Consider the following 57,671-nt stretch of genomic DNA (forward strand, 5'->3'; position numbering starts at 1 on the left):
GCGGACCGGACGACGTCGGGGGCGTTCGAGGTCATGATGCGGCTCCGAAGCGGGGGGTGTGCACCTCGGCGAGGGCGACGTGGACGATCTTCGATTCGGTGTAGAAGTCGATGCTGTGGGCGCCGCCCTCACGGCCGACGCCGGAGGCCTTGACCCCGCCGAACGGAGTGCGCAGGTCACGGACGTTGTGGGAGTTGATCCAGACCATGCCGGATGCGACGGCATGCGCGATGCGGTGGCCGCGCTTGAGGTCCGAGGTCCAGACGTAGGCGGCCAGGCCGAACTGCGTGGCGTTCGCGAGTTCCACGGCCTCGGTCTCGTCGTCGAAGGGAGCGACGGCCACGACCGGGCCGAAGATCTCCTCCTGGAAGATACGGGCGTCGCGTTCGACGTCGGCGAAGACGGTGGGCTGGAGGTAGTTGCCGTCGACGAGGTGGTCGGGGCGGCTGCCACCGGCGACCAGACGGCCCTCCTTCCTGCCGATCTCCACGTAGTTCAGGACACGCTCGTAGTGTTCGGGGTGTACCAGTGCGCCGACCTCGGTGGCCGGGTCGGAAGGGAGCCCGACGCGTACGTTGGCGGCCCGCTCCGCCAGTCGCCGGGTGAACTCCTCGTACAGCGGGCGCTCGACGAGTACGCGTGAACCTGCCGTGCAGCGCTCCCCGTTGAGGGAGAACACGCCGAACACGACCGAGTCCAGCGCGGCCTCGAGGTCGGCGTCGGCGAAGACGACGACCGGGGACTTGCCGCCCAGCTCCATCGACACCGTCTTCAGGTGCTCGGCGGAGGACCGGATGATGTGCCGGCCCGTCTCGGTGGAGCCGGTGAAGGAGATCAGCGGCACGTCCGGGTGGTCGACGAGGGCCTGGCCGGCCTCATCGCCGATGCCGTGGACGATGTTCACCACCCCGGCGGGCACGCCTGCCTCTTCGAAGATCTCCGGCCACAGCGACGCGGACAGCGGGGTCCACTCGGCCGGCTTGAGGATCAGCGTGCAGCCGGACGCCAGCGCCGGTGCCAGCTTCCAGCTCTCCAGCATGAACGGTGTGTTCCAGGGAGTGATCAGCCCGGCGACTCCCACCGGTGTGCGCACCACATAGCTGAACTGGTCGTCGCCCTGCCGGAACGCCTCCTCGCCGAGGGCCACGATGACATCCGCGAAGTAGCGGAAGTTCTCGGCGGCGCGCCGCGCCTGGCCGCGGGCCTGCGTGATCGGCAGCCCGGAGTCGTACGACTCGAAGGCGGCGAGCCGGTCATGGCGGGCCTCGACGGCGTCGGCGATCCGGTACAGGACACCCGCGCGTGCCCGGTTGGACAGCCCGGCCCACTCCGGGAACGCGGCACGGGCAGCCGTCACCGCCCGGTCCACGTCGGCCGCGGAGCCACGCGCGGCCTGTGCGTAGGCCGTGTTGGAGACCGGGTCGGCGACGTCGAAGGTGCGTCCGTCCGCGGCGTCGACGAGGGAACCGCCGATCCAGTGCGGGATCACGGAGGGAAGGTGCTCAGGGGTGGAGGGAAGGTGCTCAGGGGTGGTGCTCACTGCGTGGCTCCGATCTGCTGGGTGAGGTCTCCGCCCTCGCGGAGCAGCGCGCGGATCTTCGACAGGCCCGCGTCAGTGGGGGAGGTGAGCGGCGGGCGGACATGGGGCGACGCGATACGTCCCTGCTGGTGCAGCACCCACTTCGCGGGCGCCGGGTTCGTCTCGACGAACAAGAGGTCGACGAGTGGGTGCAGGCGGTAGTGGAGGTCGCGGGCACCGTCGAAATCGCCCGCCTCCCACAGCTCGTACATCCGAGCCACCGCACCGGGCGCCAGATTCGCGACAGCTGAGACGAAACCCGCACCGCCCAGCGCAAGCAGGGGCAGGCACAGCAGCTCGATGCCGGACCACACCAGCAGCGAGCGCCCGCAGGCGTGCAGCACGCGCGAGAAGTGCTCGAAGTCCTTGGTGGTCTCCTTGACGCCCACGAAGTTCTCGAAGTCGGTGAACAGCCGCTTCACCGTCTCGGGCGCGATGTCGACGGCCGTGCGCGAGGGCACGTTGTAGGCGACGATCGGCAGGTCCGGGAACTCCCGCGCGACGGTCGCGTACCACTGGTACAGCGCCTCCTGCGTGGGGCGCGCGTAGTACGGCGTGATGACGAGCGCGGCGTCGGCGCCCAGCTCCGCCGCGGCGGCGGTGAGTTCGAGGGTCTCGTCGAGCTTGTGGGATCCGGTTCCGGGCAGGAACGGGACGCGGTCGCCGATCTCCTCGACCGCCGTCCGCATCCCCGCGATCCGCTCGCTGACGCTCTGCGCGCTGGGTTCGCCGGTGGAACCGCCCAGCGAGATGCCGTGCGAACCGGACTCCAGCTGGAAGCGGATCAGCGCGCGCAGGCTGTCGTGGTCGACGGCTCCGTCCGAAGTGAAGGGGGTGATGGCGGGAGCGATGGATCCGCGGATGGCGGACGGGTCGCTGCGGAATTTCATGTGTGTTCTCCTTGCGTGCTGTGCTGCTTGCGCCACCGCTCGTACGTCTCGTGCCAGTCGGGACCGAGGGGATACAGGCCGTCGATGTCGTGTCCGGCGCGCACCTGCTCGGTGATGAAGTGCTCCCGCTGTTCCTGCTCCCGGCAGTCGGTGATCAGGTCCTCGGCCAGCTCGGGCGGCACGACGACCACGCCGTCCGCGTCTCCCACCAGCAGGTCGCCGGGCTGCACGAGGGCTCCGCCGCAGGCGATCGGCACTCCCGTGTCCCACGGCACATGGCGGCGGCCGAGGACGGAGGGGTGGGCTCCGCTGTGGTAGACGGGCAGCCCCAGTTCGGTGACGGCGACGCTGTCGCGCAGGCCTCCGTCGGTGACCACCCCGGCCGCGCCGCGCCGCTGGGCGCGCAGGGCCAGGATGTCGCCGAGCGTGCCGGCGGATGTGTCCCGGCGGGCGTCCATGACCAGCACATGGCCGGGTCGCAGCTGCTCTATGGCCCTCTTCTGGGCGTTCATGCCGTTGCCGTACCGCTTGAACAGGTCCTCGCGCAGCGGCAGGTAGCGCAGCGTGTGGGCGACGCCGACCATCTTCGTGTCCGGCCGTGTGGGACGCACCCCGTCGATGGACATGTGCGGCAGTCCGCGCCCCCGCAACTGTGCGCTGAGCGTGGCGACCGCGACCGAACGCAGTCCTTGCTCGACGCACTTGTCGAGTAGTGGCTCGGGGTTGAACGCGGCTCCGTGGGCGGCCTCGCGTTCGGCCGGGTCCGTCCTCGGCATCGCTCCGTACGTCTCCAGGGCGGGCCCGGAGGCGATGGGGTTGCGCAGCCGCCCGGTGGACTGCCCGCTGCCGGTGACCTCGACCTCCACCGTGTCGCCGGGGGAGACGACGGACGCGCCGGCCGGAGTGCCCGTAAGGATTACGTCACCGGGCTCCAGGGTGACCAGTCTCGACAGGTCGGCGACGAGCTGTCCGAAGGGGAACAGGAGCGTGTCGGTGGTGTCGTCCTGCACGAGTTCGCCGTTGACCCAGGTACGCAACTGGAGTGCGTCCGGGTCGAGTTGACGGGCATCCAGCAGCCGCGGCCCGATCGGGGTGAAGCCGTCTGCGCCCTTGGAGCGGAGGTTGGAGCCGCGGTCGGCGTACCGTAGGTCGTAGACCCCGGCGTCGTTCGCGGCGGTCACCCACCGCACGTGGGACCAGCCGTCCTCCGGCCGCACCCGCTGGGCCCGGCTGCCGACGACCAGGGCGATCTCGCCTTCGAACCCGAGAAGTTCACACCCCTCCGGGCGGACGATGGCCTCCTTGGTGCCTGCCAACGACGAGGGGGGCTTGAGGAAGTAGGAGGGCTGGGCCGGGATCCGGCCGCGCTCCTTGGCCCGGCTGGGGTAGTTGAGATGGACAGCGATGATCTTCGACGGGGGATTCCCCAGGGGGTGCGTCATCAGGAGCGCTCCAGGAACGCCTGGACCTTCGCCCTGTGCGGCTCGCGGTCGTACGACTTCACGTACGCGCCGGCCATGCGGACGGGGTCGCCGAAGAAGTAGTACTCGTACAGGGCCTGGCGGCTGGAGAAGGCGGAGATGCAGGTGTCCCAGACGAGACGGAACAGCTTCACGCGCTCGGCGCCGGTGAGGGTGGCCGACTGGAGGTAGGCCTCGATGTCGGCGGCCGCCGGGCCGGTGATGTCGAGTTCGGTCGGGGTGGCCATCAGGCCGGAAGCGCCCAGCTTGCGCAGGATCTGCGGGAAGCGCTGGTACAGCTTGGGGTAGAGGTTGCGGGCGGCGTTGAGGGGGGCCCAGGCCGGGGTCAGCACCCCGTACTCGTTGACCGCGGCGTCGGCTTCCGCCGCGCGCAGGAAGGCGCGCAGCGTCTCCAGGGTGGTGATGATCTCGGCGATGTCCTCCTGGACGTGCTGGAACTGCTCGATGCCGATGGCCTCCGTGAGCAGTGTCACCAGTCCGAGGACGTACTCGGTCTTGGCGGTGGTGCGGGTGACGACCTGGTGGGTCATGTGCACCACGGAGGACGTCTGGGAGTAGAAGCCGTTGCACAGCTCGGCGTCACCGAGGGCGAAGCAGCGCTCGAAGGGCACGTGCACGTCGTCGAAGACGACCACACAGTCCGATTCCTCGAAGCGGGAGGCGAGGGGGTGGTCGTGGCGCGGGCGGTCGTAGTCGAGGGGTTCGCGGGCGATGTAGCGCAGGCCGGGGGTGTCGTTGGGGATGGCAAAGGCGTAGGAGTACGGCTTGTCCTCGGGGGTGCCGCGGAGCACGGTCGAGGGGAAGACGAGCATCTCGTCGGCGAAGGGGGCGATGGTGGCGAGCATGCGCGCCCCGCGGATCACCACGCCGTTGTCGTCCTCCTTCACGATGCGTGCCGCGAGCTTGCCGCCCGCCTGCTGGGTACCGGCCACCGCCCGGTTGACCTGCGGCGGGATCAGCGTGTGTGTGCACAGCAGATCCTCTTCGCGGGCCTTCTCGTAGTAGCGGCGGATGTTCTCGCCGAAGGCGGGGTTGGCCTGGGCGAACCAGTCGGCGGCCGACGCGAGCGCCATCAGGGAGCTGTTCATGTAGTCGCCGGTGCGGCCGAGCATGCCGTTGCTGTGGTCGGCCCACACCTTGAACGCCTTACGGCGCTTGACGAGATCGTCGGGTGTGCGGGGAGTGAGGAAGGACGTGCCGACCGGCTCACCGGAGGTGGGGGAGGCGTACGTGAGGACGTCCTTGTGTTCCTCGCTGTGCTGGAGGTCGTACAGCTCGGCGTAGGTCTGCACGACGTTGCGGAAAGCGGGGTGTTCCTGGATTCCTCCGGTGAGCGTCTCGCCCTGGATGTGCACGGTGGGGCGGGACTGGGAGAGGCGATCGAGGAATTCCTTGCCGGTGCGTGCGGCCATGGTGGTTCTCCTGGGGAGTGGGGTGGGGCTTGAGAAGGGGAGTGGGGACGGCGGAAGAGCTTCAGAAGAGGTGCTCGATGCCGTCGGTCGACTCGGTGGTGGACGCGAAACGGCTCCAGGCGTAGGTCAGGGCGTCGCCGTCGCGGTGGCCGAGGTCGGTGACGCGGCCGAGGACCAGGGTGTGGTCGCCGCCGTCGTACGCGCGCCAGGGCTCGCACTCCACCCAGGCGAGCGGGTCGGCCAGCCGGGGGACGCGCGCGCCCTCCGCCCAGCGGGGCTCCGCGGTGCTCGGGGCCCCGGCGAACAGCCGGGCCAACTGCTCCTGTTCGGCACCGAGGATGTTCACGCAGAAGGGCCCGTCGGCCAGCTGGTCGTGGCAGCGGGCCCGGCGGCCGACGCTGACCAGGACCAGCGGCGGTTCTGCGGACACGGACGTGAAGGAGTTCATGGTGGCGCCCCGCGGGCCGCTGTCGGTCGCGTACGACACCACCGTGACGCCGGTGGCGAAACGGGACATGCAGGCACGCAGCGCGCCGGGACTGGGGGGAGCGAATGCTTCGGGCATACGAGGTTCCTTGGGATCGATCGCCCGCCACACCGTCCCCCTTGACGGAGGAGGAACGGCCGGGGCTACCCGGCCGCACATCGGGACGCACGGCCGGGAGGAGACCTGTCCCCTGACAGAGCCAGGGGACAAAACGGGACGACTAATACTCAGAGCATGTAATCAATGCTTTGATTAATTGGGGACCGTACCCCCGTCGGCATCTGGAGGGAAGCCCTCGGGTGAAGGTTTTTTACGGTCCGGAAACCTGGACGGGGTGTCGACGCGTGCCCGCTTCCCGAGTGCGGTCCGTGATGCCGCCCGACCTAGACTCCGACTGTGACCCAGGAACCGGAACCGCTGGATGCCGACCACCTGCACTTCTGGTCGTTCATTGACCACGCCGTCGACCGGGCCTCGCGGGAACTCCCCGGCATCGACCCGCTCGCCATGCGGCTGGTGCTCACCCTCCACCGCGCGGCCAATATGCTCGTCTACGACCTCGAATCCGCCGTACACCGGCCTCGCGGCTGGTCATGGCCCGGCTTTCGAGTGCTGTTCGCCATCTGGTTGTCGGGCCCGGTCGAGGCGAAGAAGGTCGCGGAGCTGTCCGGCATGAGCCGAGCCGCCGTGTCGGCGCTGGTGAACACGCTGGAACGGGACGGCCTGGTGAGCAAGGAGCGCGCCTCCTATGACGGGCGCGCGGTCCAGCTCGGCCTTACCGAGGCCGGCCTGCAGGCGATCACCACTGCCTTCCAGGCGCACAACGCACGTGAACAGGAGTGGGCGGGCGCCCTCAGTGAGGACGAGCAGCGGACCCTCATCGAATTGCTCGGCAAGCTGACCGCGCACTCCGCGCACTTCGACGTCCGGCATCGGACCTGACGGGTTTTCCGAGGGCGACGAGCCAATGGCAGGCGTCCTACCTGGCGGACGGGCAGCCGTCGTCAGGGCTGTTGCGGTGCTGAGTAGACAGGCCACCGCACGATCTGTTCGAGTCCGTCGCGACCGGGTGCCGCGTGCGCGACGATGTTCGCGTTCTGTGCATGCAGTTGGTCGGCGACCGCAGTGGCGACGAGCTCGTCCTTGGACGTGAAGTGGGTGTAGAAGGCGCCGTTGGTCGGTCCTGCGTCCTTCGTGAGTGTCGCGATCGCCGACGGCGATCCAGGGCCCCGCAGTGCTAGCGCGCGATGGCGACCGAGATCTTTCCGTCCTTGGGGAACGACACGTCGTCGATGGCCCAGGCGTCCGGGCCGATTCTCGGCACCATCCGCGCCGCGATCCGCCGCCCTACCGGCACCGGGTCCCACGTCGACTGGTTCACGAACTGCTGCAGGTTCTGCTCGTTGCCGTCCGGCAGCCGCGCGGCCATGGCCTGGACGGACTTGCGCCGCCCGTCCAGCATCAGCCCCTGCAGATAGCAGTCGCTCTTGGCCCGCTGGTCCTTGCGCGGCACCGCCGCGAACACGTCAGCCACGAATAACGCCAACGTCGCCCGAGCACGGTTCACTTCATGTGCGTCCACACATCCACCATGCCGCTGAACACCACCGACAGAAAGACCTAACGGAGTCCCACTAGGTCGTTGCGGGCAATGACGCCGGCCTTCGCGACCAGGACCGGTCGACCGTAAGCGCCGATGTCCTTGAGCGGGTCCCCGTCGAGCAACACGAGATCAGCGGCCTTTCCCATCTCGATGGTGCCGATCTCGTCGAGGAGATCAAGATTCGCGGCAGCATTCGCTGTCGCCGCCAGGAGAGCCTGCATCGGTGTCATGCCAATTGCGACCATCACCGCGAGCTCCTTGGGGAGGTCGGTATGACGATTGAAGGGAGTTCCGGCATCAGTGCCGGCTGCGACGCGCACCCCGGCCTGGACAGCCGCGCGGAACATCTCGCGGCTACGATCGCGCTCCAATATCGCTTTGTCGATCATCCACCCCGGGCTACCCCCGGCCGGCCCGAATTCGACAATTCCATCGACCGCGAGCAGGGTTGGCACAAGGAAGGTGCCCTGATCGATCGCCTGGGTGAAGAGCTCCTCGTCGAGGTGGTAGCCGTGCTCGATTGAATCCACGCCGGCGTCGAGTGCGTTCTTGATGCCCTGTCGGCCGATCGCGTGTGTAGCAGTTCGCTTCCCGGCGTTATGAGCTTCCTGGACTACTGTGCGCAGTTCCTCGGCAAGCAACGCGGTCTGGGTCGGGCGGACTCCGGGTGTCAGGACACCGCCCGTGGCCATGGCCTTGATGAACTGAGAGCCTTCCTTGATCTCGGCCCGGACAGCGTGGCGGATGGCATCTATACCATCCGCCTCCCGTCCCATGAAGTGACCGTGGCCGCCCGTCATGGTGATGACCCGGCCGGCTGCCACGATTCGGGGACCCTCGACGAGGCCGGCGTCGACCGCTTTGCCCAACTCAATGACGATTCCGTTCGCCGCACCGCAGTCGCGCACGGTGGTGACGCCGCATGCAAGCGTGTGCCGGGCGTTCTGAGCGGCGCGGAGTGACGCAATCGGCAAGCTGTCGTTCACGACCTGCTCGAAGAGATCGGCGGAGCCGTCATTCGCCAAGTGGACATGAGAGTTGATGAGGCCAGGAATCAGAGAGCGACCATTGCCGTTGATTACGTGTTTGTCGCCGATGGAGGGGGCGTTCTCGTCCGGGCCGATCCAGGCGATGCGGCCTGCATCCATCAGGACACTGGTGCCGGCTTTGGGAGCGCCTCCGAGACCGTCGATGAGGTTGGTGTTTGTGATCAGGGAAACCGCGTTCATCTGATTCTCTTTTCTTGCACCCGAATGAATCGGGAGATGGTCTGGAGGAATTCTCGGGTCTCTTCCACGTGAGGGTTGTGGCCCGAGTTCTCAAGGATGTGCGAGTTTGCGTGGGGAATCTCCTTCATGATTTCCTCCGATTGCGATGGCGGTGTGCCCCAGTCGTATCTACCCGCGACAGCAAGGGTTGGGATGCGGCGAAGATCGGAGCTGACGACCACGGCCTAATACGTCCATGTCAATGTGCGCAAAACCGCCGGGTCATCCACCTCGCCGACCCGAAAATCATGGAAAGTAGACGTGGGTTCGAGGACGTCTATGTCTCCGCTCAATGTATAGACGTCGGTAGATTTGCCTGATGGTTCATCAGTGAAAGTCACGTGAATCTCGACGAACCCAGCCAGTCCCTCGCCGTAGTGCTGCACTCCGGCACCCCGTCCCAGCCGGGTTCGCTACCACCCGTTGCCGAGGGCAAGTCCAATTGCTAGACGCCGTCCCGCCTTCTCACTGAGTAGTGCGATGACGTCGCTGTCCGAATAGCGGAGGCGCCATTCTTCACATCTTTGGTCACCTAGGTCTGGCCGTAGACGGTGACGCTGCGGCCGACGAGGTCGACGAAGTCGAGATGGTGGGATTGCAGGAGTCCGGCGCCGACGATGGCGACCTGACTGCGCATGGCGAGGGGCCTCGGTTCCGTCAGGCGGGGAGTCGGGCGAGGTTGCCCGCACAGGTCGTCACGTCGTCGCCACGGCGAAGGTATCGGCGATCCAGTCGGCGACGAAGGTGCTGACGTGCGCGAGGTGATCCAGCCCGATGTGCTCGGTGGCGCCCTCGTCGGGGGTGAAGATCCGCAGGTCGCGCTTGGGGGCGTGGATGGCCTGGTCGTAGGACCGGTGGGCGTACTCGACGGGGATCTGACGGTCGTTTGCGCCGTGCGCGATCAGGAACGGCACGGTGATCTGCTCGACGACGCCGTCGAGGTGCACTCCGTCGGCGAAGGGGATGAAGGTTTCGAGGTCGTCGTGGCCCCAGACCCACAGCACGTGTTCCCAGTAGTGGGGGACCGGTCGCTCGCCCTCGCGTTCGATGCGGCGGCGCTGCACCGCCCCCCAGTTGTGGTTCGCGCCCCAGGCCACGACGAGGGCGAAGCGCTTCTCGAACGCGGCGGCGCGGGGTGCGTAGTAGCCGCCGAGCGACCAGCCGACGATGCCGATACGAGTGCGGTCGACGTCGTCGAGGGTCTCCAGCCAGTCGACCGCCGCGCCCGCCCAGACCTCGGCGTCGATGCGGGCGGTGATGCTCTGCAACCGCAGCGCCTCGCCCGTGCCGGGCTGGTCGAGCATGAGGCAGGAGATGCCGCGGGCGGCGAGCTCGGCCCAGTGCCCCGAGGAGTACATGTGCTCCTTGGTCGAGTCCAGCCCGTTCACCAGCACGATGACCGGGGCGGGCCCGTCGGCGGCGGCGGGGGCCTGGCTGAAGTAGGCGGGCAGGGTCGTGTCGAGGTAGGGGATGGCCACGCGGCTGACCCGGGAGTCCTTGAGGTCGAATGTCTTCTGCTGCAGCTCGAGCACGCGCCGGTAGGTGGGGATGCGGTCCGGGTCGGAGTTGGAGAGCATGCGCTCGGCCTGACACAGGTAGTTCGTGGCGCGGGCGTAGAGCTGCCCGGCGGTGCGGCTATGGCCGGACTTCTCGGCCTCCTCCGCCTGCGCCACGAGCTGGTCGGTCAGGGCGGTCCAGGCCCGCAGGAACTCGGGGGTGCCGGCGTCCTCGCCGCGGGTGGCGGCGTCGCGGATCGGACGGCAGGCGCGGTCGACCTCGTCGATCAGGCCGCCGCTGTTCAGCGCGGCGACGACGCCAAGATTCCAGACGTAGTTGCCCGGGAAGTACTCGAACACGATCATTCCTCTCGTGGGTGGTTCAGCAGGCGCCGGGCAGGACGGCGGACCAGCCGCCGTCGACGACGAGGTTGGCGCCGGTGACGTAGGAGGCCTCGTCGGAGGCCAGGAATAGCGCGCAGCGGGCGATCTCCTCCGGGGTGCCGACGCGGCCGAGCGGGATGTGCCGGCCGATGTCGCGCATCGGGTGGTCGGCGGCCAGCAGGTCGGCCTCGGTGGCGGGGGTGCGGATCATTCCCGGGCTGATGCAGTTGGCCCGGATCCCGTGCGCTGCGCCCTCGGCCGCGAGCTGCCTGGTCATCGCGACCACGCCGCCCTTGGTCGCGGTGTGCGCGATGCGGGTGTTGGTGAGCGAGCCGGAGATGCCGGCGGTCGAGCCGACGAGCAGGACCGCGCCTCCGCCCCGGGCGACGAGGTGCGGCCACGCGTGCTTGGTGACGAGGAAGACGATGTCGAGCTCGTTGCGTACCGTGAAGGTCCAGTCGGCGTAGCTGGTCTCGGCGACCGGGGCGAAGCGGGTGGCGCCGGCGTTGTTGTAGACGATGTCGATACCGCCGTGCTTGGTGGCGGCGTCCTCCACCCAGGCGCGCACACCGTCCTCGTCGCCGAGGTCCAGTGGGTGGGTACTGGACATCCGGCCGCCGGCCGCCTGGACGAGGTCCGCGGTCGCGGCCGCGCCGTCGGGATCGAGATCGGTGCCGATGACGACCGCGCCCTCGGCGGCGAACAGCAGCGCCGCGGCCCGGCCCTGACCGCCGGCGGTGCCGGTGATCAGCGCGACCTTGCCCGCGACCCGGTTCATCGTGGGGCCGCCCGCACCGCGTCGCTGATCGACTTCACGCCGCCGTGCGCGGTCATCCCACCGTCGACGGGGATCTCGGCGCCGGTGATGAACGAGGCGTCGTCGCCGAGCAGGAACGCGACCAGCGGGGCGACCTCGTCGACGGTGCCGGGACGTCCCAGCGGGGTCTCGGCCACGTTGGCGGCGAGGAACGCCGGCGAGGCCGACGCGGTCATCGGGGTGTCGATGTATCCGGGGTGCACGGTGTTGACCCGGATGTTGCGCGGGCCCAGTTCGAGGCAGGCGGCCTTGGCCAGGCCCCGCAGCGCCCACTTGCTCGCGGTGTAGGCGAGCGGGAAGTGCCCCGTGAGGGCCGCCACCGACCCGACCACGACGATCGACCCGCCGCCGGCCATCAGCGGAGTGAGCGCCTGGATGCCCAGCAGGGTGCCGGTGACGTTGACTTCCGACACCCGGGCCAGGTCGGCCGGGTCCAGCTCTTCCAGGCGGGCGCGCCAGGTGATGCCGGCGTTGGCGACCAGCCCGTCGACCCGGCCGAAGCGCGTGCCGAGGTCGGCGGCGAGGTTCCGCCAGCCCTCGGCGTTGGTGACGTCCAGGCGCCGGTACTCGACGCCGGGAAGTTCCTCGACCGGCGTGTCGCCGAGATCGAGCGCCACGACCGTCGCGCCCTCGGCGGCGAGCAGGCGCGCCTCGGCCGCCCCCTGTCCCTGGCCGGCACCGGTGACGACGACGACCTTGCCGGCGACGCGGATGCTCATGGGGTGCGCTTCCTGGCGCGTGACCGAGGCCGCGCCGCCCGGACGGGGGGCAGGTCAGGGCCCTCGACGACGGTGTTGCGGAGGGCGCCGATGCCCTCGACGGTCATCTCGACGATGTCGCCGGGGCGCAGCGGCGGCGGGGTCTGCTGCCCGCGGCGGCCCCACAGCTCGGCCAGGCAGCCGCCGTTGCCGCAGGTGCCGGAGCCCAGGACGTCGCCGGCACGCACCCACGTCCCTCGGGAGGCGTAGGAGATCAGCTCCTCGAACGGCCAGCCCATGTTCGACAGCAGGTCCTGGCCGATCTCGACGTCGTTCACCGAGACCCGCATGTCGAGGGCGAGGAAGCCGTCGGCGTCGCGGTAGGGCTCCAGTTCGTCGGCCGTCACGAGCCACGGTCCGAGGGTGGTGGCGGAGTCCTTGCCCTTGGCCGGTCCGAGGCTGACCTTCATCTCGCGGCGTTGCAGGTCGCGGGCCGACCAGTCGTTGAGCACGGTGTAGCCGAAGATGTGGTCGCGGGCCTGCTCCGGGGTCAGCGAGGCGCCGTCGCGGCCGATGACGACGGCGACCTCGCACTCGAAGTCGAACAGCCGCGACCCGGGAGGGGTCGGCACGTCGTCGTGCGCACCGATCAGCGCATAGGGGTTGGTGAAGTAGAACGTCGGCGCCTCGTACCACTCCGCGACGACGCCCCCGCCGTCGGAGACCGAGGCGACGACGCCCTCGACGTGCTCCTCGAAGGCGACGAAATCGCGTACCGTCGGCGCGGCCAGCGGCGGCAGGAGCCGCACGGTGTCCAGCGCCACGGCAGGCCCGGCCAGGGCTGCCGCGCCGGCGTCGAGTGAGGCCGGCAGCCCGGCGCGGACCAGGTCGAGCACCGTCGTGCCGGCGGGGAAGGGGTGCACACGTGCACCGTCGACCACTCCGCAGGCAACTGTGCTCTCGCACTCATAGGTGGCGAACCGCATGGCCGGCTCAGACCGGCGGGGCCACGAACAGGCCCTTGTCCGGGTCGTTGAACGACTTCGCCGCGACGAATTCGTTCATCGCGTTCGCCGTACCCCACTGGTCGGCGACCTCGGGCTGGGTGAAGTCGTAGATGTGCGGATGCCAGGTGTCCTCGTCGATCCTCTCCAGCTCGGTCGTGTACTCCATCGTGTTCCCGCTGGGATCGAGGAAGTAGCTGAAGGTGTTGTTGCCGGCCTGGTGGCGCCCAGGGCCCCAGATCTTCTCCACCTCGGCACGCAGCAGCCGCCCGGTGCCGCGCATGTACTCGTCGAGCCCGCGCAGCTCGAACGACGCATGGTGCAGCGCTGGGTGTGGGCCACGCGCGATCGCGATGCTGTGGTGCCAGCTGTTGATCCGCATGAACCACATCATGTTGCCCATGCGCGGGTGCATCAGGGTGTCGGACAGGGCGAATGCGAGGTGCTTCTCGTAAAAGGCGCGGGTGCCCTCGGGGTCGGCGGAGTTGAGCACGACGTGGGAGAGCCGTACAGGGATCGACTCGCCCTCCTCGATCGCGCGGTGGGCCCGCACGGCCACGTCGGAGCTGACCTCGACGGTGCGGCCCTCGTTGTCGAAGAACCGGAACCCGTACCCGCCGCCGGGGGTCTGCAGGGCCCCCGGCTCCGTGACGAGGGTGACGCCGTCGGCGGCCAGGCGTCCGGCCAGGGTGTCGACGTCGGCCGCGGTCGCGGCGCCGAACGCGATCAGGTCGATGCGCTTCTCCGGCGCCTGGCGCAGCCGTACCACGTACTGCTCCGGGGAGCCCTCCGCGGCCAGGAACGTCAACCCGGGCTCGGAGTGCTCGGCCTTCAGGCCCCAGGTGTTGACGTAGAACTCGAGCTGCGTCTTGTGGTCGGGCACCGCCAGGTCCAGGTGGCGCAGGTGGGTGATCAGACGGTTGGTCATCGCCGTCCTCCTTATCGTCGTGGGGTGCGGGCTACTTGACGGCGACGGGGGCGACCGGGGCGCCGACGGCACCGGTCACCGGGATCGGCGCCGCGGTGAGCCAGAAGTCGTGCACGCCGTCGGCGGCGCAGTCCGCGGCGAGGGCGTCGAGGTCCCACATCTCGCCGAGGAACAGCCCGATGTGCGGAATGGCCACCTGGTGCAGCGGCTGGAAGGCCTCGTCGAACTCGTTGGGCCGCACCTCGAAGCCCCAGGTGTCGGTGGCGATGCCGGCGATCTCGGTGTCGTGGAGCCAGTCGGCGGTGGTGAAGGACAGCCCGGCCGACGGGCCGCCCGCGTAGTCGCCCCAGCCCTCGCGCCGCGCCCGGGCGAGCCGGCCCGTGCGCACCAGCAGGAGGTCGCCGCGGCCGACCCGTGCCGAGTCGCCGTGCGCGGCGACGGTGGCCTCGAGGTGCTCGACGGTGATGGCGAAGCCGTCGGGCAGCTCGCCCGCGGCGTCACCCGCGACCCTGCCGACATCGAGCAGCACGCCCCGGCCGGCGATGAGCCCGGCCGTGGTCTCGATTCCGGTGACCTTGTCGCCTTCGCTGGTGACGACGTCGCCCGCGCGGCGGCCGTTGTAGGCCATGCCGTGGTCGAAGATGTGCCCGAGGCCGTCCCACTGGGTCGAGGCCTGCAGAGGCATGAACACCACGTCGTCGGCCCCGCCGATGCCGTGCGGGAAGCCCTGGGTGCCGCGTTCGGCCTCCAGGCCGGTGTCGAGCATGGTGTGCACCGGGTTGGTCCGGCGCCGCCAGCCCTTCTGCGGACCGTCGGCGTCGAAGGTCTGGGCGAGGGAGAAGCTCGCGCCGCGACGCACCAGGGCGGCGCCTTCGCGGCGTTTGGCCTCGTCGAGGAAGTTCAGTGTGCCCAGGATGTCGTCGGCGCCCCAGCGGCCCCAGTTGGAGTTGCGCTTCGCCGCTGCGGCGACGGCACCTTCGGGATCGGTGCGGTCGAGCCCGCCCGGCGTCATCACGCCCCACCGCGCACGGCAACGAATCGTTTCTCGGCCTCGTCGATCGCGGCGATCTGGGCCAGGATCTCGCCGGGAGAGGACTCGCCGACCACCTTCTGCAGGAAGGGGGTCCGGTCCAGGATCGCGTCCCGCACCCCCTGGAGGGGACCCGGGGCGTGATGGAAGACCTTGCCCAGGATGTAGGCCTGCTGCACCTGGCGCGAGGTGTGCGGCTTGCGCGGGGCCTCGAAGGCGTCGAGCGCGGCCCGGACGGCGGCGTGCTCGCTCAGGTCGAGCCCGGCCAATCGGCGGCCCAGGTAGTACCCGTCCTCGGTCGCCATCCCCGCGCCGTAGGCGGCGTAGGGGGAGGTCGGGTGCGCGGCGTCGCCCACGAGGGTGGCCCGGCCCTTGGACCACTGCTTGAGCGGCTTGCGGTCGCGCAGCACCCAGCGCTGCACGTTGCCCGGCTCGGTCGCGGCGATCAGCTGCGGCAGCGGGGCGGGGAACTCCGCGCCCATCGCGGTCGCGGTGGTGTGCAGGTCGCCGTCGAAGGTGGTGGCGGCGTCGTGTGCGCCCAGCACCCACCACTGGAACCCGTGGCGGCCCTTGTGTCGGATCGAGGTCCAGCTGCCCTGCACCGTCCGGTTGTGGGAGACGATGCACAGCCCCGGGTCCGCGACGAGGTCCTCGTCGAAGGTGAATCCCCCGAAGATGTGCAGGTTGTGCTCCCGCTTGGGCGAGTCGCCCCACAGCGTCCGGCGGACCAGCGAGTCGATGCCGTCGGCGCCGACGAGCACGTCGACCTCGATGGTCTCGCCGTCGGCCATCTTCAACCGGACGCCGGTCTCGTCCTGGTCGAAGCTCTCCACTGTGCGGTTGAGCTGCAGGACACCGGGCGGCATCGCAGCGAGCAGCCGTTGGTAGAGCTCCGGGCGCAGCAGCCCGATGAAGCCGCCCCCGTAGTCGGCGACGATGTGCTCGGGCAGGTTGACGCGGGCCCGGGTGCGGCCCTTCGCGGAGCGGAACTCCGAATAGCAGGGGGCGCCCAGGTCGGTGATGTCGACGCCGAGCAGGCCGAGCGCTTTGATCGGCGGTGGCCACAGGTTGAGGATGTTGCCGGCCGGCCGGGCCTGCGGGTAGCGCTCCAGGAGGACGACGTCGTGGCCGGCCTGGTGGACCGACAGGGCGGTGGCCATGCCGGCCGGTCCGGCGCCGATGACGGCGACTCGGCCTCGCTTCGTTGCGGGGACGCTCATGGTGCTCCCTGGAGATAGGGGTGACGGGAAGTGTCAGTCGGCGACGGTGTGGAAACGCATCGTCGGCGTGCCGTCGACCAGCGAGCCGGCTGCGGCGAGGAACTCCTGCGTGTGCGGGTGCTCCATGTGCGCGTCGAGGGCGGCCTGGTCGCGCCAGATCTCGACGCTCAGGATCGTCTCGTCGTCGGTGAGGTCGGCGTAGAAGCCGTAGGACTCGCAGCCCTCGTCTGCACGGGACTGCGTGGCGACGGCACGAGCGGCCGACACCAGGTCAGCCCGGCGTCCGGGAAGCGCACGGGCACTGCCGATCACGATCAGCACGAAGATCCTCCGACGGTGGAAGATGGGCAAAGCGTAGTGAACGCTACGGTTGAATCAAAAGAGTAGCGCCTGCTACGGTTCTGTCAAGACGATGCCTTCACGATCGCGGCGGTATCGACCGTGCCCAGGTCGCACGCGGGCGATCCATGCCCGGGCGACAGCAAGGACGCTCTGTCACTGGAATCGTTTTACCGATGTGTCGCCCGCGGCCGGGACGAGGACGTTCCTCGGCGCGATGAAGGAGACTTGCATGCTGTGCGCCCCTGTAGATCTGCGGACCGACACGCTGGGCAGTCCGTTGTGCATCGGCAGTCGAAGTCCGGAGTTCGCGTGGCGGCTGCCTGCCGGGGGCGTGGCCCAAGCCGCGTACCAGGTACAGGTGACCGCTGGGGACGGTTCCGCCGCGGGTGAGCCGGCTTGGGACAGCGGTCGGGTGACCGGCACGGAGCCCTTCGGTGTCACGTACGAGGGCACGTCGCTGATGTCGTGCCGGCGCTACAGGTGGCGGGTGCGCGTCTGGTCCGGGACGGAGCAGGAACCCGGTCCTTGGAGCGAGTACGCATCGTTCGAGACGGGCGTACTGGACCCGGAACGCTGGGCCGCATGCTGGGTGAGCGGGCCCGCCCCCGCGGCGAAGACCGACTATCGCGTGCTGTACCTGCGTACCACGGTCGACCTTCCCGCACCCGTGCTTCGGGGCCGGGCCTACGTCTCCGCGCTGGGCTGGTACCGCTTCTTCGTCAACGGACGTGACCTCACTGGCCCGGCGCTGGTGCCGCGCTGGACGCCGTTCGACCAGTACGTGGAATACCAGGCTTATGACGTGACGGAAGCCTTCCGTGCCGGCGGCAACGTTGTGTCGATGGCGATCGGGGACGGCAGATTCCGCGGGGCCAACGGGCTCACCGCGAAGCAGGCCGTCTACGGCGACCGCACCGCGGGCCTCGTCCAGGTGGATCTCGATCTGGAGGACGGCAGCACGGTCACGGTCGTCAGCGACGGATCCTGGCAGGCAGGGACAGGGCGCATCGGCCCTGCCGACCCGATGTTCGGGGAGCGGGTCGACCTGCGCGTACCCGATGAGGACTGGCTGACCTCACACGCACCACCAGCCCGGTTCGGGCCCGCCGAGGTACTCGACGACCGGCGCACGCTGATCGCCGAGGACGTTCCCGCGGTGTGCGAGATCGAGCGGCTCTCTCCTCGCACCGTCAGCCGGGCGTCTTCGGGTAAGCAGATCGTCGACTTCGGGCAGAACTTCGCCGGCGTGGTGCGGATCCGTCTTCCCGCAGGACCCGGGACCACCGTCCGCCTGACGCACAGCGAGGTCCTGCGCAAGGACGGCGAGCTGGACATCGACTACATCCACGGACTTCCCGTGAACCGCTGGTACCAGCGCGACGAGGTCATTCTCGGCGACGAAGCAACCTGGTGGTCCCCGTGGTTCACCATCCACGGATTCCGCTACGTCGAGGTCGACGGCCTGCCCGGCGACCTGAGTGCCCAAGACATCGAGGGCATCGTTCTGTCCTCGACGTTGCCGGACACCGGCGGCTTCGACTGCTCCGACCAGCGGCTCGTCCGCCTTCGTCGGAACGTCTCCTGGTCACTTCGGTCGAACTTCACCGACACCCCGACGGACTGTCCAAGCCGGGAACGCTCCGGCTGGACCGGGGACATACAGGTCTTCGCCCCGACGTCCACCACGTTCGTCGACGCCCAGGCCTACTTGCGCCGCTACCTGCGCAATCTGGCCGCAGAGCAGCTGCCCGACGGTAGAGTGCCGGTCTTCGTTCCCGCTGAGGCCTCGTCCTTCTCCGGAGGAATGGCCAAACTGATGCGCATGGTGGCGCAGTCGGCCGGCTGGGGAGACGCCGCCGTACTGCTGCCCTGGACGCTGTACCGGTATTACGGCGACCGGCCCGTCCTGGAGCGGCAGTACCCGAGCATGACCGCATGGGTCGATCAACTGACCCGCCGGGCTCGCGAGAAGCGGCGCATCACCCGGCGCCTGCGCGGCAGCGCGAACCCTGACGTCGACCCCTTCCTGCTGGACACCGGCTTCCACTTCGGCGAGTGGCTGCGTCCGGGGCAGGGCTTCGCCGCGTCGATTCTCGACAGCATGCGGCACAGCCCGGTGACGGCCACCGCCTACTTCGAGCACTCGGCGCGCACTCTGTCCGACATCGCGACTGTCCTCGGCCGCGACGCCGATGCCACCCGCTACCGGGAAATCGCGGACCACACGCGCAGCGCATGGCGGGCGGCCTTCCTGCACGACGACGGCCGTGTCGGAACCGACCGCCAGGACGACTACGTCCGCGCCCTCGCCTTCGGCCTGCTGGAACATGAAGAACGCCCCGCGGCCGTCGACCGGCTGGTCGCGCTCATCGAGGAAGCCGATGACCACCTGGCCACCGGCTTCCTTTCCACGCCGATGCTGTTGCCGGTCCTCGTCGACGCGGGCCGGCCCGACGTTGCCTGGCGTCTGCTGTTGCAGACCACCACGCCGTCCTGGCTGTACCAGGTCGAACAGGGGGCGACCACCGTCTGGGAGACCTGGAACGGGTACAACACGAAGGGGGAGGCAAAAGAGAGCCACAACCACTACGCCCTCGGTGCGGTGGTCGGCTTCCTCACCGAATACGTCGCCGGGCTGTCGCCGACTGAACCGGGCTACCGCGTGTTCGACGTCCGTCCACTGGTGGGCGGCGGACTGACCTCCGCCCGCGCCGAGGTGCAGACGCCCTACGGCGCAGCCTCCAGCAGCTGGGTCGCAGACGAGAGCCAGGTGACTCTGGAGGTCACGGTTCCCCCAGGCAGCACCGCGCGCGTGCACACCGGCATCGGCAATCGCCCGCAGGAGTTCAGTAGCGGTACACACACGGTGGTCTGGCCCCGCGCCGAGAGAGGGCAGGGCTGAAACCCCAGCCGTGGCCCCGCAACCGCGGGCGGCGGTCTGATTCCGGTGGGCAAGTCGCCGGCCGACAGCCTCTCCGTCCGCTTCGGAGGACGCTTCTTCGAGGTTCTGCCACGACTGCCTGAGCCGATACGCGACCGGGCACTCGCGGCTGGGCAGCGCGCCACCGTCCCACCGATGCTGAGCCGCTACTACCTCGGCTGGGCGGCCCACCTGCACGCCAACAGCACCCCGCTGAACGATCCGGCCCTGTCACCGATGGCTCGAGGCGGGCTTCGACACCCTCAAGGGCCAGCTGTCGCTGGAACGGCACGGCACCCGCGCACCCACGGCGGTAACTTCGCCCGGATCGGCGGAATGAGATGGCGTCCCTTGTCGTGGTGTACGGGATCAGCGGCGGGGTGAGTCGTTTCGAGGTGACGGTGGGAGTCACCTTCTGGCCAAGTTTGCGATGTCGGTCTGTTTTGAGAAGCCGTATCTCAACCGATCATGGAACGTGTGGGTCGAACAAGGTTCCCGCCGGGGTGATCTTCCCGTTCGACCTGGCCGGAGCGACCGTGCCTGCCGACGCCCTGCACGCCCAGCGCGGCCACGCCCGCTTCCTCGTCGAGGACAAACAGGCGCACTACGCGCTGACGGTGAAGAAGAACCAGGCCGGACTCTACGAGCGGCTGCACTCCCTGCCGGACAAGGCCGCGGCACGAGCGGGGGTGGGCAAGGCGACCGTGTACCGGCGCTGGAGGTCCCGCGCAGAGCTGGCCGCGCGCAGGATCTGGGCATCCCGGGCGGGGTCACGTGGAGGGCCCGAGGCACCGGGGGGACGACGCAGTCGCGCACTGGGATCGGGCATGCCTGCTCTCTTCTCGCACTAGGACCACTTTGTCTCGAGCTTATCGGCTCTGTTAGCGTCCTCCGCGAGCGAACCCGAAACACGTTTGTCTCGGGTCCTGAATGATCAACCTGATCGTGAGGTGGCGTAGTGAAAGCTGTGGGTTTCACCGAGTTCGGCGGCCCGGAGGTCATGCGGGTTCTGGATCTGCCGGAGCCGCATGCCGGGCCCGGACAGGTGCGGATCAAGGTGGCCGCCGCCGCTGTACACCCGCACGATGTCAACGCGCGACTCGGGGCCATCGCCGAGTACAGCCTCGAATGGTTTCCGCCCGCCGAGAAGTACGTGGTGGGGATGGACGCGGCCGGGGTGATCGATGAGGTCGGCGAGGGAGTGCGCGCCGAATTGGCGGTCGGCGCCGAGGTGATCGGTCTGCTGGTGCCGAAACTGGCGCTGGGTGCGCAGGCGGAGTACGTGGTGGCACCGGCGGAATCGGTGGTCCGCGCACCGAAGGGGGCCGACCTGACGGCGGCGTCGACCCTGCTGATGAACGCGCTGACCGCCCGGATGGCGTTGGATGCCCTTGAGCTGGCGCCAGGAGCAACCGTCGTGGTGACCGGCGCGGCCGGTGCGGTCGGCGGTTACGCGGTGCAACTGGCCAAGGCCGCCGGGCTGACGGTGATCGCCGACGCGGCCCAGGCGGACCGGGACCTCGTCATCGGCCTGGGCGCCGATCACGTGCTCCCGCGCGGGGACGGATTCCCCGAACGGGTCCGCGATCTGTGCCCCGGCGGCGCGGACGGGATCATCGACGGCGCGGTGATGAACGAAACGGTGACCGCAGCGGTACGCGACGGCGGAAGCATCGCGAGTGTCAAGGGGTTCACCGGGACCGCGGACCGTGGTGTGCGCTGGTGCCCCGTGTTCGTGCACGACCGGGCCCAAGACACGGCGGCCCTGACGGAACTACGCGACCAGGCCGAGGCGGGCATCCTCACGCTCCGCGTCGCGGCGACGTTTTCCGTCGACCAGGCGGAAGCGGCGCACCGGCTCTTCGAAGCCGGCGGCGTACGGGGCCGTCCCGTCCTGCTGTTCTGAGCCACAACGAGGACTGACCGCCCCGCCCCGCTCGACTCGGTGGCAGAGCCGCAGGATCAGCTGTCGAGGCGTCGGTATCAGGGTGCCGGCGGAACTGTGTGACCCATCCCGCCGGCCCCGCCGGCGGCGCGCAGCCTCGCCCCGGGCTCCCACCACAGCCGTGCGCAGCCCTCCGGCCCCCACCCTGTGCGGCACCCATCCGGCCGCAGGTTGACAGCAGCCCGACACCCGCAATATAGTTGACATTGTCACTGAGTGAGGATGTCAATGATTGACAACAGCACCCACGTTTCGGAACTGGCCCCGGCGCTGATGCGGCTCATGGCCGAGTTGACGAGAAAGACACGTGCGCTCTTCGGGGACGGTGGTCTGGATTTGACGCCGGATCAGTTCGCGGTGCTCCAGGCCCTTGCGGAGCACACCGACCTGATCACCCAGGCCCAGCTCGCCGGCGAGCTCGCCAGGGAGAAGACCGTCGTGCTGCGGCAGATCGACTCGCTCGAGAAGCGAGGACTGCTCGAACGGGTTGCCGACCCGGACGACCGGCGCAAGAGAGGCCTGGTCCTGACCGATGAAGGCCGTCGCGTCCACGCCGCGGCCAAGATCATCGTCGACCGGCTGATGACGGAGCTGGTCGGTGACATGCCGGCCGAAGAACTCAGGGGCGTCGTCAAGTGTCTCGACGAGATTCGCGCGAAAACCCAGTCGCTCTGAACCGACTCCCGATCGGCCAGTGCCGGCAACGGCGTCGCCGGGCTCGACTCCACCTTCGCTCTGTCCCCAGGGAGGTTCACGATGGAAGGAACGCCGAACCATGCCAGAACACTTAGTTGTCGTCGGGGCCGGACAGGCAGGCGGTGAAGTCGCAACGACGTTGCGCCAGCGCGGCTGGAGCGGCGGCATCACCCTCGTCGGAGACGAGCTGAGCCCGCCGTACCAGCGCCCGCCACTTTCGAAGGGCTTCCTCCTCGGAAAGCTCACCCGGCAACAGCTTTACCTCAAGCCTGCCGCGACGTACGAACGCTTCAACATCGCTCTGCGGCTGGGCACATGGGCGGAGGCGATCGACCGGGCGGTGAAGGAACTCGTCGTCAGCGACGGCAGCCGCCTGCCGTACGACAGACTCGTCCTGGCGACAGGAGGCCGCGCGCGGCGCCTGACACTGCCGGGCGTGGACATGGACCAGCTCGACAACCTCTTCACGCTGCGCCGGATCGACGACGTCGACGCGCTGCGTCCGCATTTCGTCCCGGGCCGCAAGCTCGTCCTCATCGGTGGTGGCTACGTCGGCCTGGAGATCGCTGCGGTGGCCGCACAGCTCGGCCTCGACGTCACCGTCGTCGAGGCGGCTGAGCGACTGCTGGCGCGCGTGACCGGGCCGGAGGTGAGCGGCTTCCTCGAGGACGTCCACCGCTCGCACGGTGTCCGCTTCCGACTCGCTGCCACGGTGGCCGACGTGACCGTGGACGCCTCGGGACGCCGGGTGACCGGAGTGGAGGTGTCGGCCTCCGGGGTCGTGGACCGGCTCGACGCCGACCTCGTACTCGTCGGGATCGGCATGGAGCCGAACACCGGCCTGGCTTCCGCAGCAGGTCTGCAGGTCGACAACGGCATCGTCGTCGACGAGTTCGCACGTACGAGCGACGCGGACATCCTCGCCATCGGCGACTGTGCCAACCAGCCCAGCGCCTACGCCGGCAGACGCATCCGGCTGGAGTCGGCGCCCAATGCCATCGAGCACGCCAAGGTCGCCGCGGCGACCATCCTCGGCCGGCCACAGGCGTCTACGGCGACGCCGTGGTTCTGGTCGGAACAGTACGACCTGAAGCTCCAGATGGTGGGCCTGTCAGCCGGCCACGACCGGTGTATCACCCGCGGTGGTACGGACACGACGTTGTCTGCCTTCTACCTCACGGGCGACAGGGTTGTCGCCGCCGACGTCATCAGCCGGCCGGGCGACTTCGCCACCGCGCGGCAGCTCGTCACCAGTGGCCGTCCCGTCGACCCCGAGCGACTGGCCGACAGCGAGATCCCCCTGGCTCAGGCCGCACTCTGATCCCGGCCGCGCCCACGGGGCGGTGACTGCTCCTGGGCCCGCCGACGCGGCCAAAAGGGCCGCCTGTTCATGAAACACACCCACGCGAGGAGGGGGAGTTCCACCATGCCCAAGATCACCTTCATCGAGGACGACGGCACCGAGCACGCCGTCGAGGCAGGCGCCGACGCGTCTGTCATGCAGGCCGCGATGGACAACCTCGTCCCCGGCATCGTCGCCGAGTGCGGCGGTTACGCCAACTGCGCCACCTGCCACGTCTACATCGACCCGGCATGGGCCGACAAGCTGCCCGCGCCCGAGGAGGCCGAGGAAGTCATGATCGAGGCCGCCTTCGACGTCCGGCCCACAAGCCGACTGTCCTGCCAGGTCCAGGTGACCGAGGACACCGACGGCCTGATCGTGAGGCTCCCTGCCTCCCAGACCGGCGCGTGACCCGCCCTTTCCTCCCTGCGCCCGACCACCCTGACGAGAGAGGTGACACGATGACCACAAACTCCACGATGGACATCCCCGCGCACGTACCGGAAGACCGCGTCGTCGACTTCGACTACCTGCGGCCGGCCGGCATCGACGAGGACCTGCACCTGGCCTGGAAGAACGCGCAGGACACCCTGCCCGACATCTTCTGGACCCCCCGCAACGGCGGCCACTGGGTCGTCACACGCGCCGACGCCATCAAGGCGATCCAGCTCGACCACAAGCGCTTCTCGCACGCGCGCGTCACGATCGGAGGCGAGGACGTGCGCGAGGGATCCATCGTCCAGATGGACCCGCCCCGGCACGGCTCGTACCGGATGCTCGTGTCTCCCGCTTTCTCCCCCAAGACCGTAGCGGCCCTGGAGCCGATCGTGCGGGAGACCACCGTTTCGATCGTCGAGGAGCTGTGCCCCAAGGGTGAGTGCGAGTTCGTCGGCGATTTCGCCCAGATACTGCCCGTCGTCGTCTTCCTCGGCACCGTCGGTCTTCCGCCGGAAGACCGCGAATACCTCCTGCCGCTCGCGGAGAAGGCCATTCGACCGCGGGATCGGCAGGAGCATCTTGAAGGCCAAACCGCCCTGGGCGAGTACGTCGCCCGAGCCCTGGCCGCACGGGCCGAGCAGCCGGGCAGCGACCTCCTGAGCAAGATCGTGACGGCGAAGATCGGTGGCGAGCCCATCGCCTTCGAGGCGGCCGTGACGCTGTGCCAAATCGTCCTGGCCGGCGGTCTGGACACCGTCGCCTCGATCCTCGGCTTCGTCGTACGGTTCCTCGCGCTGAACCCGGGACACCGCCAGCAGCTGATCGACGACCCCTCCCTCGTGCCCAACGCCGTCGAGGAGCTCATCCGCCGCCACGGGCTCATCAACAACGCGCGGCTGATCACACAGGACACCGAGTTCCAGGGGATGGGGCTCAAGGAGGGGGAGCAGATCCTCGTCCCCAACCTCCTCTACGGCCTCGACGAGCGGCAGGTCGACAACCCGCTCGTCGTCGACTTCACCCGGCCCCATCCCGAGCAGCACCACGCGGCCTTCGGCAACGGCCCCCACCGGTGTCCGGGCTCCTTCCTCGCCAAGCTCGAACTCACGGTGTTTCTCCAGGAGTGGCTCGCCCGGATCCCGGACTTCGTCATCAAGCCCGGCACGACGCCCCGCATGGCATCCGGTTCCGTCAGCACCGTCCAGGAACTCCACCTCGCGTGGGACACCGATCCCCGCTGATCCACCCGCCCAGCGAACCCCGCCGGCAGGTCAGCTGGCATCTGGTTCCGTCAGCACCGTCCAGGAACTCCACCTCGCGTGGGACACCGATCCCCGCTGATCCACCCGCCCAGCGAACCCCGCCGGCAGGTCAGCACCATCACACCGGTCCTCCGGCGCCAAGACTCAGGAGCATCCATGTCCCAGATCACCTTCACCGATCGTGTTGTCGCGATCACGGGCGCCGGCCGAGGACTCGGCCGGGAACACGCCCTGGACTTCGCCCGCCGGGGAGCGGCAGTGGTCGTCAACGACCTCGGGGGCACCGGGTTCGGGGCGGGCGCCTCGAACAGCGCCGCCGACGAGGTCGTCGCCGAGATCCGGGCCGCCGGCGGGCGTGCCGTGGCGAACTACGACTCCGTCAGCACCCGATCGGGCGGCCAGGCGATCATCGAGTGCGCGATGGACAACTTCGGCCGCATCGACGCGGTCGTCAACAACGCCGGGTTCCTGCGCAACAAGGTATTCGAGGACCTGGGGGACGCCGAGCTCGACGACATCATCGACGTGCACCTCAAGGCGGCGTTCTACGTCACTCAGCCCGCCTACCGTGTCATGCAGCGTCAGGGCTACGGGCGCATAGTGTTCACGTCATCGGCCTCCGGCGCCTTCGGCAGCCCGGAGCAGACCAACTACGGCGCGGCCAAAGCCGGTCTGCTCGGCCTCACCAACTGCCTCGCCTGGGAAGGGCGCAAGCACGGCATTCTCGTCAACGCCGTGCTCCCCACCGCCGGCACCCGGCTGGCGCAGGAGATGAGCCGGCAGTGGCACGACGAGATGGTCGGAGAGGTCCACCCGGACGCGGCCGTCCTTGCACCCACCCATGATCCCTCCTACGTCACGCCCGTCGTGGTCTACCTCGCAAGCGAGCAGAACACGGCCACGCGCGGGTTCTACTCGGCCACCGGCGGGCGATTCGCCAAGGTCGTCCCCGCGGTGACACACGGCTGGTTCGGCCCGCTGGAGCGTCCGGCCACCGCGGAGGAGATCGCCGAGCACTTCGCCGACATCGAGTCCGACGAGCACGGCTATGACCTTCCCGAGAGCGTGATGGACGAGGGCCGCCCCGTGCTGGCGCGCAGGCTTCAGCAGACGGGTTCCGCGTCCGCCGGAGCCTGATCTCCCGTAGCAGGTCGCCATCGCGGCTGATCACAGCCTTGCCACTGGGCACAACACACGGCCGCTACAGCTTCGCCCTGCCGGGCGAGGTCCAGGGCCACCGCTCCGCTCCACCGCCAAGCCCGAAACCGCCTCCAACGATCCAGGAGGTCTCCTCGGCCTGCTCGTCCCTGCCCACGCGCTGGGCGAGCCGGTAGCCGACCTTCTCGTGCGACAGACCCACCTGGCCACCGATCTGTCGCACCCCCCGAGGCTGCTATGTCGTGTCAAGCCGCTTGAGGAAGCTCTCCGTTCGGCTGGGTCCTTCGTTCGAGGATCTTGAAGATCTGGCGGCAGACGTTGCGTTTGAGGCATCGCTGGGCGTCGCGGGAGCTCTTGCCCTCGCTGATCCGGCGAGCGACGTACGTCTTCGTGGTGGGGTCCAGCCTCATCCTGATGAGGGTGATCGTGTGCATCGCTCGGTTCAGCTGGCGGTCGCCGCCCCGGTTGAGTCGGTGCTTGTTCGTCAGGCCCGAGGAAGCCGGGATTGGGGCCACACCGGCGAAGGACGCGAAGGCGGCCTCGGAGCGGAAGCGGCCCGGATGCGACCAGCTGACCAGGATCTGCGCTGCGGTGATCGGACCGACGCCGAGCAACTCCAGGAGCTCGGGCGCTTGTTGGCGGACGATCTGGAGGATTTCGTTCTCCAGATCACGAGCCTCGGCCTGCAGGTGGCGGACGCGCTGCGCGGTCGAGCGCAGGGCGCGGATGGTCATGCGGTGCTCGGTGGACAGCGCGGGACGGTCACGAAGGCCAGCACTGCGGGTGATCTGCGCCGGCCGGTTGAGTCGACGTAGATCGGCGCGGAGGTCGTCCGGCGCGGAGATGATCAGCGCCTTGAGCTGGTTGATCGCCGCTGTGGAGGCGTGAACGGCGCGCTGCCGGGTGGCCAGCAGCACGCGCATCGCCTCGCGCGCTCCGCGCATGCGGGGCTGGATGACGTGCTCGGTGGCCAGTGCCTCGCGGGCCGCGCGGACAGCGTCGAGCATGTCTGTTTTGCGGCCTCCGCGCACCGGTGGCCGCTTGGGACGGCAGACCTCGATGATCTGCTCACCGGCGTCTTTGAGGAAGGCGGCGAGGCCGGCACCGTAGCTGCCGGTCCCTTCGAGAGCCCAGCAGCGCCGACCAGGAACGTGCTGGTGGGCGAACTCCAACAGGCGCTGGTAGCCGCGGGCGTATGCGGGTGCGTCAGTGGTCTCCAGCACGGCGCCAATGGGGCTGACGGCGGCTGCGGCTAGCGTGTCGCGGTGGGTGTCGACGCCGATGACGCCATCGACTTGTTCTGCGAGCATGGTCACGCGGTCGTTCTCCTCCGAGGCGGATGGCCGTAGTCGGCGTCGGCCTGGGTGGAGTCACCACGTGGCGGAACTGTGATGAGTCACGCCGTGAGGCGGCGGACAAGCTGCTGATCAAGCCAACGGGTGGGCCAGGCCGACGCCCGCGTCCGACAGACATCTCGGGGAAACGGCAGTCCCTGACGGGGCGCCAGTTATTTTGCGAGTCATGCCGGATCACGAACGCCGAGCCTGGCAGCAACCCATCCCGGGCCGCAGAACAACTCTCACAGTTATCTTCTTCGCGGTCCTGCAAGAGGGCCGCCCGGACGGGCAGGCGGTCGGGCAGCCGGCTGGTCGCCTGAACCGGGGCCTGTGCGGTGAGGTCGAGGAAGTCGGCGACGGGGCGGTCCGTGTGGTGAGCGGCGAGCTGTCCGCGCAGGTCCGCCAGGGTGCTGGTGCCGCGGACGGAGTCGGCGCCGCCGAGTTGTTCGACGGCGCGCGCGACGACGTCGACGGCGGCGTCCACGTCGCCGAGCGCAAAGCTCTCGCGGCTGGCTGGTCAACGGGACCGAGGGGCCGGCACGGGCACCTGACCCGGGGCCGGTCAGCTGACGGGGATGACGCAGACGCGGGCGAAGTGGGTGCCGATCACGGCTTCGTGGAGGTGTCCGGCGATGGCACGGTCGCCTTCGACGCCCATGACGACGTGGACGTGGGCGGAGCCGTTGCGGATCTCGCCGGAGCCGGTCATCTCGCCGGGCAGGCGGTACTTGGTGATGGTGTCCTTGAGCGCGTCGCCTTCGGACATGGTCGAGACGGTGAAGGAGTCGGCGGCCCCGATCAGGGAGACGATCGCGGCGTCGGTGATGCCGGCCTTGGCGGCCTGGCGGTTCAGCTCATCGGGGGAATCGGTTCACCCGTTCTTCGAAGGTGAGTTGACGCGCGGGCGGCGTCGCTTGCCGGTGGCCGCTGTACGGGTTCGTCAGAGCGAAGGCATGAGAATGCCGTCGACGATCGCTGCGATGTCGTCGTCGCTGATCTGCCGGCCGCGGACAAGCTGCCAGTGGAGCAGGAGAGCGAGGGCGGCGGAGACCGCGATCGGGTGGTCTCCTGACGGGTAGGTCCGGCCGGGGGGCCGGTCGCCGCGCTCCACCGCGTGTGCCAGCACGCCCTCGACGGCTCGGTGGAGGGAGTCGATGTAGCGGTGGCGGATGAGGCTGCACAGTTCGGGTTCCTGGCGAGCTGTGTCGAGCAGGGCTGAGAGCAGGTCGATGCGAGAGTGGTCCGGGTTCCGGGTGGCGCGGGTCATGGTCGCGATGAGTTCCGCGCGGAGTTGGCCGCGGCCGATCGTGACCGGGACGAGGTCGTCGGTGAGACCGGCGTGGTCCAGCGCCTCGGCGGCAAGCTCTGCGCGGGACCTCCAGCGCCGGTACACGGTCGCCTTGCCCACTCCCGCTCGTGCCGCGGCCTTGTCCATGGTCAGCGCCGGATATCCGCCCTCGGCAAGGAGTTCGCTGGCCGCGCGCAGGATCTGGGCATCCCGGGCGGGGTCACGTGGAGGGCCCGAGGCGCCGGGGGGACGGCGCAGTCGCGCACTGGGATCGGGCATGCCTGCTCTCTTCTCGCACTAGGACCACTTTGTATCGAGCTTATCGGCTCTGTTAGCGTCTTCCATAAACCCGGAACGCACTTGTATCGGGTTCTGAAATGATCAACTTGATCGTGAGGTGGCGTAGTGAAAGCTGTGGGTTTCACCGAGTTCGGCGGCCCGGAGGTCATGCGGGTTCTGGATCTGCCGGAGCCGCATGCCGGGCCCGGACAGGTGCGGATCAAGGTGGCCGCCGCCGCTGTGCACTCGTCCGATGTCAACGCGCGGCTCGGGGTCGTCGCCGAGTACAGCCTCGAATGGTTTCCGCCCGCCGAGAAGTACGTGGTGGGGTGGGACGCGGCCGGGGTGATCGATGAGGTCGGCGAGGGAGTGCGCGCCGAGTTGGCGGCCGGCGCCGAGGTGATCGGTCTGCTGGTGCCGAAACTGGCGCTGGGTGCGCAGGCGGAGTACGTGGTGGCGCCGGCGGAATCGGTGGTCCGCGCACCGAAGGGGGCCGGCCCGGCGGCGGCGTCGACCCTGCTGATGAACGCGCTGACCGCGCGGATGGCGTTGGATGCCCTTGAGCCGGCGCCAGGAGCAACCGTCGTGGTGACCGGCGCGGCCGGTGCGGTAGGCGGTTATGCGGTGCAACTGGCCAAGGCCGCCGGGCTGACGGTGATCGCCGACGCGGCCCAGATGGACCGGGACCTCGTCATCGGCCTGGGCGCCGATCACGTGCTCCCACGCGGGGACCAATTCGCCGAACGGGTCCGCGATCTGTGCCCCGGTGGCGCGGACGGGATCATCGACGGCGCGGTGATGAACGACGCGGTGACCGCAGCGGTACGCGACGGCGGAAGCATCGCGAGTGTCAAGGGGTTCACCGGGACCGCGGACCGTGGTGTGCGCTGGTGCCCCGTGTTCGTGCACAACCGGGTCCGGGACACGGCGGCCCTGACGGAACTGCGCGACCAGGCCGAGGCCGGCATCCTCACGCTCCGCGTCGCGGCGACCTTTCCCGTCGACCAGGCGGAAGCGACGCACCGGCTCTTCGAAGCCGGCGGCGTACGGGGCCGTCCCGTCCTGCTGTTCTGAGCCACAACGAGGACTGACCGCCCCGCCCCGCTTGATCGGGCCCCACCCTGGCAGCCCGACTCACACCCGGTCAAAAGTCTGTATCACGTGGGGCGGAGGCGAGATCCTACGTCCTCAAGCAGCGGGCCATACGAAAGGAGCGCCGTGCGACGACCTTCGCCGAAGCGCTGACGGCGGACGAGGAGTACCTGGAGATGCCGTACCGCATACGGCGCCGCCCCGAGTCCTCCTCCGCCGTACGACAACAACTGACCGACGAGTTCAGCGGCCTACTCGCTCGCATGGCCTTCCACCAGGCAGGGCTCCAGATCGAGGCCACAACCGTCGCGGGCCCCCATGCGGCCCTCGTGGCAACGGCACGAGCCGAGTCCGGCGCGCAGATGAGCCTCGCCTGGCGGCAGCCACCGATCGGCACCGGCAGCGGCATGGACCTCGGAGTCCCGTACCCCAGGGACCGATGCACGCGGCCCGAGCCACGTGCATCGAGGTGTCACAATCGGTGTGACCAGGATCGGTAGTTGACACTTAAGGGCGTGCAGAGAAGTAACTCGCGGGTTTTGAGACTTGACCTCGCGGGTCAGCGCGCCACGCGCCCGCATGTTGTTCTTCTGCGAGCCCTAAGCGTTGTCCCGTAAATGATCTAAAGCATGCTGGTTGACCAGCGTTGTTTCCCGCTCAACCGGCGAGGGTGAGGTCGTGGAGGCGGGCGATACCGAGCATGGCGTGGTGGACGCCGTCGCCTTTCAGACGGCAGTCGCGCAGGATCTTCCAGGTCTTCATGCGAGCGAAGGCGTGTGGACCGCGAGGACAGACAGCAACGCGAGGGTATTGACGCCCTCACAGCTTGAGCTGATCGAGGACTCGTACGACCTGGTCGTGGCCGGCCTACCGCGCGTCGAGTGCCTCCACCTCGGCCGCTCCTGGGACTGCCTTCGCGTTCGTCCTACGGCCCCGGAGGCCGAGGGCGACGAGTACGGCCGCCGCCAGTACGACCGTCGTTTCCACCGCGAGGACCGTGTGGAGGCCCGTCAGCAGGTCCGACGAGGTGGTGGCGAGGACGCCCAGGAGCGGGATGCCGATGGTGATGGCGACCTGCTGGGTGGAGGTGACCAGACCGGTCGCCAGGCCCTGCTCCGCGTCCGGTACTCCCGACGTGACCGTCAGACCGTAGGAGACGATCACACCGAGGTGACACACGCACGCCAGGGAGATGGCGGCCGTCGCGAGCCACACCGACCAGGCGTGGGTGTCAAGGCCCAGCAGTGCCCCGGTCAGCACACCCTGCCCGGCGAGCGAGCCGACGAGCGTGCGGCGGGCGCCGAAGCGGCCGATGACCTTGGAGGCGTAGGCCCCGGCGACCGCCGACAGCACGCCCGCCACGCCGAAGATCAGTCCTGTCCGGAAGGCGGACAGGTCCAGGGTCTCCTCGAAGTACAGGGTCAGCACGAACACCAGCGTCGACATCATCGAGAAGGTGACCAGGCCGCCGAGATTGCCCCACGCCACGGTGGGGCGGCGCAGCATCGGCAGGGAGACAGGGGCTCCTCGGTGCGGTATTCGATGAGCGCGAACGCGGTGAGCAGCGCCAGGCCCGTGGCCAAAGTGGCTATGACGTCGGCGTGGCCGAATCCGCGGTCGGCGGCCGTCGACAGGGCGTAGATCACCGACAGCAGACCACCGGTGACGGTGACCGCGCCGGGCACGTCCAGGCGCGGGCGCTCAGGGGTGCGGGACTCCGGCAGCAGACCAGGGGCCAGGGGCAGGACGATCAGCGCGAAGAGGGCGAGCACACCCATGGTGGAGCGCCAGCCCAGTACATCGGTCAGGACACCGCCGGCCACCATGCCGACGGTGAAGCCGAGCGAGAGCAGCGTGCCCGAGATACCGAGGGCGCGGTCGCGGGCCGGCCCCTCCGCGAAAGTCGTGGTGAGCAGGGACATCCCGGTCGGGATGATGGCCGCCGCACCGATCCCCTGCAGGGCCCGCCCGGTCAGGAACGACGCCGGGTCCCAGGCGAAGGTCGCCAGCAACGAGGCCGCCCCGAACAGGGCTAGTCCGGTCAGGAACAGCCGTCGGCGGCCGTACAGGTCGCCAACGCGGCCGAAGAGGAGCAGGAAGCCGCCGGACGGCAGCGCGAACGCGGTGATCGCCCACTGCAACGTCGACTGGCTCATGCCGAGGTCGGCGCCGAGGACGGGCAGCGCCACGTTCAGCACGGAGAAGTCGAGGGCCACCATGAACTGGGCGGCGCACAGGACGAACAGGACGAGTTTGTCGCGCGTCGACATTCGCGGAGTGTCGAGCCGTGAGGGGTCGGAAGTGGTGTCGATCGCCATGGGCAAGAGCCTGCGCCCGGCGGAATAGCCGTGGGAAGCGGCAGGTTGTCCTGGTGGTGACACCACCAGGACACGAGGAGGACCGGTCCATGCCCGGGGACGCGCTCAAGACCCGGCGGCGTAGCGAGCTGCGCGAGTTCCTGATGAGCCGGAGGGCCCGGGTCACCCCGGCCGATGCCGGACTCCCGGACGGTGGCGCCCGCCGCCGCACTCCGGGGCTGCGCCGCGAGGAGGTCGCGGTGCTCGCGGGTGTCGGCGCCTCCTGGTACCAGTGGCTGGAACAGGGCCGGAACATCTCGGTCTCCCCGCAGGTCCTCGACTCCGTCGCCCGCGTCCTGCGGCTGAGCAACGCCGAGCGCCGCCATCTCTACGTCCTCGCCGGGATGACCCCGCCCGTACCCGAGATCGAGCCGGACGGGCAGTGGGACATCCGCGAGGGACTTCAGCGGCTGATCGACACGTGGATGCCGTATCCGGCGCACATCATGGACCTGTACTACAACACCGTGTTGTTCAACGAGGCGGCCGCGACGGTCCTCGGGATGCGGCCCGGCATCACGCAGAACTGCCTCGTCGACTTCTTCACCGATCCGATGTACCGCTCCCGTGCGCGGAGTTGGGAGCAGAACGCGCGCACGGTCGTCGCGCAGTTCCGGGCCGCCTGCCTGGCCAGCCCGGACGACGAGGGATTCCAGGCGGTGGCCGCCCAGCTGAAGGGGGCGAGCGCGGAGTTCGCCGAGCTGTGGGAGCGGCGGGACATCGAGGAGGCCGGGCAGATCCGCAAGGAGATGGACCACCCGGTGCTGGGGCTGCTGTGCTTCGAGTCCAGCGTGATGAGGCTTCCGGCGCGGCCGGATCTGTCGATTGTGCTGCACACTCCTCTGGACGAGGCGGACATCGCGGGCAAGCTGGAGTGGCTGGCGTCGCCGGAGGGCCGGCGCGGGGCGATGTACCCCATGGCGGGATAGCGGTCTCGATTGAATCCACGCCGACTTGCCAACTGCCTCCCCGGCAGGTGAGACGATCCTGCGGTGGCCGGTGTGATCACGGCGTCGGAGCCGTCTTGGACAACCCGTTCACCGGGCTGAGCCCACGTCAGTTGAGCAAGCTGGTCACTGCGCTGCGGCGTGAGGGTGCGGATCCGGTGCGCAAGGGCCGGCCGTGGAGCCTGCCGCTGGAGGACCGAGTGCTCCTGGTCGCCGTCTACTGGCGGAGGAACCTGACCCTGCGCCAACTGGCCCTGCTGTTCGGAGTGTCCAAGTCCTCGGCTGACCGAATCATCGGCCAGCTCGGGCCAGCGCTTGCCTTCCAGCAACGCAGACGGTTCCGTAAAGACACCGTGCTGATCGTCGACGGAACCCTGGTCCCCACCCGCGACCACCAGGTCGCCGAGCAGTCGAAAAACTACCGGTACTCAACCAACCACCAGGTCGTCATCGACGCCGTCACCCGGCTCGTCGTCGCGGTCGGCCGGCCGCTGCCCGGCAACCGCAACGACTGCAAGGCGTGGGAGCTGTCCGGTGCCAAGGCCGCCGTCGGCAGGACCACAGTGATCGCGGACGGCGGCTACCGAGGAACTGGCCTGGTCATCACGCACCGCCGCGAACCCGGCCAAGCCCAACTCCCGGCCTGGAAAGAGGAACACAACACCACCCACCGCAAGGTTCGTGCCCGCGTCGAGCACACCTTTGCCCGTATGAAGACCTGGAAGATCCTCCGCGACTGCCGCCTCAAGGGCGACGGCGTTCACCACGCAATGCTCGGCACCGCCCGCCTGCACAACCTCACCGTCGCCAGGTGACGAAGAAGCGGGCAGTTCAACGAGCACGTCGTAGATCATTTACGGGACAACGCTCAGGCCCATCACTTTGACTTTCCGCCTGCCGTCGTGCAGGCGCGAGTGCGCCAGATGGACCGCGGGGCAGCGGCGGCACCCCCGACGTACCCGGAACTTCCCTCTCTACAGGGTGAGCACCAAAGGGTCATCAGTGGGCCCGCACGTGCATTACCCGACAGCTGCACACCCGTCCGGGGTGCCTCGGGTGTCAGGTCCCGGAAACCACCGCACCGCCCTGGATGATGTGACGGAAGTGCTTCGGCTCCGCCAGAACCCCGAGGTCGGCCAACGGATCTCCGTCCACCACCAGCAGGTCCGCGTGCGCGCCCACGGCCAATGTCCCGATCTCCCCCGTCAGGTTCAGCAACTCCGCCGCCGTCGACGTTGCCGAGCGGATCACCTCCAGCGGGGTCTGGACCTCGCCGCGCAGGCGGAACTCGTGGTTCTGGTGGCGGTGCATCCCGCCCAGCAGGTCCGTCCCGTACACCAGCTTCACGCCGCCACGAGCCGCGCGCTCCAGGGCCGCCATGCCTGCGCCCAGGACCTCGTCGACCTTGCGCCAGCTGGACTCCGGCAGTCCGTGGTCGCGGCCCTCCTCCTTCAGCGCCCAGTACGTCACCAGCGTCGGCACCAAGAACGCCTCGTGGGCGAGGAACAGCGAAACGCTCCGGTCGTCCAGCAGGTTGCCGTGTTCGATCGAACGGACGCCCAGTTCCAAAGCGCGGTTGACAGCTCGGGCGGTGTACGCGTGCGCTGCCACATAGCGGTTCGCCGCTGACGCTTCCTCGACGATCGCGCTCAGCTCCTCAGCCGAGTACTGCGTGGAGTCGATGCGGTCGGTCGGGGATGCGACGCCGCCCGACGCCATCACCTTGATGTGGTGTGCGCCCTTGCGCAGCTCGTCGCGGGCGGCCGCGCGGACCGCGTCGACGCCGTCGGCCACCCGGCCCAGGCCCGCGCAGCACGGGTGGTCGTCCTTCGCTTGCGTGCCGCGGGTGCGGCTGTCGCCGTGCCCGCCGGTCTGGCTCAGCGCGCGCCCGCAGAACAGCAGTCGCGGGCCGCGGAACAGCCCCTCCGCCTGGGCGTCGGCGAGGCCGTAGTCGGCACCCGACGCGTCACGGACCGTGGTGAATCCGCGGTCGAGCATCCGGCTCATCGTGCGCGCGGCATGAGCGGCCACATAGGACGGTGACAACGACGGCAGCGAGCCCAGATCCGCGGTCGACGCCGTGACGTGCACGTGCGCGTCGACCAGCCCCGGCAGCACGACCGCGCCCCGGACGTCGATCGAACGCACGTCGGCCGCGGCGAGACCGGGCCCCGCCTCCACGATCCGGCCGGAATCACACCGCAGATCGCCTTCGGTGTACTCCCCGGACAGCGGGTCGAGCAGGCGGGCATTGCGCAGCACCAGGGATCCGGTCACCGGTTCTCCTTCTCCAGGTTGAGCAGGGCGGACACGGCCGGCGGCGCGAGCGATTCGGCCACCACCACCGCATCGTCGTCGTAGGTGGCTTCCGCGTCGAGGATGTTGAGCACCCCGAGCGTCCGGCCATCGGCGATCACGGGGACGTTGATGATCGAGCCGCAGCCGAGCCCTTCGATCAGGTCGTCGTCGGCGAAGATCTCCCGCACCGCCGCGCGGTCCGGCCCGAAGTACGGCTGCTGCGCGTCGATGCACTCCTCGAGCCAGCCGACGGCCACCACGACGGTTTTCTCCCCGCCCACCGGGTGCTCCACCGGGTGGCGGCTGTGCACCCGCCGCAGCGCTCGGCGCTCCGGCACCCACGCGAGCACCGTGAACATTCGCACGCCGATCGCGTCGCGCACCCGTTCCTTCACAGTGGACACACTCACTCCCTCATCTCCTTCGCGGCGGCCTTCGGCGCGCCGTGTTCGGCCAGTTCCTCCAGGGGCCGGCCTGCGGTGGACAGGCCGAAGACGAGCACGCAGAGCACGCCCGCCTCCAGGACGGCCGTCGTCAGGCCGAACACGCCGGCGAACCCGAGGCTCGCCGAGGACAGTCCGATGATCGTCGGCGCGAGGATGCTGCCGACCCGGCCGAACGCGCCGGACAGGCCGGTGTCGCTGGCGCGGATCCAGGTCGGGAAGACCTCAGGCCTGTAGGAGTACACAGCGACCGCCACCACAGCAGCATGACGATCGGCAGCGCGGTGACGAACTGCGTGATCCGCCGGCCGTCGTCGAACGGCGGCACGACGAAATGGCGATCAGGGTGGCCGTCCTGCCGATTTCTCCTGCCTCTTCAGGAGTTCGGATGCGTGAGTGGGGGTTCATCGGGACAGGAGCGTCCTGCGCAGCCAATCGTTACGAGTCGTGAGGGATGCCACGCTCACCCGCGCTTGTGGTGCGAAGGTGGCGAACCCGTGGAAACCGCCGGCCCACACGTGCAGTTCGGCCAGGTTGCCGGCGGCCCACAGTCGCGATGCGAATTCAGTGACCTCATCGCGGAATACCTCGGACGAACCAACTTCAAGATATGTGGATGGCAGCCCGGAGAGATCTGTGGCGCGTGCTGGTGCCGCGTATGCGGAAACCGTTGACCGCTCCGCACCCAGGAGGGCTTCCCATGCCATCAGGTTGGAGCCGCGGTCCCACAACGAGGTGCCATCGTAGTCGTGACTGGAAACGGAGTCATTCCGATCGTCGAGCATGGGTGAAAGTAGACAGACCGCCAGAGGCGTCTGCAATTTTTCGTCCCGTAGACGCAGAGCTAGTCCGGCCGCCAACCCTCCGCCGGCGCTGCCGCCCATGAGGATCAGGCTGCTTGGGTCAACGCCGAGCTCAGCTGCATGTTCAACCACCCAGAGCCAGGTACGTCGTACATCGTTCGCGGCCGCTGGATATGGGTCCTCCGGTGCAAGCCGGTAATCGATGGTAAAAACCGGCACTTGCAACTGCTCCGCCAAGGTGACGAGGTCGTCCGCGCCGCCTAGCCGATGCCCCATCACCATCCCTCCGCCATGAATGTAGAACACTCCGCAACCAGCAGCGGTCGACTCCGGCGAAAAGATCGTCATGGCGGATGCGGGACCAGTTTCATCACCTGGGACTTCGATGGTGCGTGCGGAGACTTGGCGACCGGCGACGAGCTCGTCCAGCCCTGGCACCTGCTGTTCGAAAAGGGACCGCGCAAATGGGACAACGTGCGCGGGCATGGTCGGACCGTAGGTGGCCATGAACTGCTCGGCTGTGGGTTGAAGCTCGGAATCATACGGAACTCGAGTCATAGCGTTGCTCCTTTGTATTCGGTGCGAGCTCTCGAGGCTGCGAGTGCTCCCATGAAGTGACCGGGCCGCCCGTCATGGTGATGACCCGGTCGGCTGCCACGATTCGGGGACCTTCGACGAGGGGCCAGCCTCGGCCGCTTTGCCCAACTCGGTAGCGATTCCGTTCGCACCACCGTAGTCACGCACGGTGGTGACGGTGCATGGGTTGGAAGCCTGCTCGAAGAGGCCGGCGGGGCCATCATTCGCCAAGTGAACATGAGAGTTGATGAGGCCGGGAATCAGAGAGCGACATTGCCTTCAATTGCGGGTTTTCCGCCGATGGAGGGGGCGTTCTTGCCCTGGCCGATCCAGGCGAGGCGGCCTGCGTCCATCAGGATGCTGTGCCGGCTTTGGGAACGCCCCAAGACCATCGATGAGGTCGGTGTTTGTGATCAGAGAAACCGTGTTCATCTGATTCTCTTGTCTCATGACTGAATGAATCGAGAGATGGTCTGGAGGAATTCCTGAGTCTCTTCCACCAAAGGGTTGTGACCGGAGTTCTCAAAGATGTGCAAGTTCGCATGGGGAATCCCCTTCACGATTTCTTCCGACTGTGATGGCGGTGTGACCCAGTCATACCTACCCGTGACAACAAGGGTTGGAATGTGGATGGCGCCCAGCTGTGCGCGGACGTCATAAGAAGGCAGTTCGTGCTTCATGACGTGTTCAGCTACCTCGGGTCCGGCTATTACGCGTGCGTCCGCAGCTTCCCTTTCGGCCAGCGGCGGGACCGTACGGTAGTAGAGGGGCCCGACGACTTCGGCCCACCTGGCGTACTTCTCAGGGGTAATGGTCCCCCCGAATAGAGCTGTTATCAGCTCCATCTGCTCTGTGCTGGCCACCTCGGCAACTTGTTTCATCGAGAGCGCGTAATATTCGTTGCTCGGCGCCGTGTCGGCCAGGATCAGCTTCGACAACGAATCGGGATAGCGGACGGCGTACTGCAGAGCGACCATGCCGCCGAATGAGGCGCCAAGCAGCACAGGCGCCTCGATCCCGAGATAGAGCCTCAGCGCCTCGATGTCGTCGGCCATCTGTTCCAGCGTGTAGGTGCTGACGTCTGCGCGGCTGGATCGTCCTGTGCCCCGGTGGTCGAAGTAGACGATCTGCGCCGTATCCTGCAGGCCGTCGAGCCACGGTCGGAAAAGGCTGTGATCGCCTCCCGGGCCCCCGTGGTGAACGAACAGCACCGGCTTCGATTCGAGACTCTTCTCCATTACGGAGAGACCCGATCCGACGACATCGAAGAAGAGATCAATACCGTTGATTTTGGCGAACATGAGACTCCTTAGAAGGTAGTGGTGCGCGATGCGGCAGGGATCTGGCTGTTATCCCTCTGCCGAGTGCGGTCACGTCGTCGCCACGGCGAAGGTGTCGGCGATCCAGTCGGTGATCAAGGTGCTGAAGGGCGCGAGGTGGATCTAGCCCGATGTGCTTGGTGGCGCCCTCGTTGGGGGGTGGAGATCCGCAGGTCGCGGTTGGGGGCGTGGACGGCCTGGTCTTAGGTCAGGGAAGGGCGCGGACACTGCCGAATGCGATCAGCATGAAGGTCCTCCGGCAGTAGAAATGACCAAAGCGTAGTGAGCGCTACGATTAAATCAAGAGGGTAGCGCCTGCTACGGTTCTGTCAAGTAACTGTTCGGCGGCGGTTGCCGCGCATCGGAGGGAACCCATCGGTGACGTCGTCCACATCGGCTGATAACGCCGCTGGCGATCCCCTCGCGATCAGGCCGCCGTTGCAGAAACGCAGTCGGGAGGCGTGGGCACGGGTGCTCGACGCTGGGGTGGCACTGCTGGAGGAGGGCGGGTACGAGGCATTCACGATCGCGGCAGTGTGCGACCGTGCCCAGGTGGCGCCGAGGGCGATCTATGCCCGGACCGACAGCAAGGACGCTCTGTTCCTCGCCGTCTACGAGCACGGGCTGGCCCGTGTCCGGGCCGACCACTCGGTCTTCGCCGACGCTGGGCACTGGCGGGACCTGTCGCCGGACCGGCTCGTGGAGCGGGCGGTGTGCGCGGTCGCCGACATCTTCGGCCGGCATGCCGCATTGCTGCGAGCGGTGATCCTCATCTCCGGAGCGCACCCGGAGATCCACCGACGCGGTGCTGCCTACAGCGCAGAGCTCGGCCGGCTCTTCACCGACGTCCTGCTCGAGGTCGGCGAGCACATGGACCACGATGACCCGGAGTCGGCCGTGCGGGCCGCGTACACCACCGTCTTCTCCACACTCGTCGTCCGCGTGGCGTACGGACCGGCCATCGCCGACGCCGAGGCCGACGACGACGCCTTCCTCGCTTCCCTGAGCGACATGGCGTGCCGGTACCTGCTGCGGCCGTAGAGCTGCCGCCGTCACCGATGCAGAGCGCACGTCCGCGCAGTCACCGCGGAGATGCGGCGGCGCGTGCGCGGGGGCGGGGTCGTGTTCTTGCTGATGCAGTCCCTGTTCATCCCGATCGTCCCGGACCTTCCGAAGCACCTGGGAGCCTCGCCGTCGAACACTTCCTGGGCCATCACCGCCACACTGCTCGCGGCCGCCGTTGCCACCCCCGTGATGGGCCGACTGGGAGACACGGTCGGCAAGCGCCGCATGCTTCTGGTCAGCCTGGTCGTGTTGGTGGCCGGCTCGGTCATCGCCGCCCTCGGCGACTCACTGACGCCGATGATCGTCGGACGGGCGCTGCAGGGAATGGCTGCCGGCGTCGTCCCGCTCGGCATCAGCATCATGCGTGACGAGCTGCCCCCGGAGCGACTCAGCTCCGCCACCGCGCTCATGAGCGCATCCCTGGGCGTGGGCCGCGCCCTCGGCCTGCCCGCCGCCGCGGTCATCGCCGATAACTTCGACGGGCACACGCTGTTCCGGGCCTCCAGCGGCGCCGGCGCCCTCTCCACCGCCCTGGTATTGGCGTTCGTACCGGAGTCGCAGGTTCGCACTCGCGGGCTCTCACGCTCGGACACCAGCCGTACCGCGCCGACCGTCAGATTTGAGCGTGAGCGCAGTACACGGCGTTCGCGGTCCTGGCTGCGGGCACAGGCTCCCTACTTGAGGACTCCTATGGCTGATACCGGAAGCCACCGCGGCCGGAGCCGCTGCGCTCAGCCGACATCGGCCGGCGTGATCAGTACTCGATCGTGGCCGGGCTCGCGGACCGGTCCGGTGAGGTGGATGGTGCCCGTGAGGCGGATGTCGGTGCTGGAGGCGCCGATCATGACGGTGATCTCGCCGGGTTCGACGATGCGCTCGAGGTCGGGACCGGTGTAGGCGAGGCGGTCGGTGTGCAGGCGGAAGGTGACCCTGCGTTGTTCACCGGGGGCCAGCCGTACGCGCGCGAAGCCGGTCAGCTGGGTCAGCGGGCGCGGGAGCTGGGCGATGGGGTCGGCCGTGTAGAGCTGGACCACCTCGGAACCGGGGATCTCGCCCGTGTTGCGGACCAGGCAGCTGATCTCGACCTCGCCGTCCGTGTGGATCTCCTGGGCGCTCAGCTCGAACCCGTCGTAGGCGAACGTGGTGTACGACAGTCCGTGTCCGAAGGGGTAGGCCGGGGTGGGGTCGAGGTTGCTCACGCCCTCGGTGTTGCCGCCGAGCGGGGCGTGCAGGTAGGTGCCGGGCTGGCCGCCCGGGGTGCGCGGGATCTGGACGGGCAGTTTGCCCGAAGGTGTGGTCCGCCCGGAGAACACCCCGGCCAGGGCGGGGCCGCCCTCCTCTCCGGGGAAGAACGCCTGGATGACGGCGGCCGCACGGTCGGTGTAGGCGCCGAGCGCGTACGGGCGGCCGGAGACGACGAGGAGCACGACCGGGGTGCCGGTGGCGAGCAGTGCCTCCACCAGTTCGCCCTGGACCCCCGGCAGCGAAAGGTCCTCGGCGTCGCAGCCCTCGCCCGAGGTGCCGAGGCCGAAGAGGCCGGCACGGTCACCGACGACGGCGACGCACACCTGCGCCTGCCGGGCTGCCTCCACCGCCGCGTCGAAGCCGTCACGGTCGATGTCCTTGACGGGGCAGCCCTGTTCGTAGGTGATCAGGGCACGCGGCAGTTCCGTGGCCAGGGCGTCGAGCAGGGAGAGCGTCTCGATGCCGTTGTCGTGCCCGGGGTGGTGGGGCAGGACGTGGTTGGGGAAGGAGTAGCAGCCGAAGAACGCGTTGGCGTCGTCGGCGCAGGGGCCGACCAGGGCGATGGACGCCGTGTCCGCGGCGAGAGGCAGGAGGCTCTCACGGTTGTCGAGCAGGACGATGCTCTGCTCGGCGAGTTCGCGGGCGATGGCGCGGTGCGCGGGCGGGTCGAGGTCGATCGGTCCCTCGACCTCGCCCTCCGGGGTGAAGCCGGCGTCGAGCAGGCCGAGTTCGACCTTCTGGTGCAGGACGCGGCGCACGGCCCGGTCGACGAGGTCCTCGGAGACGGTTCCGGCGCGGAGGAGTTCGGCGAGGGGTTCGCCGTAGCAGAGGGTGTCGGGCAGTTCGACGTCGATGCCCGCCGTGAGGGCGCGGGCGCCGGCCTCGCCGTAGTCGGCGGCGATGCGGTGCATGGTGCGCAGGAATGCGATGGACCAGTAGTCGGAGACGACCGTGCCCTCGAATTGCCAGTCCTCGCGCAGGAGTCGGGTCAGGAGCCCGGCGTCGGCGCCGGCGGGCATGCCGTCGACGTCGGCGTAGGAGTTCATCACCGAGCGGGCACCGCCCTCGCGTATCGCGGTCTCGAACGGCGGCAGGATGACGTCCGCGAACTCGCGGGGCCCCATGGAGACGGGGGCGTGGTTGCGGGCGGCCTTGGAGGCGGAGTACCCGGCGAAATGCTTGAGCGTGGCGATGATCCCGGCGTTCTCCAGGCCGCGTACGTAGGCGCTGCCGGTGGTGGCGACGAGGTACGGGTCCTCGCCGAGGGTCTCCTCGACCCGGCCCCAGCGGTAGTCGCGTACGACGTCCAGAACGGGTGAGAGGCCCTGGTGGACGCCGACCTGGCGCATGCTGGTGCCGATGGCGTGGGCCATGCGTTCGACGAGGTCTGTGTTGAAGGCGGCGGCCCAGGCGAGAGGGGTGGGGAAGACGCTCGCGTAGTAGGCGGTGAACCCGGTCAGGCACTCCTCGTGGGCGATGGCGGGGATGCCGAGCCGCGTGTTCTCCATCAACTCGCGCTGGAGGGAAGCGAGTTTACGCGTTCCTTCGGCGGGATCGACCGGCTTGGTGCCGAAGGGGCGGGTGATGTGGCCCAGGCCGTCCTTGCTGGCCTGTTCGAAGTCGGTGTGGCGGGCGAAGACGTCCTGCATCGGGGCCACGTTGCCGCTGACGCGCTCGACGCCGGGCCAGGCGCTGCCGAGCTGGGCGAGCTTCTCCTCCAGGGTCATCTCCGCGAGCAGGGCCTCGACCCTGTCGGTACGGGGGCAGGCCGGATCGGCCCAAGGTGTGGTCATGGTGCGTTCCTCGGGGTGGTGTCGCAGGACGGCGCGTGTGATTCAGGAAGGCGAAGGGGTGGGCGGCGGTGCGGTGGAGGACCGGACGACGAGCTGGGTGGCCAGTTCCACCCGGTGGCTGTCCAGGGGTTCGCCCGCGGTGAGCCGGAGCAGGGTGCGCAGTGCGGCGCGGCCGATCTCGGCGAAGGGCTGCCGGACGGTGGTCAGGGGCGGGGCCGAGGTGCTGGCGGCGGCGGTGTCGTCGAAGCCGACAACGCTGACGTCCTCCGGCACGCGCAGTCCCTGGATCCGGGCGGCCTCGATGACTCCGAACGCCTCCAGGTCGTTTCCGGCGAAGACGGCCGTGGGCGGGTCGTCGAGGGCGAAGAGCTCCTGGGCGGCCTGGTAGGCGGGTTCGAACCGGAAGGCTCCCCGCTTGATGAGGAGGGGATCGGGGGTGAGGCCGGCACCGCTGAGTGCGGCCTGGTAGCCGTGCAGGCGGGCGGTGTTGCATACGGCGTCATGCCGTCCCTCGATCATCGCGATCCGGCGGTGGCCGAGTTTCAGCAGGTGTTCGGTCGCGGCCATGCCGCCGCTGAAGTTCGTTGCGCCGATGCTGGGCACGGTGTCGTCGGGCACGTTCATCGGGTCGATGAGCACCAGCGGGATGCCGTGCTGCGCGAACTGCGCGCGCTGGCGGGCGGTCAGCTCGGACGTCACCAGGATGACGCCCTCCCGCCCCGCGTTCGTGACTTTCCGGGCCCAGGCGGCGCCCAGGGGGTCGTCGGGCGCGGTGCCGATGACGACGTCGACACCGGCCTCGGCCGCGGCCTGCGTCACACCCTGGGTGATCACCAGGTTGTTGGGGTTGACCAGCTGGTCGAAGGTCAGATCGATGGTCCGTACCGGCGACTGCGCGCCCCCCGGACCACGGGCCACGTAGTCGCGTTCGACCAGCAACTGCTCGACGCGGGCCCGGGTCTCGGGCGAGACGTCACTGCGGCCGTTGACCACCTTCGACACGGTGGCCACCGAGACCCCGGCTGCCTCGGCGATGCCGGTCAGGGTCGTCCGCTCGACGGCTCTCTTCGCCATGCTGGTCCTTTCGAAGGTTTACGGGGAAGGTAGCGCAAGGTTTCGGAGTGGTCCAGCGCAGGTCTGGAGCAGAAATTTATTTCGACCAGCATCTTGACCAGCCTCAAACTGGCACCTAATTTGTCGGCCAGAAAACGCAGAGGTTTCGAAAAGTTTCGAACCACGTATCGCGCTGCTGGCGAGCCCTACGAGCCGTCCGGCGCATTCGAACCTCTGAAGAGCCGAAGGAGCTCCCCATGCCCGCGAGAATCCCCTCCCGTGTCCTGGTCACCGCCTCGGCGGCGGTCCTGGCCCTGACCCTCACCGCCTGCGGCAGCAGCGGGCGGACCGCCGGTGGCAGCTCCGGTGACGGCGCGCTGGCGTGGGCACTGACCCAGGGCTCCGAAGCGACCTTTCGGGCCTCCGCCACGGAGTGGAACAAGGAGCACCCCGACAGCAAGATCAACTACCAGTACTTCCAGAACGACCCCTACAAGCAGAAGCTGCGCACCGCCGTGGGCGCCGGAAACGGGCCGGTCCTGTTCGAGAACTGGGGCGGCGGCGGCCTGAAGACCTATGTGGACGCGGGCAAGGTCGCCGACCTCACCGCCGATCTGAACGCCGACCCCGCGTGGAAGAACCGCATCTTCCCCTCGGTACTGAAGTCCACCACCTTCGACGGCAAGACCTACGGCGTCCCGGTCAACGGCGTGCAGCCGGTGGTCCTGTACTTCAACAAGCAGCTGCTTGAGAAGGTGGGCGCCGAGCCGCCGAGGACCTGGGACGACCTCCTCGCCCTGGTGAAGAAGTTCAAGGCGAAGGGCATCGCGCCGATCTCCATGGGCGGCGCCTCCAAGTGGCCCGACCTGATGTGGCTGGAGTACCTCGTCGACCGCGTCGGCGGACCCGAGACCTTCGCGAACATCGCCGCCGGCAAGAAGGGCGCATGGTCGGACCCGGCCGTCCTCAAGGCCGCGGAGATGATCAAGCAGCTTGTGGACGCCGGCGGCTTCGCCAAGGGCTTCACCTCCGTCTCCGCCGACACCGGCCAGGCCGAGGCCCAGCTCTACACCGGCAAGGCCGCGATGATCCTCCAGGGCAGCTGGGCCTACGGCACGATGGCGACCGGCTCGCCGAAGTTCGTCTCCGCCGGCAACCTCGGCTGGTCCGGCTTCCCGGCCGTCTCCGGCGGCAAGGGCGACGCGAGCAACATCGTCGGCAACACGGCCAACTTCTTCTCCGTGTCGGCGCAGGCGAGCGCCAAGGAGAAGAAGACCGCGGTGGCCTACCTCAAGGACGGCGTCTACAACGACACCTACATCGACAGCCTCCTCAAGAACGGCGACGTCCCGCCGGTGAAGGACCTCGATGCCAAGCTCAAGACCACCGACAACGCGGACTGGACGACGTACGTCTACGGCCTCGCCCGCGACGCCAAGAGCTTCCAGCTCTCCTGGGACCAGGCGCTCACCCCCGAACTCGGCAACGACCTGCTCACCCACCTCGACCAGCTCTTCCTCGGCCAGATCAGCCCGCAGCAGTTCTGCGCCCAGATGGACAAGGCGGCGCAGGGGTGAGCGCCTCCACCGCATCCAAGGCCCCGTCGGCGCGTTCCAGTGCCGGCGGCCCGCCGTTCCTCATGGCCCTGCCCGCGCTGCTGCTGTTCGCCCTGTTCGCGCTCGTGCCGATGGCGATCGTGATCTACCTGAGCTTCACGCGCTGGGACGGTCTGGGCAGCCCCGCGTGGGCGGGAGCAGACAACTGGCGCGAGGCACTGACCAGTGACGTCACCCGGCACGCCCTGTGGCTCACCGTCAAGCTGATGGTGTTCTCCTGGATCGTGCAGACCCCGATCAGCCTCCTGCTGGGCGTCTTCGTCGCCGGAAAACAGCGCTACCGCGCCCTGTTCGCCGTCTTCTACTTCGTCCCGCTGCTGATCTCCACGGCCGCGATCGCCGTCATCTTCAAGAACCTCCTCGACCCCAACTTCGGCCTCGGCGCAGCCCTGAACCTGCCCATTCTCGGCCAGGACTGGCTCGGCGACCCCCAACTGGCCTTCTACGCGGTGGTGTTCGTCATCACCTGGCAGTTCGTGCCCTTCCACACCCTGCTCTACCAAGCCGGAGCCCGGCAGATCCCCGCCTCGCTCTACGAGGCCGCGTCGATCGACGGCGCGGGCCGCCTCGCCCAGTTCTGGCACATCACCCTGCCCCAGATGCGCTACACCATCGTCACGTCCTCGACGCTGATGGTCGTCGGCTCACTCACCTACTTCGACCTGGTCTTCGTCCTCACCGGCGGCGGCCCCGGCTACGCCACCCGCATCCTGCCGCTCGACATGTACATCACGGGCTTCCAGAGCAACGAGATGGGCCTCGCCAGCGCCATCTCCGTGGTGCTCGTCGTGGCAGGACTCGTCGTCTCCCTCGCCCTCACCCGGTTCTCCGGTTTCAACCGGATGCGCAGCCAGCAGGCAGGTATGTGATGTCCTTGCTCTCCCACGCCCCGTCCACCGGTTCCCCCAGCACACCGCCCCAGGGCGAACCGCCGCCGGCACACCCGCGGCGCAACCCGCTCACCAGCCTGCGCCGCGCCAACCCGCTCGGTGCAGTGGGCGGACTGCTCTGGCTGGTGATCGTCCTCGTGCCGGTCTACTGGGTCCTCGTCACCAGCCTGCGCACCCGCGAGGGCTTCTTCGACGCCAACCCGCTCTCCGTCCCCTCACACCCCACCCTGGACAACTATCGGCAGGTCCTCGACAACGGCTTCACGCACTACCTCCTCAACAGCACGCTGGTCACGGTCGGCGCGACGCTGCTGACCGTCGTCGTCTCCTTCCTGGCGGCCTACGCGATCGTGCGCGGCACCAGCCGGGCCCTGCGCTGGGCGTTCAGCGTCTTCCTGCTGGGCCTCGCCATCCCTCTCCAGGCGACGATCATCCCGGTCTACTACCTGATCGCCAAGGCACAGATGTACGACACCCTGGGAGCGATCGTCCTTCCCTCGGCGGCGTTCGCGATCCCGCTGACCGTGATCATCCTGGTCAACTTCCTGCGCGACATCCCCGACGAACTGTACGAGTCGATGCGCGCGGACGGCGCCGGCCACTGGCGCATGCTGTGGAGCCTCGCACTTCCCCTGTCCCGCCCCGCTCTGATCACGGTCGTCATCTACGACGCCCTGAACGTCTGGAACGGCTTCCTCTTCCCGCTGATCCTCACCCAGAGCCCGGACAAGAGGACACTGCCCCTGTTCGTGTGGAGCTTCCAGGGCGAGTTCACCATCAACGTCCCGGCGATCCTGGCAGCAGTGGTCCTCTCCACGCTGCCCATCCTCGTGCTCTACGTCCTGGGCCGCCGCCAGCTCATCGGCGGACTCACCGCCGGCTTCGGCAAGTGAGAGGCAACAGGACTGCTCGGCTCCACCCGACTCGGGACAGCGGACTGCAAGACGCTCGGTGCAACTCCCGATCATGGAATACGCGTAGATGACTGGTGAGAACGTGACCAAGTCCGGGGCTGCCGAGTCCTCGAAGGCTGTGGCGGCCAGGGCTGTGGACGACCAGCTGATCGACGAGATTCGTGAACCGGGCCCAGGCGGAAGGTCTGCAGCGGACCGGTGAGGGCGGCCTGCTTCAGCAGCTGCGGCTCCTGGAGTCCGACTGGAAGGCGAGATCGCAGTGATCCATACCCCGCGAACCTCCCAAGCGGCTCCTGATCAGCTCGTCGAGTTCGCCTTGCCAGACGGTGCCTGACCGATGAGAGGCAAGTGCCCATCGTGGCGAGGTGCCGGAAACTGATCGAAACCGGGCGTCATCACCGAGGCTGGTGGCGATACGTCGGCGAAGCTTTCCGCGCTCAGTGCCCCTCGCCTCGTCGATCAGGAACCTCCTGATCACTGTGCAATACAGGATTTCTCCAGAGAGCCGACTGTGGCGCGAGGCTGGCCGAGGGGGATTCGTGCAGCTCAGCACTGGTCCCGTTGACACTGCCAGGTGCAACAGGTGTCGTCGTATCGCCAGTTCAGGTGAAACCCGGCTGCATCTGGCCCGGCAGCTCCTATTCCGGTTGCGGGATGGTCCTCGAGCCAGGCCCGGGTGGACAGTCTGTTGTGACTGGACAGGTTGTCGGTGACGATCCAGATCTCCCAGTCCGGGGTTGGCGTCCTCGAGTTGTTGCAGGAACTGCTGGTAGAAGACGCTGTTGCGGGAGGAAGCGGTCATCGTGACGGCCTGGCCGTCGGCGGGTCGCAGGCCGCCGTAGACCCACGTCTTCTCCGGTCCGCGGCTGTAGTCGAGTTCCGCTTTGATCCGGTGCCCGTCGGGTGACCAGGCGGGTGCGGGCGGGAAGGCCCGTGGGATCGCCGGCCCCAGCTCGTCGGCGCAAATCACCGTCGCGTCGTCGGGCGGGTGGGTGTAGAGGCCGATGATCCGTGTCGTTTTGGGACGAAGTCCGGGCCCTTCGAGTGTGTCCAGGACCGGGTGCGGCGCCAGCGCACGCCCTCGGCGAGCAGGATGCGACGAACCTGCGAGCGGCTCACGTCGATCCCTGCGGCCCGCGCTGCCGCTGCCAGTGAATCCAGGGTCCACTCTGCCGGTCCCGATTCGTCGAAGGCTCACAGTTCCCCGACGGGCTCCCACCGCAGCCGCCCCGGCGGCACGGTCAACAGCACGGCAACTGGCTCACCAGCGTGATGACAGATCAGTGATCGCACGGTACTGCCCTCGACAACCCAATCTTCGGCCACTGGGATGGGCAGAGTGGTTCCTCAGGCCGACAGGAGTCCCGGCAGTTCGTGCGTCGCCCGCGATATCTCGGTCCAGATCGTCTTGCCGGTCGATGTGTAGCGCGTGCCCCAGCGCTCCGTGACCTGGGCGACGAGGAACAGGCCACGGCCACCCTCATCCTCCATCGCGGCCCACCGCAGGTGCGGAGAGGTATGGCCGCTGTCGGACACCTCGATGATCAGATCGCGGTCAGGGATGAGTCGAAGACGGATCGGGGCGCCACCGTAGCGGATCGCATTGGTGACCAGTTCGCTGACAACGAGCTCGACAACGAAACCTGTCTCTTCCTCCACATCCCATTCACCGAGCTTCTCGCATGCCAGTGATCGGGCACGGGCTACCTCTCCGGGGTCGGCGGGGATGTCCCAGGTGGCAACCAGGGGATCCGGGAGAGAGTGCACTCGAACCAGCAAAAGAGCCGCATCGTCCTGTGGCGGGCTCGGTAGGAGCGCGTCGATGACAGACTCGCAGGCCACCTCCAGGGGACCGGAGCTGTGGTGCGAGAGTGTGTCGCGCAGCGCACGAAGACCGATATCGATGTCGCGCTCGCGGCTTTCGACGAGGCCATCGGTGAACAGGGCCAGCTTGCTGTCCTCAGGCAGTTCGAAGTCGGCACTCTCGAACGGCAGGCCACCAAGCCCCAACGGTGGACCGGCGGGCAGGTCCAGGATCTCGGCGTCTCCGTCGGCTGTGACCAGGATTGGTGGCGGGTGCCCCGCGCGCGCCATGACGCAGTGCCGGGACACCGGGTCGTAGACCGCGTACAGGCAGGTCACACCCAGCGCCTGATCCTCGGCTCCGTCGTCTTCCAGCCCCGTGGCTCCGGCTCGGGCCACCAGGTCGTCCAGACGGGCGAGCAGTTCGTCCGGCGCGAGATCGAGTGCCGCGAGAGCGGCGACGGTGGTGCGCAGACGCCCCATCGTGGCGGCCGCTCCCGTGCCGTGTCCCGCTACATCACCGACGATCAGTCCCACCCTCGCACCGGAGAGCGGGATGACGTCGTACCAGTCCCCGCCGACGCCGACCGGCCCTGCCGCGGGCACATAGCGATGAGCGATCTCTGCCCCCGTCGGCCGTGGCAGAGCACGGGGCAGCAGGTCGCGCTGCAGCATCAGCGCAGTCGCGTGCTCACGGGTGTACCGGCGAGCGTTGTCCACGCAGACGGCGGTGCGGGAGGCCAGTTCTGCGGCGAGTGCGACTTCCTCTCCGTCGAAGGCATCGCGCGGAGCGGTCCGGGCGAAGGAGGCGACCCCCAGGACGACCCCTCGGGCCGCCAAGGGGAGGACGAGTACGCCGCTGGCCGGGTCTGTACGGGGTGTTGCGTCTGTCAGACAGTGCGTCACGGTGGCTGGGGCGGCCACGGGGACTCCCGCTGCGGCGTCCTGTGCCCGTTCGGACACCCGGCACAGGTCCCCGTCAGTGCCGCCGTCGAGGGGCGGGGGTTCCTGGCCGCTCAGCACTGGCCTCAGGAGATCCACGGTCACCGCGTCCGCGAACTCGGGGACCACGAGTTCCGCCAGGTCGTCGGCCGTGCGCCGGATGTCCAGGGTTCTGCCGATGCTGCCGCCGGCCCGGCTCAGCAACGCCAGGCGCTGACCGGCTACGTAGCGGTCAGTGATCTCCAGACCGACTTCACAGACCCCGATCGGCTGTCCGACGTCGTCCTGCAACCGGAAGTAGGAAACGGACCAGACCCGCTGGTGATGGGTGCCGAAGCGTCTGGTGCTCCGGTAGCGGACATCGATCACGGGCTCGCCGGTACGCAAAGCCCTGCGGATGGGCTCTTCGACATCGGCCTCGATTCCGCCGCCCTCGGAGAGCACCATCCCGCCCGGTTCGACCTCCGGCAGGCGCTTTCCCGCGACACTCTCCAGCTTCACGCCGAACTGTTCCTCGACGGCAGTGTTGATCCACTGGATGCGGGCGTCGACGTCGTAGATGACCAGGGTGATCGGTGACTGGTGGGAGAGCCCGGCCAGCGTGGCCTGGTCAATGGCGTTCTGCCGTGCCCGATCCCCGTCCATCGCCACCATCAACCACATGACCCGCTCCTGGCCATGGGCCAGCGGAATCAGGCTCAGGGCTACGGGCAGCCCACGGCCGTCCCGGTGTCGTACCGACCGCATGCCGAGCGTTTCCGTCGGCTTCAGGGCCGCGGAAGCGCCGAGGGGCCCGCTGAACTCGGCTGGATACTCACCCAGTACGTCGCGAGCCGATCTGCCCAGAACCTCGCCAGGCGCGTATCCGAACAGAAGCAGGCGAGTTCGCGGATTCTTGGAGGGGGCAACCGCTGAACCCGCGCGTCGTCGCCAGGTTGAAGACCGGAACGAGGGCGGGTTCGTCTATGCCTGCAGGAATGAGGCTGCTGTCAGACCTATGGGGATCGTTGGCGTGCGGCGGCGGTGGCTGTTCACGGTGCGCGCGGCGACCACGGAGAGATGGTGTCCTGGCGGGTGGTGTGGTGTAGTCGAGCCGCCTTCGTGATGCCGCAGATCGCGGTGGTGATCCGCCCGGCACCCGGGAACTTTGTGGGTCATGCCGCTGTAGCCAGCCGGCCGGCCGCACAGGAAGCTCCACCGCGCGGCCCGGCTACAGGCTTTGTGTCAGCGCGCCGTCCACATGGCTACACCACTCCGTGGGGCACGACTGGGGACCTTGCTGTCCGGTGCCGATGAAGCCTGGTTGCGTCCCATGGCCGTACCGGATCGGAGGCGAAACGTGAGGGCGGGGCTCGGTGAAAGATGCTGGGAGTCCTCTCAGACGTCGCTGAGGCGCAGGCCGACGTGGGCCTTGTAGCGGCAGTTCACCGAGATCAGGTTGGCTACCAGCGACTCCACTTGGTGGGCGTTGCGCAGTCGTCCGCCGTAGAGGCCGCGTGCGCCCGGGAGGCGTGAGGCGAGTGCCTGGACGGTGTCGGTGGCGGCGCGTTCGTCGCCCAGGACGAGTACGTCCGTGTCGATCTTCTCGATCTGCCGGTCTTCCAGAGTGACGGCGGAGAGATGGTGAAACGCAGCGGTCACCCGGGAGTCAGACAGCAGCGCGGCAGCCTGCTGGGCGGCGCTGCCCTCCTCGGGCCTGAGTGCGTAGGCTCCCTTCTTGTCGAAGCCGAGGGGGTTGACGCAGTCGACCACGATCTTGCCGGCGAGTTCATCGCGGAGCGTGGCCAGCAGCTCGGCATGCCCCTCCCAGGGAGTGGCGACGATCACCAGATCGCTCTTCCGCGCGGTCGTGGCGTTGTCAGCGCCGCGGACGTCAGGGCCGATGTCTGCTGCCGCGGAGGCGGCCCGGGCGGCGTCTCCTGACCCGATGATGACCTGTTGGCCCGCGCCAGCGAGCCCGGTAGGCGAGGCCGCGCCCCTGCGGGCCGGTTCCGCCGAGGATGCCGACGACCAGGCCGAACACGTCGGGGAGGCGATGGGGATCGTTTCGAGTGGCTTCAGCGGGAGTGGAGGGACGGGTGCCGGCAGCTTCGTCGAAAGTCGTCATGCTGCGGTCCTCGGCTCGTTCGGTTCGCTCTTCCGCGGCCCGGTGCCATTCGTCGTCAGCGGGCCGCTCGGGCCGCGATGCGGGACACCGAATCGGCGCCGTCAGGCGGTCAGGGACTCCACGCGGCGCATCACCTCGCGGCAGAACGCGCCCACTCCGTTCGGATCGTCGGTGAACTGCGAGGGCTTGACGCAGAAGGTGGTGAATCCTTGGGCCATCTGCTCGGGGACGGGCTCGAGGGCCTGGGCGAGGTCGGCGCAGGAGTCGTCGTCGGGGAACACGGCGCGGGTGCCGCCGATCATCTCCAGATCGGCGATGTCGCGGCCCGCGGCGGCCATCGCGGTCTTCAGCGTCTGCATCTGCTCGGGCGTCACCTTCCCCAGCGGGTTGAAGGCGTGGCCGTACCGGACGATCCTGCGGACCATCGCGTCGTGCATGCCCGCGCCACCGAAGCACAGTCGGGGGCCGTCCGGGCAGTATGCCTTGGGCTCGAAGTAGACGTCCTGGAAGGCGTAGTACTCGCTCTCGTGAGACACGGGAGAGGGGCCCCACAACTTCGCCCAGATCTCCAGGTGCTCGTCGAGGAGCTTGCCGCGCCGGGAGAACGGGACGCCGAGTGCCGCGTACTCGTCCCGGCTCCAGCTGACGTTGGGCAGCACGATCAGGCGGCCCTCGGAGAGAAGGTCGAGGGTGCCGAGCTCACGGGCCAGGAGCAGGGGATGCCGCAGGGGAGCAATGACCGCCGACGCTGCGAGACGCACGCGCTCGGTGACGGCGGCGATCGCGCTGAGCAGCATGAGCGAGTTGGGCCACGGGGTGTGGGGGTCCTGGTTGCCGGGCAGGGCGTAGTCGCGGGGGTTGCCCATCACGCCACCTGCTCCGGCGTCGGGGCCGAGCACGATGTGTTCGCTGATCATGACGGAGTCGAATCCGGCGTCCTCGGCCTCGCGGGCCCAGCGGATCAGGGTCGGCAGATCCGCGCGGCCTCCGGTCATGGTCCAGTTCTCGCTCAGGACGAGCTGCATGCGGGGAGTGGTCATCGTGGTGATCCTCGGGCCGAGTGTTTTTGGCGGGCGGACGAGAGGTGCGGCCGCTCGTGCGGGGCGGGGCGCCCCGGGCGGCCGCATCTTCTGGGCGGCTCGGGAAGGCGGTCAGGCGAGGGTGACTGCGACCGGCAGCTTCTTGATGCCGTTGACGAAGTTGGAGCGCACGCGCGGGACTTCGCCGGTCAGACGGATGTCGGCGATCCTCGGGATGAGCTCCTCGAACATGATGCGGATCTCGGTGCGGGCGAGGAGGTTGCCCAGGCACAGGTGGGGGCTGCCCTTGCCGAAGGTCACGTGGTCGTTGTCGGCGCGGGCGACGTCGAAGTCGTACGGGTTGCCGAAGACCGCCTCGTCGCGGTTGCCGGAGGCGTACCACATGACGACCTTGTCGCCCTCCTTGATGCGCTTGCCGCCCAGTTCCACGTCCCGGGTCGCCGTGCGGCGGAAGTGGTAGACGGGCGACGCCCAGCGCAGGAACTCCTCCACCGCGACGGGGATCAGGGACGGGTCCTCCTGGAGCCGGGCCAGCTGCTCGGGGTGCTGGAGGAGGGCCAGCATGGAGTGGGTGATGGTGTGGCGGGTGGTCTCGTTGCCGGCCACGACGAGGAGCAGGAAGTAGTTGTCGAAGTCCTGCGGCGTGAGGGGAACGCCGTCCCTCGGGGTGGTGTTCACCAGCCTGGACACCAGGTCCGTGCCGTCGCCGCCGCGCCGCTGCCGGGCCAGCTCACGGCCGTACTCGAAGACCTCCAGCGAGGCGGGCGAGCGGAACGGGAGGTGCCGGTACTGCTCGCTCTCCGCGCTGTCGAGCAGGACGTCGGCGTAGTCGGGGTCGGTGTTGCCGATGATGCGGTTGCCCCAGTCGATGAGCTGCTGGTTGTCCTCCGGCGGAACGTCGAGGAGGCGGGCGAGGACGTTGATGGGGAAGTCGGCGGAGACCTCCTTGACGAAGTCGAAGCTCCCCTTGGCGAGCGCCGCGTCCAGCGTGGTGGCGGTCAGGCCGCGCAGGAAGTCGGTGTAGCTGTTGATGACGCTCGCGCCGAACTGGCGCTGGAGCAGGCTGCGCATGGCGCGGTGGCGGACGCCGTCCAGTTCCAGGATGGAGGCACGCGTCTTGATCTGGTCCTCGTCGACCTCTTCGAGGTTGACGAACTTCATCGAGGTGAAGGTCTCGGCGTCGCGGTCGACGCGGGCGATGTCGGCGTGCCGCGTCACCGCCCAGAAGCCGGAGTTGGGGGCCTCCTCGGGCTGCCAGTGCACCGGGTCCTGGTGACGCAGGGTGTGGAACATCCGCCACGGGGTGATCCCGTCGGTGAAGTTGTCCAGGTCGGCGAGGTTGACGTCCGCAAGCGGCATCGGCTCGTTCACGGCGGCGGTCGGGGTCTCGGTCGTCATCGCATGGCTCCCAGTCGTCACAGGTGGTAGGCGTACTCGGTGAACTCCCAGTCGGTGACGTGCCGTTGGAAGCGTTCGATCTCGTTGCGCTTGTAGGAGAGGAAGGAAGCGGTGAAGTCCTTGCCGAGGACGTCGGTCAGTTCCGTGTCCGCTTCCAGGGCGTCCAGCGCGGCCGGCAGGCTCATGGGCAGTACTGCTGCCTTGGCGGTGTCGTAGCCGTACCCCTCCAGTGGGGCGGGGGGCTCCTCGCCAGCCAGCACCCCGAGCAGCGCGGCGGCGACCGTGCCCGCGATCAGCAGGTACGGGTTGGCGCTGGCGTCACCCAGGCGCAGTTCGAACCGTGCGCCGGAGCCGCGCTCGGGCGGGATGCGGACCATGGCGCTGCGGTTGTCCAGGCCCCAGTCGATCAGCCAGGGCGCGAGGGTGTCGGGACCGAAACGCTTGTAGGAGTTCACGGTCGGGTTGGCCAGTGCGGCCAGGGCCGGGGCGTGGGCGAGGATGCCGGCGACGGCGTGGCGGGCGGTGGCGGACAGCCCGTACGGCCCGGCGGGATCGTCGAAGGCGTTGCCGCCCTCGTCGTTGTCGCAGGACAGGTGGAGATGGAAACCGGAGCCGCCGGCATCGTTGAACGGCTTGGCCATGAACGTGGCGAGTTTCCCCTCCTTCCGGGCCAGCTCCTTGATCGCGGACTTGAAGCGGAAGGCGCGGTCCGCGGCGGACAGGGCTTCGGAGTGGGTGAGGTTGATCTCGAACTGGCCGCCGTCGAACTCGTGGTTGCCGCTGGTCGCGCCGATGTTCATGTCCCGCAGCAGACGCAGCGTGCGGAGCAGATGATTGTTGCCGTCGGCGCGCAGACCGGCTGTGTAGACGACGCCGGCGGCGCCCGAGTAACGCTTCCAGCCGCTCGGGTAGGCAGGGTCCTCGTCGCAGAGGAAGTACTCGAGCTCGGGGCCGACCACCGGACGCAGGCCGTGTTCGGCACACCGGGCGAGGACGGTGCGCAGAAGATCGCGGGGCGACTCCGGTGCGGGCAGGCCGGTGGCCGGGTCGGTGACGTCGGCGAGGCAGGACGCGACGCCGGGCTCCCAGGGGAGGGGGGCCAGGCTGTCCAGGTCCGGTCGCACGGTGATGTCGGGCAGGCCGGCGTCGAGACCGCCGGAGACGGGGACCACGTCGCCCTGGGGGCTGGTGTGGTAGACGGCCCGGCAGAAGGCCAGGCCGTGGTCGCAGGCCGACGGCAGGTGGTCCAGCAGGATGTCGCGTGCGCGGTCGGTGCCGATGAGGTCGGGATATGTCACGCGCACCACGTCGATGCCCTCGGCGGCGAGCCGCTGCATGTGCTGACGGACGCTGGGGGTTGGAGCTGCGCTCACCGATGTCTCCTCGGGCGCTTGGGGGATGTGGGTGGCGAGGGAAGTCAGAGGGCCGGTGCTGTTGGGGGCACGGGCGGACTTGTTTGATGCCAAACGGTATGGGGGTTGCGGACGCCCCACAAGAGGGGATGGAAAAAAATTATCCGCATGGATAGGTATTGACCAGGGGTGGACGGCTTCTTATGTTGTTTGAAGCCAAATGAGTAAGGGCCCCCGTCAGTCGCCGGGCCCTTGGCCGGGGCCCGGCCGACAGCGGTCGGGCCCCTTTTCTTCCCCTTGCCCCCGCCCCGACGCCCTCACTTTCAGGAGGACTGGCCATGAAGGTCGTCGTCGACATGAACAAGTGCCAGGACCACGGCCAGTGCGTCTTCGCCGCCCCCGATGTCTTCTCCATGGACGACAGCGGCCACCTGGCCTACGTCTCCGACCCCGACGACGCGCTGCGCGACGAGGTCGAGGAAGCCGCAGACGTGTGTCCGCTCCAGGCCATCCGTATCGAGGGCTGATGATGAACGCACGCATCGTCGTGGCCGGCGCCTCCATGGCCGGTCTGCGCGCGGCCGAGCAGCTGCGGGCTGCCGGCTGGACCGGAGCCATCACGCTCGTCGGTGACGAGCCGCACATGCCCTACAACCGGCCGCCCCTGTCCAAGGAGGTCCTGGCCGGCAAGGCACCCTTCGAGTCCCTCGCCTTCCGCCCGCGGGCGAGCGTGGCCGACGCGGAGTGGCGGCTGGGCACCAAGGTCGTCGCCGCGCGGCTCGCTGAGAACATCGTCGAGTTCGACGACGGCGAGGCACTCACGTACGACGGACTGGTCGTCGCCACCGGAATGCGGCCCCGGCGCCTGCGCTGCCCCGGCCCGCTCGCCGGCCGGCACACGGTCCGCACCATCGACGACGCGCAGGGCCTGCGACAGGCCCTCACCAGGCCCGGAGCCCGGGTGGTCGTCGTCGGAGGCGGCTTCATCGGCTGCGAGGTCGCCGCCACCGCCGTCGCTCTGGGCGCCCGCGAGGTGACCGTAGTCGACCCGCTGCCGCTGCCGATGGTCGGCCCCCTGGGAGAGCTCCTCGCCAGGGCCCTGCTGAAGCGCCACGAAGAACGCGGCGTGCGCTTCGCCCTCGGCACGGGCGTGACCGGCTTCACCGGCGACGACCATGTCACCGGCGTCGCCCTCGGCGACGGCACCGTCCTGCCCGCCGATGTGGTGGTTGAGTCGGTCGGCTCGGTCGCCAACACCGAGTGGCTGGACGGCAACGGCCTCGACCTGAGCGACGGCGTGCTCACCGACGAGCA

Annotated in this window: 48 protein-coding genes and 8 pseudogenes (2 of these 56 running past the window's edge); 20 read left to right on the plus strand and 36 right to left on the minus strand. The window is 68.7% G+C overall.

Annotation, left to right across the window (positions count from 1 at the left end):
• The 6 genes from hpaD to OG870_RS44150 form a co-directional block, all read right to left on the minus strand.
• On the minus strand, window positions 1-35 hold the 5' portion of the coding sequence (hpaD, locus tag OG870_RS44125; protein ID WP_327692122.1) for a 3,4-dihydroxyphenylacetate 2,3-dioxygenase. 967 nt of this gene lie to the left of the window's left edge; the window shows 35 of its 1,002 coding nt (coding positions 1-35); it begins with the start codon at window positions 33-35; its stop codon lies beyond the left edge, outside the window.
• Window positions 32-1,540, minus strand: a complete 1,509-nt coding sequence (hpaE, locus tag OG870_RS44130) for a 5-carboxymethyl-2-hydroxymuconate semialdehyde dehydrogenase (protein ID WP_266587488.1) — start codon at window positions 1,538-1,540, stop codon at window positions 32-34. Before hpaE ends, hpaD begins: the two co-directional genes overlap by 4 nt.
• Complete coding sequence (gene dapA, locus OG870_RS44135) at window positions 1,537-2,469, minus strand: 4-hydroxy-tetrahydrodipicolinate synthase (protein WP_266587490.1); 933 nt, start codon at window positions 2,467-2,469, stop codon at window positions 1,537-1,539. Before dapA ends, hpaE begins: the two co-directional genes overlap by 4 nt.
• On the minus strand, window positions 2,466-3,911 hold the full coding sequence (locus tag OG870_RS44140) for a fumarylacetoacetate hydrolase family protein (protein WP_327692123.1): 1,446 nt from the start codon (window positions 3,909-3,911) through the stop codon (window positions 2,466-2,468). Before OG870_RS44140 ends, dapA begins: the two co-directional genes overlap by 4 nt.
• The gene (gene hpaB / locus OG870_RS44145) at window positions 3,911-5,362 is read right to left on the minus strand and encodes a 4-hydroxyphenylacetate 3-monooxygenase, oxygenase component (protein WP_266841868.1); all 1,452 of its coding nucleotides are present in this window, start codon (window positions 5,360-5,362) and stop codon (window positions 3,911-3,913) included. Before hpaB ends, OG870_RS44140 begins: the two co-directional genes overlap by 1 nt.
• 61 nt (window positions 5,363-5,423) lie before the next feature.
• Window positions 5,424-5,927 carry a flavin reductase family protein gene (locus OG870_RS44150; protein ID WP_327692124.1) on the minus strand — a complete coding sequence of 168 codons (504 nt, stop codon included), beginning with the start codon at window positions 5,925-5,927 and terminating at the stop codon, window positions 5,424-5,426.
• A gap of 318 nt (window positions 5,928-6,245) precedes the next feature.
• Between OG870_RS44150 and OG870_RS44155 the strand changes: the two genes are divergently transcribed.
• Window positions 6,246-6,791, plus strand: coding sequence for a MarR family winged helix-turn-helix transcriptional regulator (locus OG870_RS44155; RefSeq protein WP_266566782.1), 546 nt, complete (start codon window positions 6,246-6,248; stop codon window positions 6,789-6,791).
• A gap of 43 nt (window positions 6,792-6,834) precedes the next feature.
• Here the strand turns inward: OG870_RS44155 and OG870_RS44160 are convergent.
• From OG870_RS44160 to OG870_RS44210, 12 genes and pseudogenes are all read right to left on the minus strand, one after another.
• Window positions 6,835-7,084 (minus strand): annotated as a pseudogene (locus OG870_RS44160) (TetR/AcrR family transcriptional regulator); the annotation flags it as partial.
• A 5-nt stretch (window positions 7,085-7,089) separates the two neighbouring features.
• A pseudogene (locus OG870_RS44165) lies at window positions 7,090-7,431 on the minus strand (transposase); the annotation flags it as partial.
• Between the two features lie 38 nt (window positions 7,432-7,469).
• Entirely contained in the window at window positions 7,470-8,681 is a 1,212-nt protein-coding gene (locus OG870_RS44170) for a metal-dependent hydrolase family protein (RefSeq protein ID WP_266587498.1), read from the minus strand.
• On the minus strand, window positions 8,678-8,902 hold the full coding sequence (locus OG870_RS48345) for an alpha/beta fold hydrolase (RefSeq protein ID WP_353962336.1): 225 nt from the start codon (window positions 8,900-8,902) through the stop codon (window positions 8,678-8,680). The genes OG870_RS44170 and OG870_RS48345 overlap by 4 nt, the downstream gene beginning before the upstream one ends.
• 513 nt (window positions 8,903-9,415) lie before the next feature.
• Window positions 9,416-10,576 (minus strand): alpha/beta hydrolase family protein, encoded by a 1,161-nt coding sequence (locus OG870_RS44175; protein ID WP_327692125.1) that lies wholly within the window; start codon window positions 10,574-10,576, stop codon window positions 9,416-9,418.
• Between the two features lie 22 nt (window positions 10,577-10,598).
• Window positions 10,599-11,378, minus strand: coding sequence for an SDR family NAD(P)-dependent oxidoreductase (locus OG870_RS44180; protein ID WP_266587502.1), 780 nt, complete (start codon window positions 11,376-11,378; stop codon window positions 10,599-10,601).
• Window positions 11,375-12,136: an SDR family NAD(P)-dependent oxidoreductase gene (locus tag OG870_RS44185; RefSeq protein WP_266587504.1), complete on the minus strand. Its 762-nt coding sequence runs from the start codon at window positions 12,134-12,136 to the stop codon at window positions 11,375-11,377. The genes OG870_RS44180 and OG870_RS44185 overlap by 4 nt, the downstream gene beginning before the upstream one ends.
• On the minus strand, window positions 12,133-13,101 hold the full coding sequence (locus tag OG870_RS44190) for a fumarylacetoacetate hydrolase family protein (protein WP_266587506.1): 969 nt from the start codon (window positions 13,099-13,101) through the stop codon (window positions 12,133-12,135). Before OG870_RS44190 ends, OG870_RS44185 begins: the two co-directional genes overlap by 4 nt.
• Before the next feature lie 7 nt (window positions 13,102-13,108).
• On the minus strand, window positions 13,109-14,047 hold the full coding sequence (locus OG870_RS44195) for a VOC family protein (protein ID WP_266587508.1): 939 nt from the start codon (window positions 14,045-14,047) through the stop codon (window positions 13,109-13,111).
• Between the two features lie 31 nt (window positions 14,048-14,078).
• On the minus strand, window positions 14,079-15,059 hold the full coding sequence (locus OG870_RS44200) for a cyclase family protein (protein ID WP_266841874.1): 981 nt from the start codon (window positions 15,057-15,059) through the stop codon (window positions 14,079-14,081).
• Window positions 15,059-16,297 carry an FAD-dependent oxidoreductase gene (locus OG870_RS44205; protein ID WP_266587512.1) on the minus strand — a complete coding sequence of 413 codons (1,239 nt, stop codon included), beginning with the start codon at window positions 16,295-16,297 and terminating at the stop codon, window positions 15,059-15,061. Before OG870_RS44205 ends, OG870_RS44200 begins: the two co-directional genes overlap by 1 nt.
• Window positions 16,298-16,330: 33 nt before the next feature.
• A complete protein-coding gene (locus OG870_RS44210; protein WP_266587514.1) occupies window positions 16,331-16,618 on the minus strand; it encodes a putative quinol monooxygenase in 288 nt (95 codons plus the stop codon).
• Window positions 16,619-16,868: 250 nt separating this feature from the next.
• Between OG870_RS44210 and OG870_RS44215 the strand changes: the two genes are divergently transcribed.
• The 8 genes from OG870_RS44215 (at window position 16,869) to OG870_RS44250 (ending at window position 26,379) form a co-directional block, all read left to right on the plus strand.
• Window positions 16,869-19,541, plus strand: a complete 2,673-nt coding sequence (locus OG870_RS44215; protein ID WP_443063454.1) for a family 78 glycoside hydrolase catalytic domain — start codon at window positions 16,869-16,871, stop codon at window positions 19,539-19,541.
• A 521-nt stretch (window positions 19,542-20,062) separates the two neighbouring features.
• Entirely contained in the window at window positions 20,063-20,410 is a 348-nt protein-coding gene (locus OG870_RS44220) for a TetR family transcriptional regulator (protein ID WP_266587518.1), read from the plus strand.
• 107 nt (window positions 20,411-20,517) lie between these two features.
• The gene (locus OG870_RS44225) at window positions 20,518-21,465 is read left to right on the plus strand and encodes an NADP-dependent oxidoreductase (protein WP_266841879.1); all 948 of its coding nucleotides are present in this window, start codon (window positions 20,518-20,520) and stop codon (window positions 21,463-21,465) included.
• Window positions 21,466-21,732: 267 nt separating this feature from the next.
• Entirely contained in the window at window positions 21,733-22,179 is a 447-nt protein-coding gene (locus OG870_RS44230) for a MarR family winged helix-turn-helix transcriptional regulator (protein ID WP_327692127.1), read from the plus strand.
• 100 nt (window positions 22,180-22,279) lie between these two features.
• Entirely contained in the window at window positions 22,280-23,521 is a 1,242-nt protein-coding gene (locus OG870_RS44235) for an NAD(P)/FAD-dependent oxidoreductase (protein WP_327692128.1), read from the plus strand.
• Window positions 23,522-23,626: 105 nt separating this feature from the next.
• The gene (locus tag OG870_RS44240; protein ID WP_150484027.1) at window positions 23,627-23,953 is read left to right on the plus strand and encodes a 2Fe-2S iron-sulfur cluster-binding protein; all 327 of its coding nucleotides are present in this window, start codon (window positions 23,627-23,629) and stop codon (window positions 23,951-23,953) included.
• A gap of 50 nt (window positions 23,954-24,003) precedes the next feature.
• A complete protein-coding gene (locus OG870_RS44245; protein WP_327692129.1) occupies window positions 24,004-25,221 on the plus strand; it encodes a cytochrome P450 in 1,218 nt (405 codons plus the stop codon).
• A 177-nt stretch (window positions 25,222-25,398) separates the two neighbouring features.
• Complete coding sequence (locus OG870_RS44250; protein WP_266587528.1) at window positions 25,399-26,379, plus strand: SDR family NAD(P)-dependent oxidoreductase; 981 nt, start codon at window positions 25,399-25,401, stop codon at window positions 26,377-26,379.
• Window positions 26,380-26,443: 64 nt separating this feature from the next.
• Here the strand turns inward: OG870_RS44250 and OG870_RS44255 are convergent, their stop codons facing one another.
• The 4 genes from OG870_RS44255 to OG870_RS44270 form a co-directional block, all read right to left on the minus strand.
• Entirely contained in the window at window positions 26,444-26,623 is a 180-nt protein-coding gene (locus OG870_RS44255) for a hypothetical protein (protein ID WP_266587531.1), read from the minus strand.
• Window positions 26,624-26,645: 22 nt separating this feature from the next.
• Window positions 26,646-27,716, minus strand: coding sequence for an IS110 family transposase (locus OG870_RS44260; RefSeq protein WP_443063455.1), 1,071 nt, complete (start codon window positions 27,714-27,716; stop codon window positions 26,646-26,648).
• 583 nt (window positions 27,717-28,299) lie between these two features.
• Window positions 28,300-28,590: a PCC domain-containing protein gene (locus tag OG870_RS44265; protein ID WP_266588609.1), complete on the minus strand. Its 291-nt coding sequence runs from the start codon at window positions 28,588-28,590 to the stop codon at window positions 28,300-28,302.
• Window positions 28,591-28,677: 87 nt separating this feature from the next.
• Window positions 28,678-29,304 (minus strand): TetR/AcrR family transcriptional regulator, encoded by a 627-nt coding sequence (locus OG870_RS44270; RefSeq protein ID WP_266587533.1) that lies wholly within the window; start codon window positions 29,302-29,304, stop codon window positions 28,678-28,680.
• A gap of 126 nt (window positions 29,305-29,430) precedes the next feature.
• Here OG870_RS44270 and OG870_RS44275 point away from each other — a divergent pair, with 126 nt between their 5' ends.
• Window positions 29,431-30,378 (plus strand): alcohol dehydrogenase catalytic domain-containing protein, encoded by a 948-nt coding sequence (locus tag OG870_RS44275; RefSeq protein WP_327692130.1) that lies wholly within the window; start codon window positions 29,431-29,433, stop codon window positions 30,376-30,378.
• 675 nt (window positions 30,379-31,053) lie between these two features.
• Here OG870_RS44275 and OG870_RS44280 read toward each other — a convergent pair.
• Together OG870_RS44280 and OG870_RS44290 are read right to left on the minus strand one after the other, a co-directional pair.
• A pseudogene (locus tag OG870_RS44280) lies at window positions 31,054-31,182 on the minus strand (IS5/IS1182 family transposase); the annotation flags it as partial.
• 81 nt (window positions 31,183-31,263) lie between these two features.
• Window positions 31,264-32,714 (minus strand): annotated as a pseudogene (locus OG870_RS44290) (MFS transporter).
• An 89-nt stretch (window positions 32,715-32,803) separates the two neighbouring features.
• Between OG870_RS44290 and OG870_RS44295 the strand changes: the two are divergent.
• Together OG870_RS44295 and OG870_RS44300 are read left to right on the plus strand one after the other, a co-directional pair.
• Complete coding sequence (locus tag OG870_RS44295) at window positions 32,804-33,682, plus strand: helix-turn-helix transcriptional regulator (RefSeq protein WP_266841888.1); 879 nt, start codon at window positions 32,804-32,806, stop codon at window positions 33,680-33,682.
• Between the two features lie 63 nt (window positions 33,683-33,745).
• Window positions 33,746-34,515: pseudogene (locus OG870_RS44300) on the plus strand (transposase).
• A gap of 244 nt (window positions 34,516-34,759) precedes the next feature.
• Here the strand turns inward: OG870_RS44300 and OG870_RS44305 are convergent.
• The 5 genes from OG870_RS44305 to OG870_RS44325 all read right to left on the minus strand — a co-directional run bounded on the left by OG870_RS44305 (window position 34,760) and on the right by OG870_RS44325 (window position 39,121).
• Window positions 34,760-35,977 (minus strand): metal-dependent hydrolase family protein, encoded by a 1,218-nt coding sequence (locus OG870_RS44305; RefSeq protein ID WP_266587541.1) that lies wholly within the window; start codon window positions 35,975-35,977, stop codon window positions 34,760-34,762.
• Window positions 35,974-36,402: a GAF domain-containing protein gene (locus OG870_RS44310; protein WP_266587543.1), complete on the minus strand. Its 429-nt coding sequence runs from the start codon at window positions 36,400-36,402 to the stop codon at window positions 35,974-35,976. Before OG870_RS44310 ends, OG870_RS44305 begins: the two co-directional genes overlap by 4 nt.
• 2 nt (window positions 36,403-36,404) lie before the next feature.
• Complete coding sequence (locus OG870_RS44315) at window positions 36,405-36,698, minus strand: hypothetical protein (RefSeq protein WP_266587545.1); 294 nt, start codon at window positions 36,696-36,698, stop codon at window positions 36,405-36,407.
• A gap of 147 nt (window positions 36,699-36,845) precedes the next feature.
• The gene (locus OG870_RS44320) at window positions 36,846-37,802 is read right to left on the minus strand and encodes an alpha/beta hydrolase (RefSeq protein WP_266587547.1); all 957 of its coding nucleotides are present in this window, start codon (window positions 37,800-37,802) and stop codon (window positions 36,846-36,848) included.
• Between the two features lie 464 nt (window positions 37,803-38,266).
• Complete coding sequence (locus OG870_RS44325) at window positions 38,267-39,121, minus strand: alpha/beta fold hydrolase (RefSeq protein WP_266587549.1); 855 nt, start codon at window positions 39,119-39,121, stop codon at window positions 38,267-38,269.
• Window positions 39,122-39,577: 456 nt separating this feature from the next.
• On the opposite strand from OG870_RS44325, the gene OG870_RS44330 reads away from it, so the two are divergent.
• Both OG870_RS44330 and OG870_RS44335 read left to right on the plus strand, forming a co-directional pair.
• On the plus strand, window positions 39,578-40,180 hold the full coding sequence (locus OG870_RS44330; protein ID WP_266587551.1) for a TetR/AcrR family transcriptional regulator: 603 nt from the start codon (window positions 39,578-39,580) through the stop codon (window positions 40,178-40,180).
• Window positions 40,181-40,231: 51 nt separating this feature from the next.
• Window positions 40,232-40,786: pseudogene (locus tag OG870_RS44335) on the plus strand (MFS transporter); the annotation flags it as partial.
• Between the two features lie 149 nt (window positions 40,787-40,935).
• Here the strand turns inward: OG870_RS44335 and OG870_RS44340 are convergent.
• Together OG870_RS44340 and OG870_RS44345 are read right to left on the minus strand one after the other, a co-directional pair.
• On the minus strand, window positions 40,936-43,242 hold the full coding sequence (locus tag OG870_RS44340; RefSeq protein WP_266587553.1) for a glycoside hydrolase family 3 N-terminal domain-containing protein: 2,307 nt from the start codon (window positions 43,240-43,242) through the stop codon (window positions 40,936-40,938).
• A gap of 42 nt (window positions 43,243-43,284) precedes the next feature.
• Window positions 43,285-44,316 (minus strand): LacI family DNA-binding transcriptional regulator, encoded by a 1,032-nt coding sequence (locus tag OG870_RS44345; protein WP_266587555.1) that lies wholly within the window; start codon window positions 44,314-44,316, stop codon window positions 43,285-43,287.
• A 236-nt stretch (window positions 44,317-44,552) separates the two neighbouring features.
• Between OG870_RS44345 and OG870_RS44350 the strand changes: the two genes are divergently transcribed.
• The 4 genes and pseudogenes from OG870_RS44350 to OG870_RS48350 form a co-directional block, all read left to right on the plus strand.
• A complete protein-coding gene (locus OG870_RS44350; protein ID WP_266587557.1) occupies window positions 44,553-45,872 on the plus strand; it encodes an ABC transporter substrate-binding protein in 1,320 nt (439 codons plus the stop codon).
• A gap of 62 nt (window positions 45,873-45,934) precedes the next feature.
• Entirely contained in the window at window positions 45,935-46,780 is an 846-nt protein-coding gene (locus OG870_RS44355) for a carbohydrate ABC transporter permease (RefSeq protein WP_266588611.1), read from the plus strand.
• Window positions 46,780-47,694: a carbohydrate ABC transporter permease gene (locus OG870_RS44360; RefSeq protein ID WP_327692131.1), complete on the plus strand. Its 915-nt coding sequence runs from the start codon at window positions 46,780-46,782 to the stop codon at window positions 47,692-47,694. Before OG870_RS44355 ends, OG870_RS44360 begins: the two co-directional genes overlap by 1 nt.
• Window positions 47,695-47,782: 88 nt before the next feature.
• Window positions 47,783-47,971 (plus strand): annotated as a pseudogene (locus OG870_RS48350) (IS256 family transposase); the annotation flags it as partial.
• Between the two features lie 1,091 nt (window positions 47,972-49,062).
• Here OG870_RS48350 and OG870_RS44365 read toward each other — a convergent pair.
• From OG870_RS44365 to OG870_RS44385, 5 genes and pseudogenes are all read right to left on the minus strand, one after another.
• On the minus strand, window positions 49,063-51,207 hold the full coding sequence (locus tag OG870_RS44365) for a SpoIIE family protein phosphatase (protein ID WP_327692132.1): 2,145 nt from the start codon (window positions 51,205-51,207) through the stop codon (window positions 49,063-49,065).
• A gap of 630 nt (window positions 51,208-51,837) precedes the next feature.
• Window positions 51,838-52,567, minus strand: a pseudogene (npdG, locus tag OG870_RS44370) (NADPH-dependent F420 reductase).
• 101 nt (window positions 52,568-52,668) lie between these two features.
• On the minus strand, window positions 52,669-53,607 hold the full coding sequence (locus OG870_RS44375; protein ID WP_266587565.1) for a TIGR03619 family F420-dependent LLM class oxidoreductase: 939 nt from the start codon (window positions 53,605-53,607) through the stop codon (window positions 52,669-52,671).
• Window positions 53,608-53,718: 111 nt separating this feature from the next.
• A complete protein-coding gene (locus OG870_RS44380) occupies window positions 53,719-55,005 on the minus strand; it encodes a cytochrome P450 (RefSeq protein WP_266587567.1) in 1,287 nt (428 codons plus the stop codon).
• Window positions 55,006-55,022: 17 nt separating this feature from the next.
• Window positions 55,023-56,378: a glutamine synthetase family protein gene (locus OG870_RS44385; protein ID WP_059082804.1), complete on the minus strand. Its 1,356-nt coding sequence runs from the start codon at window positions 56,376-56,378 to the stop codon at window positions 55,023-55,025.
• Window positions 56,379-56,695: 317 nt separating this feature from the next.
• On the opposite strand from OG870_RS44385, the gene OG870_RS44390 reads away from it, so the two are divergent.
• Both OG870_RS44390 and OG870_RS44395 read left to right on the plus strand, forming a co-directional pair.
• Window positions 56,696-56,884: a ferredoxin gene (locus OG870_RS44390; protein ID WP_059082805.1), complete on the plus strand. Its 189-nt coding sequence runs from the start codon at window positions 56,696-56,698 to the stop codon at window positions 56,882-56,884.
• Between the two features lie 2 nt (window positions 56,885-56,886).
• Window positions 56,887-57,671, plus strand: the 5' portion of a protein-coding gene (locus tag OG870_RS44395) for an NAD(P)/FAD-dependent oxidoreductase (protein WP_059082832.1). The gene runs 424 nt beyond the window's last position; the window shows 785 of its 1,209 coding nt (coding positions 1-785); it begins with the start codon at window positions 56,887-56,889; its stop codon lies off the right edge, out of view.

Source organism: Streptomyces sp. NBC_00461 (genome assembly GCF_036013935.1).
GTDB lineage: Bacteria > Actinomycetota > Actinomycetes > Streptomycetales > Streptomycetaceae > Streptomyces.

Coding starts and splice junctions, on each gene's coding strand:
- dapA (WP_266587490.1), bottom strand. CDS start 2,469: ATGAAATTCCGCAGCGACCCGTCCGCCATCCGCGGATCCATCGCTCCC.
- OG870_RS44140 (WP_327692123.1), bottom strand. CDS start 3,911: ATGACGCACCCCCTGGGGAATCCCCCGTCGAAGATCATCGCTGTCCAT.
- hpaB (WP_266841868.1), bottom strand. CDS start 5,362: ATGGCCGCACGCACCGGCAAGGAATTCCTCGATCGCCTCTCCCAGTCC.
- OG870_RS44150 (WP_327692124.1), bottom strand. CDS start 5,927: ATGCCCGAAGCATTCGCTCCCCCCAGTCCCGGCGCGCTGCGTGCCTGC.
- OG870_RS44170 (WP_266587498.1), bottom strand. CDS start 8,681: ATGAACGCGGTTTCCCTGATCACAAACACCAACCTCATCGACGGTCTC.
- OG870_RS44180 (WP_266587502.1), bottom strand. CDS start 11,378: ATGAACCGGGTCGCGGGCAAGGTCGCGCTGATCACCGGCACCGCCGGC.
- OG870_RS44185 (WP_266587504.1), bottom strand. CDS start 12,136: ATGAGCATCCGCGTCGCCGGCAAGGTCGTCGTCGTCACCGGTGCCGGC.
- OG870_RS44190 (WP_266587506.1), bottom strand. CDS start 13,101: ATGCGGTTCGCCACCTATGAGTGCGAGAGCACAGTTGCCTGCGGAGTG.
- OG870_RS44195 (WP_266587508.1), bottom strand. CDS start 14,047: ATGACCAACCGTCTGATCACCCACCTGCGCCACCTGGACCTGGCGGTG.
- OG870_RS44200 (WP_266841874.1), bottom strand. CDS start 15,059: ATGACGCCGGGCGGGCTCGACCGCACCGATCCCGAAGGTGCCGTCGCC.
- OG870_RS44205 (WP_266587512.1), bottom strand. CDS start 16,297: ATGAGCGTCCCCGCAACGAAGCGAGGCCGAGTCGCCGTCATCGGCGCC.
- OG870_RS44215 (WP_443063454.1), top strand. CDS start 16,869: ATGCTGTGCGCCCCTGTAGATCTGCGGACCGACACGCTGGGCAGTCCG.
- OG870_RS44230 (WP_327692127.1), top strand. CDS start 21,733: ATGATTGACAACAGCACCCACGTTTCGGAACTGGCCCCGGCGCTGATG.
- OG870_RS44235 (WP_327692128.1), top strand. CDS start 22,280: ATGCCAGAACACTTAGTTGTCGTCGGGGCCGGACAGGCAGGCGGTGAA.
- OG870_RS44240 (WP_150484027.1), top strand. CDS start 23,627: ATGCCCAAGATCACCTTCATCGAGGACGACGGCACCGAGCACGCCGTC.
- OG870_RS44245 (WP_327692129.1), top strand. CDS start 24,004: ATGACCACAAACTCCACGATGGACATCCCCGCGCACGTACCGGAAGAC.
- OG870_RS44250 (WP_266587528.1), top strand. CDS start 25,399: ATGTCCCAGATCACCTTCACCGATCGTGTTGTCGCGATCACGGGCGCC.
- OG870_RS44270 (WP_266587533.1), bottom strand. CDS start 29,304: ATGCCCGATCCCAGTGCGCGACTGCGCCGTCCCCCCGGCGCCTCGGGC.
- OG870_RS44295 (WP_266841888.1), top strand. CDS start 32,804: ATGCCCGGGGACGCGCTCAAGACCCGGCGGCGTAGCGAGCTGCGCGAG.
- OG870_RS44320 (WP_266587547.1), bottom strand. CDS start 37,802: ATGACTCGAGTTCCGTATGATTCCGAGCTTCAACCCACAGCCGAGCAG.
- OG870_RS44325 (WP_266587549.1), bottom strand. CDS start 39,121: ATGTTCGCCAAAATCAACGGTATTGATCTCTTCTTCGATGTCGTCGGA.
- OG870_RS44340 (WP_266587553.1), bottom strand. CDS start 43,242: ATGACCACACCTTGGGCCGATCCGGCCTGCCCCCGTACCGACAGGGTC.
- OG870_RS44345 (WP_266587555.1), bottom strand. CDS start 44,316: ATGGCGAAGAGAGCCGTCGAGCGGACGACCCTGACCGGCATCGCCGAG.
- OG870_RS44350 (WP_266587557.1), top strand. CDS start 44,553: ATGCCCGCGAGAATCCCCTCCCGTGTCCTGGTCACCGCCTCGGCGGCG.
- OG870_RS44355 (WP_266588611.1), top strand. CDS start 45,935: ATGGCCCTGCCCGCGCTGCTGCTGTTCGCCCTGTTCGCGCTCGTGCCG.
- OG870_RS44360 (WP_327692131.1), top strand. CDS start 46,780: ATGTCCTTGCTCTCCCACGCCCCGTCCACCGGTTCCCCCAGCACACCG.
- OG870_RS44365 (WP_327692132.1), bottom strand. CDS start 51,207: ATGCGGTCGGTACGACACCGGGACGGCCGTGGGCTGCCCGTAGCCCTG.
- OG870_RS44375 (WP_266587565.1), bottom strand. CDS start 53,607: ATGACCACTCCCCGCATGCAGCTCGTCCTGAGCGAGAACTGGACCATG.
- OG870_RS44380 (WP_266587567.1), bottom strand. CDS start 55,005: ATGACGACCGAGACCCCGACCGCCGCCGTGAACGAGCCGATGCCGCTT.
- OG870_RS44390 (WP_059082805.1), top strand. CDS start 56,696: ATGAAGGTCGTCGTCGACATGAACAAGTGCCAGGACCACGGCCAGTGC.